This window comes from Rhodococcus sp. P4_F5 (genome assembly GCF_056401315.1).
In genome coordinates this window covers 1-46,714 of the sequence record NZ_JBFUJP010000038.1, presented here as the reverse complement: position 1 = coordinate 46,714, position 46,714 = coordinate 1, and the positions used below count along the sequence as shown (strand labels likewise).

General features: G+C 66.4%; 43 protein-coding genes and 2 pseudogenes. 25 read left to right on the top strand and 20 right to left on the bottom strand.

Annotation, left to right across the window (positions count from 1 at the left end; all coding sequences use genetic code 11):
• Positions 1–878, top strand: an 878-nt coding sequence (locus AC1DU4_RS16300) for a 3-ketosteroid-9-alpha-monooxygenase, oxygenase component (RefSeq protein WP_477841487.1), incomplete at its 5' end; no start/stop codon positions are given.
• Between the two features lie 179 nt (positions 879–1,057).
• The gene (locus AC1DU4_RS16295) at positions 1,058–1,696 is read left to right on the top strand and encodes a GAP family protein (protein WP_477841485.1); all 639 of its coding nucleotides are present in this window, start codon (positions 1,058–1,060) and stop codon (positions 1,694–1,696) included.
• 54 nt (positions 1,697–1,750) lie between these two features.
• Here the strand turns inward: AC1DU4_RS16295 and AC1DU4_RS16290 are convergent, their stop codons facing one another.
• The 3 genes from AC1DU4_RS16290 to AC1DU4_RS16280 all read right to left on the bottom strand — a co-directional run bounded on the left by AC1DU4_RS16290 (position 1,751) and on the right by AC1DU4_RS16280 (position 3,342).
• Entirely contained in the window at positions 1,751–2,305 is a 555-nt protein-coding gene (locus AC1DU4_RS16290; RefSeq protein WP_477841483.1) for a TIGR03086 family metal-binding protein, read from the bottom strand.
• A gap of 131 nt (positions 2,306–2,436) precedes the next feature.
• Complete coding sequence (locus tag AC1DU4_RS16285; protein ID WP_477841481.1) at positions 2,437–2,916, bottom strand: hypothetical protein; 480 nt, start codon at positions 2,914–2,916, stop codon at positions 2,437–2,439.
• Between the two features lie 96 nt (positions 2,917–3,012).
• Positions 3,013–3,342: a UBP-type zinc finger domain-containing protein gene (locus tag AC1DU4_RS16280; protein WP_477641509.1), complete on the bottom strand. Its 330-nt coding sequence runs from the start codon at positions 3,340–3,342 to the stop codon at positions 3,013–3,015.
• Positions 3,343–3,407: 65 nt separating this feature from the next.
• Here AC1DU4_RS16280 and AC1DU4_RS16275 point away from each other — a divergent pair, with 65 nt between their 5' ends.
• Positions 3,408–5,006, top strand: a complete 1,599-nt coding sequence (locus AC1DU4_RS16275) for a Na+/H+ antiporter (RefSeq protein ID WP_477841479.1) — start codon at positions 3,408–3,410, stop codon at positions 5,004–5,006.
• A 45-nt stretch (positions 5,007–5,051) separates the two neighbouring features.
• Here the strand turns inward: AC1DU4_RS16275 and AC1DU4_RS16270 are convergent, their stop codons facing one another.
• Positions 5,052–6,032 (bottom strand): LysR family transcriptional regulator, encoded by a 981-nt coding sequence (locus tag AC1DU4_RS16270; RefSeq protein WP_477841477.1) that lies wholly within the window; start codon positions 6,030–6,032, stop codon positions 5,052–5,054.
• Positions 6,033–6,155: 123 nt separating this feature from the next.
• On the opposite strand from AC1DU4_RS16270, the gene AC1DU4_RS16265 reads away from it, so the two are divergent.
• Both AC1DU4_RS16265 and AC1DU4_RS16260 read left to right on the top strand, forming a co-directional pair.
• The gene (locus tag AC1DU4_RS16265) at positions 6,156–7,451 is read left to right on the top strand and encodes an MFS transporter (RefSeq protein ID WP_477841475.1); all 1,296 of its coding nucleotides are present in this window, start codon (positions 6,156–6,158) and stop codon (positions 7,449–7,451) included.
• Between the two features lie 38 nt (positions 7,452–7,489).
• The gene (locus tag AC1DU4_RS16260) at positions 7,490–8,032 is read left to right on the top strand and encodes a hypothetical protein (protein WP_477841473.1); all 543 of its coding nucleotides are present in this window, start codon (positions 7,490–7,492) and stop codon (positions 8,030–8,032) included.
• A 273-nt stretch (positions 8,033–8,305) separates the two neighbouring features.
• Here the strand turns inward: AC1DU4_RS16260 and AC1DU4_RS16255 are convergent, their stop codons facing one another.
• The gene (locus tag AC1DU4_RS16255) at positions 8,306–8,545 is read right to left on the bottom strand and encodes a hypothetical protein (protein ID WP_477841471.1); all 240 of its coding nucleotides are present in this window, start codon (positions 8,543–8,545) and stop codon (positions 8,306–8,308) included.
• Between the two features lie 333 nt (positions 8,546–8,878).
• Positions 8,879–9,898 carry a hypothetical protein gene (locus AC1DU4_RS16250; RefSeq protein WP_477841469.1) on the bottom strand — a complete coding sequence of 340 codons (1,020 nt, stop codon included), beginning with the start codon at positions 9,896–9,898 and terminating at the stop codon, positions 8,879–8,881.
• A gap of 504 nt (positions 9,899–10,402) precedes the next feature.
• On the opposite strand from AC1DU4_RS16250, the gene AC1DU4_RS16245 reads away from it, so the two are divergent.
• Positions 10,403–10,741: a hypothetical protein gene (locus tag AC1DU4_RS16245; protein WP_477841467.1), complete on the top strand. Its 339-nt coding sequence runs from the start codon at positions 10,403–10,405 to the stop codon at positions 10,739–10,741.
• 134 nt (positions 10,742–10,875) lie between these two features.
• Here AC1DU4_RS16245 and AC1DU4_RS16240 read toward each other — a convergent pair whose 3' ends face one another.
• A complete protein-coding gene (locus AC1DU4_RS16240; RefSeq protein WP_477841465.1) occupies positions 10,876–11,535 on the bottom strand; it encodes a DMP19 family protein in 660 nt (219 codons plus the stop codon).
• A 189-nt stretch (positions 11,536–11,724) separates the two neighbouring features.
• On the opposite strand from AC1DU4_RS16240, the gene AC1DU4_RS16235 reads away from it, so the two are divergent.
• The gene (locus tag AC1DU4_RS16235) at positions 11,725–11,844 is read left to right on the top strand and encodes a zinc finger domain-containing protein (RefSeq protein WP_477841489.1); all 120 of its coding nucleotides are present in this window, start codon (positions 11,725–11,727) and stop codon (positions 11,842–11,844) included.
• Positions 11,845–11,897: 53 nt separating this feature from the next.
• On the opposite strand, the gene AC1DU4_RS16230 is transcribed toward AC1DU4_RS16235, so the two are convergent.
• Positions 11,898–12,236, bottom strand: a complete 339-nt coding sequence (locus AC1DU4_RS16230; RefSeq protein WP_477841464.1) for a hypothetical protein — start codon at positions 12,234–12,236, stop codon at positions 11,898–11,900.
• Positions 12,237–12,529: 293 nt separating this feature from the next.
• Positions 12,530–13,000 (bottom strand): DUF3995 domain-containing protein, encoded by a 471-nt coding sequence (locus AC1DU4_RS16225; protein ID WP_477841462.1) that lies wholly within the window; start codon positions 12,998–13,000, stop codon positions 12,530–12,532.
• A 456-nt stretch (positions 13,001–13,456) separates the two neighbouring features.
• Between AC1DU4_RS16225 and AC1DU4_RS16220 the strand changes: the two genes are divergently transcribed.
• The 3 genes from AC1DU4_RS16220 (at position 13,457) to AC1DU4_RS16210 (ending at position 16,169) form a co-directional block, all read left to right on the top strand.
• Positions 13,457–14,464 carry a YcxB family protein gene (locus AC1DU4_RS16220; protein WP_477841460.1) on the top strand — a complete coding sequence of 336 codons (1,008 nt, stop codon included), beginning with the start codon at positions 13,457–13,459 and terminating at the stop codon, positions 14,462–14,464.
• Positions 14,457–15,314 carry a hypothetical protein gene (locus AC1DU4_RS16215; RefSeq protein ID WP_477841458.1) on the top strand — a complete coding sequence of 286 codons (858 nt, stop codon included), beginning with the start codon at positions 14,457–14,459 and terminating at the stop codon, positions 15,312–15,314. The genes AC1DU4_RS16220 and AC1DU4_RS16215 overlap by 8 nt, the downstream gene beginning before the upstream one ends.
• A 228-nt stretch (positions 15,315–15,542) precedes the next feature.
• Positions 15,543–16,169, top strand: a complete 627-nt coding sequence (locus AC1DU4_RS16210) for a class I SAM-dependent methyltransferase (protein WP_477841456.1) — start codon at positions 15,543–15,545, stop codon at positions 16,167–16,169.
• 106 nt (positions 16,170–16,275) lie between these two features.
• On the opposite strand, the gene AC1DU4_RS16205 is transcribed toward AC1DU4_RS16210, so the two are convergent.
• Positions 16,276–16,956, bottom strand: coding sequence for an SMI1/KNR4 family protein (locus AC1DU4_RS16205; protein WP_477841454.1), 681 nt, complete (start codon positions 16,954–16,956; stop codon positions 16,276–16,278).
• Between the two features lie 578 nt (positions 16,957–17,534).
• Positions 17,535–19,013, bottom strand: coding sequence for a PucR family transcriptional regulator (locus AC1DU4_RS16200; protein WP_477841452.1), 1,479 nt, complete (start codon positions 19,011–19,013; stop codon positions 17,535–17,537).
• A gap of 177 nt (positions 19,014–19,190) precedes the next feature.
• Here AC1DU4_RS16200 and AC1DU4_RS16195 point away from each other — a divergent pair, with 177 nt between their 5' ends.
• Positions 19,191–20,051 (top strand): alpha/beta hydrolase family protein, encoded by an 861-nt coding sequence (locus AC1DU4_RS16195; RefSeq protein WP_477841450.1) that lies wholly within the window; start codon positions 19,191–19,193, stop codon positions 20,049–20,051.
• Between the two features lie 163 nt (positions 20,052–20,214).
• Here AC1DU4_RS16195 and AC1DU4_RS16190 read toward each other — a convergent pair whose 3' ends face one another.
• On the bottom strand, positions 20,215–21,723 hold the full coding sequence (locus AC1DU4_RS16190) for a carboxylesterase/lipase family protein (protein ID WP_477841448.1): 1,509 nt from the start codon (positions 21,721–21,723) through the stop codon (positions 20,215–20,217).
• Positions 21,720–22,376, bottom strand: coding sequence for a TetR/AcrR family transcriptional regulator (locus AC1DU4_RS16185; RefSeq protein ID WP_477841445.1), 657 nt, complete (start codon positions 22,374–22,376; stop codon positions 21,720–21,722). Before AC1DU4_RS16185 ends, AC1DU4_RS16190 begins: the two co-directional genes overlap by 4 nt.
• Before the next feature lie 125 nt (positions 22,377–22,501).
• On the opposite strand from AC1DU4_RS16185, the gene AC1DU4_RS16180 reads away from it, so the two are divergent.
• Complete coding sequence (locus AC1DU4_RS16180) at positions 22,502–24,013, top strand: long-chain-fatty-acid--CoA ligase (RefSeq protein ID WP_477841443.1); 1,512 nt, start codon at positions 22,502–22,504, stop codon at positions 24,011–24,013.
• A 408-nt stretch (positions 24,014–24,421) separates the two neighbouring features.
• Here AC1DU4_RS16180 and AC1DU4_RS16175 read toward each other — a convergent pair whose 3' ends face one another.
• Both AC1DU4_RS16175 and AC1DU4_RS16170 read right to left on the bottom strand, forming a co-directional pair.
• Positions 24,422–26,767 carry an ATP-binding protein gene (locus AC1DU4_RS16175; RefSeq protein ID WP_477841441.1) on the bottom strand — a complete coding sequence of 782 codons (2,346 nt, stop codon included), beginning with the start codon at positions 26,765–26,767 and terminating at the stop codon, positions 24,422–24,424.
• On the bottom strand, positions 26,757–28,616 hold the full coding sequence (locus AC1DU4_RS16170; RefSeq protein WP_477841440.1) for an HSP90 family protein: 1,860 nt from the start codon (positions 28,614–28,616) through the stop codon (positions 26,757–26,759). The genes AC1DU4_RS16175 and AC1DU4_RS16170 overlap by 11 nt, the downstream gene beginning before the upstream one ends.
• 1,481 nt (positions 28,617–30,097) lie before the next feature.
• Between AC1DU4_RS16170 and AC1DU4_RS16165 the strand changes: the two genes are divergently transcribed.
• The 4 genes from AC1DU4_RS16165 (at position 30,098) to AC1DU4_RS16150 (ending at position 34,110) form a co-directional block, all read left to right on the top strand.
• Positions 30,098–30,445: a hypothetical protein gene (locus AC1DU4_RS16165; RefSeq protein ID WP_477841438.1), complete on the top strand. Its 348-nt coding sequence runs from the start codon at positions 30,098–30,100 to the stop codon at positions 30,443–30,445.
• Between the two features lie 199 nt (positions 30,446–30,644).
• Positions 30,645–31,610 carry a cyclase family protein gene (locus tag AC1DU4_RS16160; protein ID WP_477841436.1) on the top strand — a complete coding sequence of 322 codons (966 nt, stop codon included), beginning with the start codon at positions 30,645–30,647 and terminating at the stop codon, positions 31,608–31,610.
• Positions 31,607–33,283, top strand: coding sequence for a class I adenylate-forming enzyme family protein (locus AC1DU4_RS16155; RefSeq protein WP_477841434.1), 1,677 nt, complete (start codon positions 31,607–31,609; stop codon positions 33,281–33,283). Before AC1DU4_RS16160 ends, AC1DU4_RS16155 begins: the two co-directional genes overlap by 4 nt.
• Positions 33,283–34,110 (top strand): SDR family NAD(P)-dependent oxidoreductase, encoded by an 828-nt coding sequence (locus tag AC1DU4_RS16150; RefSeq protein WP_477841433.1) that lies wholly within the window; start codon positions 33,283–33,285, stop codon positions 34,108–34,110. The genes AC1DU4_RS16155 and AC1DU4_RS16150 overlap by 1 nt, the downstream gene beginning before the upstream one ends.
• 6 nt (positions 34,111–34,116) lie before the next feature.
• Here the strand turns inward: AC1DU4_RS16150 and AC1DU4_RS16145 are convergent, their stop codons facing one another.
• Positions 34,117–34,980, bottom strand: a complete 864-nt coding sequence (locus AC1DU4_RS16145; RefSeq protein ID WP_477841431.1) for a TetR-type transcription factor C-terminal domain-containing protein — start codon at positions 34,978–34,980, stop codon at positions 34,117–34,119.
• 208 nt (positions 34,981–35,188) lie between these two features.
• On the opposite strand from AC1DU4_RS16145, the gene AC1DU4_RS16140 reads away from it, so the two are divergent.
• Complete coding sequence (locus AC1DU4_RS16140; RefSeq protein ID WP_477841429.1) at positions 35,189–36,742, top strand: class I adenylate-forming enzyme family protein; 1,554 nt, start codon at positions 35,189–35,191, stop codon at positions 36,740–36,742.
• Here the strand turns inward: AC1DU4_RS16140 and AC1DU4_RS16135 are convergent.
• The gene (locus tag AC1DU4_RS16135; protein WP_477841427.1) at positions 36,711–37,547 is read right to left on the bottom strand and encodes a hypothetical protein; all 837 of its coding nucleotides are present in this window, start codon (positions 37,545–37,547) and stop codon (positions 36,711–36,713) included. The genes AC1DU4_RS16140 and AC1DU4_RS16135 overlap by 32 nt on opposite strands.
• Before the next feature lie 70 nt (positions 37,548–37,617).
• Here AC1DU4_RS16135 and AC1DU4_RS16130 point away from each other — a divergent pair, with 70 nt between their 5' ends.
• Both AC1DU4_RS16130 and AC1DU4_RS16125 read left to right on the top strand, forming a co-directional pair.
• Positions 37,618–37,752: a hypothetical protein gene (locus AC1DU4_RS16130; protein WP_477841425.1), complete on the top strand. Its 135-nt coding sequence runs from the start codon at positions 37,618–37,620 to the stop codon at positions 37,750–37,752.
• A 57-nt stretch (positions 37,753–37,809) separates the two neighbouring features.
• A pseudogene (locus AC1DU4_RS16125) lies at positions 37,810–37,959 on the top strand (zinc finger domain-containing protein); the annotation flags it as partial.
• 237 nt (positions 37,960–38,196) lie between these two features.
• Here the strand turns inward: AC1DU4_RS16125 and AC1DU4_RS16120 are convergent.
• Positions 38,197–38,706, bottom strand: a complete 510-nt coding sequence (locus tag AC1DU4_RS16120; protein ID WP_097210873.1) for a hypothetical protein — start codon at positions 38,704–38,706, stop codon at positions 38,197–38,199.
• Positions 38,707–39,706: 1,000 nt separating this feature from the next.
• Between AC1DU4_RS16120 and vanH the strand changes: the two genes are divergently transcribed.
• From vanH to AC1DU4_RS16095, 5 genes are read left to right on the top strand one after another with little or no spacing between them, the layout of a single operon-like run.
• A complete protein-coding gene (gene vanH, locus AC1DU4_RS16115; protein ID WP_477841423.1) occupies positions 39,707–40,759 on the top strand; it encodes a D-lactate dehydrogenase VanH in 1,053 nt (350 codons plus the stop codon).
• A complete protein-coding gene (gene vanO / locus AC1DU4_RS16110) occupies positions 40,756–41,796 on the top strand; it encodes a D-alanine--(R)-lactate ligase VanO (RefSeq protein WP_477841421.1) in 1,041 nt (346 codons plus the stop codon). The genes vanH and vanO overlap by 4 nt, the downstream gene beginning before the upstream one ends.
• Positions 41,793–42,401, top strand: coding sequence for a D-Ala-D-Ala dipeptidase VanX (vanX, locus tag AC1DU4_RS16105; RefSeq protein ID WP_477841419.1), 609 nt, complete (start codon positions 41,793–41,795; stop codon positions 42,399–42,401). Before vanO ends, vanX begins: the two co-directional genes overlap by 4 nt.
• Before the next feature lie 32 nt (positions 42,402–42,433).
• A complete protein-coding gene (locus AC1DU4_RS16100) occupies positions 42,434–43,042 on the top strand; it encodes a hypothetical protein (protein ID WP_477841418.1) in 609 nt (202 codons plus the stop codon).
• Positions 43,042–44,193: a UDP-N-acetylglucosamine--N-acetylmuramyl-(pentapeptide) pyrophosphoryl-undecaprenol N-acetylglucosamine transferase gene (locus tag AC1DU4_RS16095; RefSeq protein WP_477841416.1), complete on the top strand. Its 1,152-nt coding sequence runs from the start codon at positions 43,042–43,044 to the stop codon at positions 44,191–44,193. Before AC1DU4_RS16100 ends, AC1DU4_RS16095 begins: the two co-directional genes overlap by 1 nt.
• Here AC1DU4_RS16095 and vanS-O read toward each other — a convergent pair.
• Together vanS-O and vanR-O are read right to left on the bottom strand one after the other, a co-directional pair.
• Entirely contained in the window at positions 44,126–45,226 is a 1,101-nt protein-coding gene (vanS-O, locus tag AC1DU4_RS16090; protein ID WP_477841415.1) for a vancomycin resistance histidine kinase VanS-O, read from the bottom strand. The genes AC1DU4_RS16095 and vanS-O overlap by 68 nt on opposite strands.
• A complete protein-coding gene (gene vanR-O, locus AC1DU4_RS16085; protein ID WP_077043363.1) occupies positions 45,219–45,911 on the bottom strand; it encodes a vancomycin resistance response regulator transcription factor VanR-O in 693 nt (230 codons plus the stop codon). The genes vanS-O and vanR-O overlap by 8 nt, the downstream gene beginning before the upstream one ends.
• 514 nt (positions 45,912–46,425) lie before the next feature.
• Here vanR-O and AC1DU4_RS16080 point away from each other — a divergent pair.
• Positions 46,426–46,714: pseudogene (locus tag AC1DU4_RS16080) on the top strand (hypothetical protein); the annotation flags it as partial.

Below are 46,714 nucleotides of genomic sequence, written 5' to 3'. Positions count from 1 at the left end.
GGGCCGGCAACGGCAAGTGCAGCGGCATCCCGTACGCGCGCCGGGTGCCGCCGCTGGCGAAGACCCGGTCCTGGCCGACCCTCGAGCGCAACGGTCAGCTGTTCGTCTGGCACGACCCGCAGGGCAGCACGCCCACCGACGAGGTGACGATCCCGGAGATCGAGGGCTACGGCACCGACGAGTGGACCGACTGGACGTGGAAGACGTTGCTGGTGGAGGGCTCGCACTGCCGCGAGATCGTCGACAACGTGGTGGACATGGCGCACTTCTACTACGTGCACTACGCCTTCCCCCGCTACTTCAAGAACGTCTTCGAGGGACACGTCGCGACCCAGTACATGAATTCGACTCCGCGGCACGATGTCTCGGTGGGCACCAGCTACGACGACCCGAACTCCAGCCTCCGGTCGGACGCCTCGTACTTCGGCCCGTCGTACATGATCGACTGGCTGTTCAGCGACACGCAGGGCACGACCATCGAGACGGTGCTCATCAACTGCCACTACCCGGTCTCCGACAACTCCTTCGTGCTGCAGTACGGCGCGATGGTCAAGAAGCCCGAGGACATGTCCGACGAGGACGCCGCGGATCTGGTCAAGCAGTTCGCGGAGGGTGTCGAGATCGGCTTCGAGCAGGATGTCGAGATCTGGAAAAACAAGTCGCCCATCGACAACCCGCTCCTCTCCGAGGAGGACGGCCCCGTCTACCAGCTTCGCCGCTGGTACAAGCAGTTCTACGTGGACGTCGAGGACGTCACCGAGGACATGACCGCGCGGTTCGAGTTCGAGATCGACACCGACCGGGCAGTCAAGAGCTGGGAGGAGGAGGTGGCCGAGAACGTAGCGAACGGTGTCACTCCGGTGCGGGTGGACGCCTGAGCTCGACCGCGAGAAGGTTCTTCGGCGTACGTCGCTCGTCGACAGCTACGGCGGCGACCGCCGCTCGAGCTGCGACTGCGCGTAGATTTCGGGGCTGACACCTCCGGACCTTCGGGCGTGCACGTCGAAGGGATCCTCCGCTGCTACTCCAGGCCATCGGGTCCTCGCTGCCGGCTGCGTTGGCGATCGCGCTCAGTCCGTTTCCGGTGATCGGCGTGGTGCTGCTCCTGGCCGGCAGGCATGGCGGCCGCAACGGCGTGCTGTTTGCGGTCGGGTGGGTCGCCGGCCTCACGGCGGTGGCCGCGCTCGTGCTGGCGACCCTCTCCGGCGCCGACGACCCGGACAGCACGTCGGCGGCGATCGCCGACTGGCTGCGGGTGTTCGCCGGAGCCGCACTCATCGCGGTGGGGGTGCGCAAGTGGGGGACCCGACCGCGCGCCGGCGCCGAGGTCGATCCCCCGGATTGGATGGCCTCGCTCGGCGACGCGACGGCGCAACGCTCCCTGCTACTCGGCGCGTTGCTGTCCGGCACCAACCCGAAGAACTTCGTACTCACGGCGGCGGCGACCGCCGAGATCATCGAAACCGGAGTGCACGGCGGCGATCTCGTCATCGCGGTGATCGGCTTCGTAGCCCTCGGCTCTTGCATCGTGGTCGGCGCGGTCATCGCGCACTTCGTCGGCGGGCAACGCGCGGCCTCTTTGCTGGACTCCGTGCGTGAGTTCATGGTCGCGAACAACACCGTGATCATGGTGCTGGTGCTGCTCATCATGGGCGCCAATGTTCTCGGCGAAGGGCTTGCGGGACTTGGTCGTTGACGATGCCCGCCTCGCCTCTGGGCCGGCCCCACAACCCTTCGATGCAGGGGCCGCTCAGCCGGGTGTGCGTCCCAGCAGTGCCACGAGCCGGTCGATCGGCGGTGCGGTCGGCGCGACCGGCTGAGGCGGCGCAAAGGGTGACCTGCCGTCGGGTATCGAGCCGACGGCGGCCACGGAGAAGTGCCACGCCCGCTCGGCGATCCCGTCGTCCCACTCGACGTCCTGCCCCGACGCGGTCGCGATGTCCCAGCCGTGCACGAGAACTTCCACCGCACCCAGCCCCAAGGCGACCGCCGCGGGCACCGTCCCGAAAGGGACGGTGACAGTCTTGTCCGCCGCTCCCGGCGCGCTCACCCCGGCGACCAACCGGGCGGCCGCCCTCCGGTATGCCTCGAGTTGGCTGGCATCGGCTCCGCCGGCGGTCTCGTCAGGCGYCGCACCGAACGCGTCCGCGTACCTGGTCAGGGATCCGACGAGGTGTCGAGTCACGTCACCGGTCGACCACGACTGGCATGGCGTTTCCCCACTCCACTGGCCCTCGCGAACCCCGGCGACGATGGTGTCCGTGATGGCGACGGCACCGATCAGATCGTCGACCTGAGTAGTCATCATGACCTCCTAGGGAGGCTCAGGACTTCGTTGTCGGCCTGCCCACCACTCGATTCGAGCCGGCAGGCTTTCCGTGACGAACATCGGTCGCGTCGCTCGCTGGTCCGACCGCCCGTCAGGCGGCCTCCAGTTCACTGTTCTGGCGTCTGAGTGTGCTTTCCGCTCGCGCCGCCGTTGCGAGCTTCGATGGCCTCGACGGACTTCCTGAACGGCTTTCCCAGGACGCGGGTGCCGAAGACTCCGAGCACGCCCGCGAGAAGCCGTCCCCTGAGGTTCTTGCCGTCGCGGACAATGACTGCATCCACCTCGGTCTCACCTGTGGGCTGCTGAGTGAGGGTGTAGGTGTGCCCCGAGGCACCACCCCACAGGTTGGAGTCGGTGGTCCTCATCACGACGCGATGGGGGTCTGTCCAGTCGTAGTGCAGGGTTTCCCAGATACCGTTCGAGCCCTCCGTGACATCGGCGTCGTGGGGGCCCTCGTGGTGCACCTTGAGATAGCTGTCTGCGCTGTTGCCGAAGATTTCCTCGCGACCCGGCCCGAAGTCGGTGAGACCGGCAAGGACCTGCTCGGGCGTCGCGGTGGTCGTCTGGTGGAGATGGATCGTTGTCATGGCGGCTTCCTTGACACTGGGATGATCCGCTCCGGTCCTGAAGGCCGGGGGAGGTGACATCTCCAGCACACCACGCGTCGCGGTGGGCGTCCAGGGTCAGCCCATCTCGGCGTGCCGGTAGCACCAACGCCACGCCTCGCCCGGCTCGTGCGAGCGCATGACGGGGTGTCCCGTCTGCTCGAAATGCGCGGTCGCGTGCCGGTGGGGACTCGAGTCGCAACATCCGACGTGGCCGCAGGTGAGACAGATCCGCAGGTGCGCCCAGTTCTGCTCACCGAGCGCCGCGCATTCCTCGCAGAGACCGGGCGTGCGCGGCTCAGGGTCCGGTCCGGTGGCCGCGGCGAGTTCGTCGCAGGACCCGGCGGTGGCCGGACCCGGGGATCCCGCTCGGATGCGGTCAGCCGCGCGTCGCAGAACTCTCTTCATCACCTCCCATCCTGCATGCTGCAGGGTGGGATATCTACACATCCGACCGCTGGACGGAGACCGCCGTGAACGTGGCCCTGCTCGCCGTCGCGGTGGCGGCGTTGCTCACCGCCGCCGTCGCGCGGCGCTTGAACTGGTCGGCGCCGCTGCTGCTGGTCCCGGTCGGACTGGCCGGGTCGCAGATCCCCGGACTCCCCGACACCGCACTCGATCCCGATCTCGTGTTGTACGCAGTACTACCGCCGCTGCTCTACTCGGCCGCGCTCGACAGTTCCTCGCTTGCGATGCGCCGCAATGCGCGCTCGATCGGGCTGCTGGCGGTCGGGCTGCCGCTGGCCACCACCGCCGTTGTCGGGGTCGTCGCGTACCTCACCATTCCCCAGTTTCCGTTGGCCGCCGCGCTGGTACTCGGGGCGGTCGTGGCCCCGCCGGATGCGGTGTCCGCCAGCGCGATCGGACGGCGTCTCGGCCTGCCGCGACGGATCATGACACTGCTCGGCGGCGAAAGCCTGCTCAACGACGCGACCGCGCTCACCGCGTACCGTGTCGCACTCGCCGCCGCGGTCGGCACCGGCGTGACCCTGGCGGAGGGGGTGCGCACCTTCCTCGGCGCCGCGGTCGGCGGCACGCTGATCGGCATCGGTGTGGGAATCGTCGTGGCCGCGATCCGTTCGCGGCTCTCGGATCCGGTGATGGAGAGCGGGATCGGGCTCCTGGTCCCATTCGTCGCGTACCTGGCGGCCGAGGAGGTGCACAGTTCCGGTGTGATCGCGGTCGTTGTCGCCGGCCTGTATCTGGGCCAGCGGTCGACTCGCGCCGGGTACGCGACTCGCCTGCAGGACACCGCGGTGTGGAAGGCCGTCGACGTCGTCCTCGAATCTTTCGTCTTCCTGCTGATCGGACTGCAACTGCCGAGCGTCGTACAGGGGCTCCACGGCCGCAGTGTGGAACAAGTCGTGGGCGCCTCCGTCGCCGTGCTCGTCGCGGTCATCGCCGTCCGGCTGCTCTGGGTCTACCCCGCGACCTACCTCCCCCGTCTGCTGTCCGGGCGGATCCGCGAGCGGGAGCCGGCACCGCCTCCCCGCGGGGTGTTCGTGGTCGCGTGGTCCGGAATGCGCGGTGTGGTCTCACTTGCTGCCGCATTCGCGATCCCGCTGAYCGTCAATTCGGGCGACCCATTCCCTGAGCGCGACATGATCCTGTTCATCACCTTCGCCGTCGTGGTCGGCACCCTTCTCCTGCACGGGCTGACCCTGCCGTGGCTGATCACCCGACTGGGGGTCGACAACGAAGAAGAACACCGCAAGGACGCGCTGGCCCTGGCCGCCGCACAGGACAAGGCCGCACGGGCCGCAACGGAGGTGCTCGACAGCCTGGTCGCAAACGCCGACGGAGACCCCGCCGCCGTCCGGGAGCGGGCCGCGGAGATCCTCCGTACCTGGAGCGAGCACCGCGCCCACGCGGCATGGGAGCGACTCGGGCGCAGTGAGGCCGAGTTGGGCGAGAGCCCCTCCGCCGCGTTCCGCGCACTGCGTCTGCAGATGCTGGATACCGAGCGAGGCATCTTCATCGCAGAGCGGGACAACGGACGAATAGACGACGAGGTACTGCGGCAGGTGCTGCGCGAACTCGACCTGGAGGAGGCGACCCTGAACCGGGAGTAGGACCGGACCGTGCCTGTCAGAGACACCCCCGTCTGGATCCGGAACCTACCGTCGCTGCCCCTTCTCCTCCGCTGGATTGCCGCCGTCGGTACGGCGTGGGGTCGTCGCCCAGGACGGGCGCCAGGTCGTCTCCGGAAGCGGTGCGAGGCCTCCGAAGTGGTTGACGATCGCCCGAAGCCCGGGGTGCGGATTCGACCTGGGGAGGATGAGCGAAAGCGGATATGCGAGTGTCGGATTCACGATCGGGATGCGGCGTAGGTCGTGGTTCGTCGGCCAGATGTACCGATCGCGTGCCCCGACAAGGGTGGCCACGTCTGCGGAGTCCGCGAGGGTGTCCAGGAGTACCTCGTCGCCGAAGTGCGGGCCGGCCGCGTCGATGCTGAGGTCGAATTCGGTGACGAGCTGGTCGTAGAACTCCGCCCATTCGGTGCGCGGCGCGATACCCGGCACCCAGATCCGATGCCGGCGCAGCTGTGGCGGCGTCAGTGTTCGTGCGGAGGCAAGAGGATGCCTCGGGCCGACAAGGAGTTCCAGCGGGGAGTCGAACGCGTGGATCATCTGCACGTCGCGCGGCAGCGTGGCCGGATCGGTGACCGTGCGGAACGAGGCGTCGATGTCACCGGCCTCGACAGCGGCGACCGCCACGTGTGGATCGTTGACCTTGAGGGTCACCACGTCGAGGTCGGTTCCGGGATGCGACCGCCAGTAGTCGTGCAGGACGACGGCCTGCGCGGACCGCAGACCGAGGACGTCGATCCGAAGGGCCCGCGAGCCCGGCCTGATCGCGGTGACGGCACGATCGACACCCGTGACGATGCCTCGTGCGTGAGGAAGAAACGCCTGGCCGTCGAGAGTCAGCTCGACTCCCCGGGCGGTACGGGTGAACAAGCGGACCTCGAGCTCCCGCTCCAGCGTCGCGATCCGCTTGGATACGGCCTGTTGCGTCACGCCCAGCTCGTTGGCCGCGTGCTGCAGCTGTCCGAGCTCGGCCGCCCGGACGAACGATCGCACTGCCTCGGTGTCCATCGGCTCAGCCTATGCATGCCCAACTGTTCATTGTGGCTCGCCGGGAAACGGTTGTTTGATCCCGAGCCGGGACCGCTGATGTGATTCGGCAGACCCAAACATCGGTTGTCGTAAAGGAGACGCGTGCGCGTGCAGTTGGGACGCAGCTTCGGCTGGCTGTGGTCGGCCTACGCCGTCAGCACCTACGGCACGTGGATCGCCTTCGGGGCGTTCCCGCTCATCGCGGTGCAGGTGCTGCACTCGCCCGCATTCGCCGTCTCGCTCCTCGATGCGGCCGGGCTCGCCGTCGCGGCGATCGTGGCGGTCCCGCTCGGGCCGTGGGTCGAACACCGGGCCAAACGGCCGGTGATGGTCGCGACGGACCTGGCCCGGTTCCTCGCGATGGCGAGCATTCCGATCGCGTACTTCCTCGGCTTGCTGACCTACGGCCAACTGCTGGTCGTCTCGGCCATCTCGGGAGCCTCGAGCATCGTCTTCACCGCCGCCTCCGGCGCGTACCTGAAGCACCTCGTCCGCAGCGATCACCTCCTGGTCGCGAACGGACGATTCGAAGGCACGAGCTGGGTGGCGACCGCGGCCGGCCCGCCCCTCGGCGGCGCGCTCCTCGGGCTGCTCGGCCCGGTCGTCACCGTCGCCGTCGACGCCCTCAGCTTTCTGCTGTCCGCACTCGGGGTCCGCCGCATCCGTGGAGACGATGTCGCAGCGCCCCGCGACCCGGCCGCCGAGTTGCGTGCCACCGACCTTCTGGACGGCTGGCGATTCATCCTCCACGACCGCGTCCTACGGCGCCTGTTCCTGAACTCGGTGACAGTCAGCGGCCTGATCATGGCCACCGTCCCGCTCCTGGCCGTCCTCCTGCTGGGCGAATACCACTTCCCCGCTTGGCAATACGGTCTCGCCTTCGGCATCCCTGCCCTCGGCGGGTTTGCGGGCGCCCGCCTCTCCGCGCGCCTGGTCGCCCGCTACGGCCGACACCGGGTCATGACCGTCTCCGGCTGGCTGCGCTCGATCTTCCCGCTCGGACTCGCCTTCACCCAACCCGGCATGGCCGGCCTCCTCACGGTGATCGTCGTCGAGGGCCTGCTGATCACCTGCATGGGCATCTTCAACCCCGTCAACGCGACAGAACGCCTGCAACGCACCCCCGCCGATTACGCCGCTCGAGTCCTGACTGCATGGAGTGTCAGCACCAAGCTCGCCCAGGCCATCCTGATGGTGACCTGGGGCGCCCTCGCCACACTCACCAGCCCGCTGGCCGCGATCACCATGTCTGGCGTTCTCCTGCTCGCCACCCCGCTCCTGCTGCCCAAGCGGACGCAGATGCGCGAACGCCGCCCGGCTCGTGCGGTGATCGCACCTGAGGCACCCGCGCCGCCGGTTCGGACCGGCAATTCGCACAATTCAGCAATACAGGGTTGAGGCGTAATGAACACGGGGCACCGCACGATGCTTAGGACATGTCAATTACACATAGAACTGCCTCGGCCACAGTTACCGCGCTCATCGGCGCTGCGATGGTCGTTGCGGCGCCAGGCGTAGCCGGCGCCACCGACGCGGCCGACCCCTGCCAGCTCGGCTGGTCGAACGTGGGACCACGAACGTGCGCCCAGGCACCCGTCAACATGGCCCCGGTGTGGACTCTGGGAAATGGCATCTGCGCCGGCATGCTGACCGCCTCCGGGACAGCGTTCGACGGACCCCTGGGGAAATACTCCGAGGTGCCGGGGGCTGTGCATTCCGTCGAATTGCGAATCGCGCAGGGCTTCTCGCCTTTGGGCGAGTGGGCGCCGACCGTCCTGGCCTGCGACGTAACTGCGGTCGTCGATTGGCGGAACCTCGACACCGGTCAAAGCGGCACGGTGAGTCGGTACGTACCCGCCGCCAACACGAGTTCCCGGCCGATGGACGTGCAGGTCGGTACGGGCCCGGGACGGGTTCAGCTCACCATGCGGACCGACCGCCCGAGCGTTCCGGTTTCGACGGAGGTCGTCGTCCCCTGACGCACGTCGCCGCGTAGCGCGACCTCCCGCCCGGTCGGCCCGGCGACTTCAGACACCCACAGGGTGCCATTTGCGAGGTCGCCGGGCGACGCGCCGGCAAAGCCGCGCGGCAACATGCTGCGTGGTTGGGACAACGTCGGTGTCGAACGAGGTCGTAATTGGTTGCAGCCGTCGACAAATGGATAGCCCTCTACAACAGTTGTCGATAGCACTCGACCATCGGGATGCCCAGCCCGACGACAACGAGCTGTCACTTCCTGCGCCAGGCCAAGCCTATTGACCCCGTGTCCACCATCCGTGGGGAACCTCCGACCTCAGGCCTGCCGCAACCTCACGCGCCTGCTCCGTTTTGGCCAGCACCGCCGCTACGTACCTCGCCAACGCATCAGCCACCTCGAGCATCTTGCAGATCTCCTGCTCGGCGGTGAGGTTCGGAGGCAGGTCATGACCGTTCACGGCGAGGTTCGTGGGCCCGTTCGTGGTGATGTTGTATTTGCGGGTCGCGCCAATCACGTACGCCTCCTTCTCCGGTCCAGGCCGAACGGACATCCCCGACGCGGCCTGTCTTTCATGTGGGTTGGAAGTCGCACGGCTGGACGGCCATGAAACCAATCATAGATTGAAAACCTTATACAGCTCAGTATTCAAATACAAGCGCCTCGAACATTCGGGGCGTGCTCGTGTCGGGAACTGCGCGTCAATCGGCCGGCGAGTGCGCTCGGTGGTCCCGGGCGGGTTGCCGAGCCTGGGACTGGGCAGACAGGACAGGCAATTGGCCGACCGACAACCAACCTACTTCCAAGCAGAGCCCTGCATATTAATGCGTATCAATTATTCTCGAGATATCTAGACCTTTTCCCAGCGTTCATCCTGGCGGCGCCACAGGCTCGGCTCGTCGTCAATGAAGGCCGCATCGTCGCCAAACCACCAAGTGGTGTCGGGATCCCAACCGGCCAGCACGGTCGCACCCGCATTCTCGGACAGGGGGATTGTGATACCGGGCGTCGACAAGTACCCGTGCAGGCTGAGATGCGCTGCGTCGTAGTCCTCAGCCACCGCGGCCCAGTCGGGGATGAACCAGTCGCGATACTCGCCTGTTGTCTCGAACCAGACGGAACGCCTCGACTCAGGCACGGCCAGTGGGTACGCGTCGACCAGGGCCGACCAGTCCGTCGGATTCGAGATCTCGTACACCCGAGGCGATTTGCGAACGCGAACGGGCCAGACGCGTGCTTCACCTCCGCCGGATGAATCCTCTTCCAGCAGCAGCTCAAGTGCGCCGATGCCGTCTCGCGCCCTGCTCGTGACAAGGGTGTTGCTGGTCGCCGGTGTGGACCACCACTCGCCGTCCACTCTGCTGGCGGGATGGGTAGATCGATGCTCTCGAAACCACGCCTCCTGCTTCCGGACGCGCTCTCGCCACTGGTCGAGGTCGGATTCCGAACGCCGATATGGCGCAGTCGATTCCGGCCACTCCACACACGCCGGTGGATGTGCGACCATGCGCTGACTGTCGTGGTCCACAGGCTCGCCCCACCACGCTGCGTGCCGGGAGGCCAGGACAGCGGTGGCGATCGGATGCAGGGACGCCGTGATGTCCGGGCGGGCGTACATCACGTCGTCCTCGTCTGGTGGCTGCCAGTATCGCGCGACGTCCGCGGCGTGCCCGAATGCGTCGAGCAGGTCCATCTCGGACAGCTCGGCCACCGCCGCGACGTCGACTGCTTCGATCACTTCGCGCGCATCTTCGGGCGACCGTGGCCAGCCGTAGCGGGTCGCTCGCTCGTCTGTGCTGCACATGTACGCGACGTTCGCGCAAAGGAAGCGGCCGCGGGGTGATGCGAGAGTGAGTGCGACCAAGTCCATGAATGGACGCTACCGGACGACCATCGCCTACCTGTGTCCTGCGACAACAACTCTCGGCTCGGCGGCGGCTGACGCTCGCGCCGGAATCTGAGACAAGCACCTGCGAGAACAGGCGCATTGAGACGAATTTGAGCGCCGGAGGACGAGGCAGGTTGAATAGGCCAAGCCTTCCCTCCGCCGTCGGTGTCGGTCGACCGCGCGCGGCGGACCGGGCACCCACCTACGCTGGAGAGGTGAATCAGGCGCAGCGTCAGCCCCGAGAGTCTTGAAAAAACGTGTGATCGCGTTCGATCGCGACACGAACACGTGGTCCCACCCGGGGCCTGTCCTGGCGGTTCGGCTGCGCAAGGTTCAATCGAGCGGCGATTGCCACCCTCAAGCAGTTCGTCGCGAACCCGCCAGACGATCTGGCGGCGCGACCTCCGCAGCTGCAGTGGTTCTACTACGAGAGGAAGTACGGAAGAACACCGACGCCGTCCTGAGCGATTGCCTCAAGAGCGCACGGTGAATGAAGCAGATGTCGCTTGGGGTGACGAAGGAGAGTACGCGGCATATCTGTTGGCGGAACGTCGGTGCATGGCATGGGCGTTGGAGATGCTGGGTCACCTGGATCCTGATGCGGCAGCACATGTCGCAAAAGCCGTGTACTCGTATGAGTCTGCTGATGACCCCGACCGCGGCGCGATCTTTCATGACCGAGCGTGGCACTACGCCATGCTGCGAGTATTCGGAGAAGGCTATTGGCAGGCGCATTCTGATCGGCTCGACCCGCCTTCGGCATATGACGATCTTTGGGCGGCGACATACGAGAACTCGCGCAAGGCATCTCGCTCATCCGTCTGAGTGGTTGTGCCTGACCTTGCCTCTCTGGAGCGGGAAGGGCACGCCGCATCCGCGATGCGCTGCGCGCAAGGAGCACGAGTCTTTCTGGGTCTTCCCGGTTCTCGCTCTGACCGCTCGGCAAACCCTGCGATCTGTCAGATTGCGGAGGGCGCGGGCCCAAAGGCAAGGGGAATGAGTCTTGTCAGTTCGGTCGCGGCATCACAAAACGTCTCGTCAAGTTCGTTGAGGCGGTCCGAGAGGACATCAGGGACAGCGGCGTAGACGTCATCCATCGCCGTCACCTCATCTGATTCGGAGATGGGGCCGATGAGCTGCCAGAAATCGCGGATCACCGCGAGTGTGCGAGTCGCGTCGATCTCAGTCAACCCTGCGAGCGCGACATGGACCTCTGCGATGCCCCAATTGCCGAGGAACTGCATGAGCCCGCCGTTGTAGCCGTCGGCGACGAGCCTCCACAGTGCAACCAGAGAACGGGATTGCGGCGACAACGCGGACACGTCTCCCTCCGCGGCCCTGAGTTCAGCTAGAGCGCGCTCGAACGATGCGTCCTGCTCGAGTGCCCACACATTCAGTACGCCGTCTTCGGAGGTCTGCCCCGCCGCCGGCCAATTCACGCCACGGCCGTCGTCCGTTCGCACCCACCCGGCCCGCTCGGTCGCTTCCATCGCCGCAACTGTTGGCCCAGCCCACCCGAGCGGTGCGGCAAGTGCACGCCCATCTTCGAGAACTACGAGGATTCGTCGGTTCTCGAAGAGCACGTCAACTACGGGAGATCCCGCAACGCTCTTCGTCATGCCCACCTCGTTCAACGGTGGGTTACTCAGTCCCACGTCAACCACTCTCTACGTCAATCATTACAAGGTCGCGCCCGGGGCAGCCCTGGTGAACCGCTGGCCATGTCAACGGTGCAACTCGGACACGAGCGGACATGATCGCCCGTCAACGTATGTCAGGGAGATCGGCGGGGCCATTTTTCGCGTTCGCTGTATTCATATGGCCGAACAGGGGAGCCATGTCACCGCTGCGGTTCTCCGATCAAGCGGGTCGCTTTCATCAACCGGAGCTCGCACTACTGCCCGAGAGGTCAGCGACTCCAACAGTGAGTATGGAACACCTCCAGGACTGATTGCAGCGGCGCTGCGGTCGCCAGGTGGTGTCAAGAAGCCGTGGGCTTGGATAAGTTCGGCGGAGCGTAGCCCCCGTTTCTGAGCCTAACTCGAAGGATTTCGACCCATTCATTGTCTTTGTCATCCAGAAGCTCCCACAATGGCCAGGTGGGCGCAGCCTCGATAGCGCGCAGAACGCTCCAGTTAATCCCATAGGCGGTGTCGCCATCGCATGGCAGCAGCGATATGAGGGCCCGGACCTCCTCCGGGCTCAGCGGCTGAGTGATGGCTTCGAGGAGTTCCCCTGCGGAGTCGAGCTGTCCTTCATCGAGGTCGTCGTCTAGTTTCGGGGCAACCGCGAGGAGGCGGTCGATCGAATCCTGAAGCATGCCACCAGTTTATGGAGTAGGGCTGATTCACCCGTGCGCCGCCTGCTCGGAAGTTGCCCCGAACAGGATCGGACGCACTCTCGGGTAAACGTGTATCACTGCGGCAGTCGGGATACTTCTCGCATAGCCTGAATGCCGACGGTCAACGAGGGACGGCGTGCCCAAGGTGTTCGACGTCGTTGGAGTTGACGGGGCTGGACGCGTTCCTGCCGGCGCGGGCGAGGGTGTCGCTCACGGACGGTTGCCAACCCTCGTGGATATCTGGGGCTGAGCGAGCGAGCTTCTTCGAGCGCTCAGTCGATTCCTGGGTACGTGACTGCGGCGGTGAGGATGGCTGCGGCCGTACCAAGGCAGAGCGGCCGGTACACACTGTTGTCCAACCGAATGAAACGTGGTGAGGGTTCCTCCAGACCGAGGACCTTGGTGGCCGCCCGTCCGCCGACGACGCCGCGCGCTGCAACGCCGGCGGCCACGGCGACCCTCGCCACCGTTGCGGCCCTGCCCATCCCACCCGCTCCCGCCACCAACGCGGCCGCAGCCGCCGAGAGTCCAACGACGGCGAAGCAGGCTCGGGCATCAGGCATGGTGTCGCTCCCCACCACAGCATCGGCCAGGTCGGCCCGGCTGCGCATCGGCCATGCCGAACCGAGGCCCCACGCGGTGTGGAGCAATGCCGCCGCCGCGAACGCCGACGAGCCGGTGAGGCCTGCGATGCGCGCCTTCGTTCCCAGAGAACGACTGGTGAAGACCGGGAGGGCAATCATGCCGCCAACATATCCCGGGCACTGCAGTAAGGACCTGCTGCCCGATCCGATGAGTGGGTTGCAACCAACGGCGCGCACCCATCCGGCGTGAGTGCATCGTTTTGGCAGCAACGGCCACGCGACGGAGTCACCCAACACGGCCGGATGCCCCCACGACCCGAACTCGCCGCCGCGCTAGACGAGCTCGGCGGTGATTCGAGATGACCGCCGATCTGAAAGCGCGCCGCTGGATGATCGATCGGGTACGCACCCGCGGAACAGTTGCTCAAGAAGATGGGCTCCCGCGGCCCTCGCTCGCCATGAAGAACTACGCGGCAGCGGTTGTCGAGATGCAGCCAACTGGCGGAACATCGTCGCGGCGAGGACATTCGCCCCAGCGAAGTAGGGTTTCTCTCACATGCCAATCAGGGCTACGGAACGCGGCGAACCTCGCCCAAGTTGAAAGGGCGGCGCGGCGTGAGTAGCTACGAGGAGGTCGAGAACTCCGTTCGTGAGTACGCGTCCGACGCCACGGTCCGGGCGCAGGTCGAGTTCGGGACCGCGGTCACGCGGGAGCTCCTCGTAGCGGATGGCGTGGCAGCGGCAGCGGCAGCAGAGCTGACGGAGGCCGGGGCACGCGCCGTCAGTGCGGCGGCCGACGGAGCAGGTACGGCGTCTGCCGAGCAGGTTCGGGTATGGATCGCGCAGATCGACGAGGGCGATCTGTCGGATGGCGACATGGATCCGGATCTCCTGCGCGCGATCACCGCGCTGGAGGCGTGGGCCGCCTATCTGGAGGAACGATCGTCGGAGCGGATCGCCGCACTCGGCATCGCCCTGCTCGAGCAGGCGGACTTCCAGGCGAGTGGGGCGCCGTTGGATGACTTCCTCGCGCCGCCGGAGACTCGGCGGGCGTTCGAGCGGATTCGTGCGGCGCTCACCGAGCCAGCGATGCACGGGAGCGAGCCGCCGGCTGTGTTCGAGAACAGCATCACGATCGATGCTGCAGACAAGGCGGCTGTCCGGCGGTCGATCGTCGATGCGGCGGTGTCGCGTCGCCTGCGGATCGCAGGCTCGATCGCGCTCCCGGTCGCGCTTGTCGTCGGCATTGTGTTGGCGGTGTCGGGTCGCCCCGTCGGCGTGTTCGCATCCGGGCTGATCGCAGCCCTCACGCTGCTGCTTGTCGTCTTCGTGGTCATCCTTCGTCGCGTTGCCGCGAAGACGGTCGAAGAAGGCATGGGTGTCGGATCGCGACTCACGGTGCGGATCGATGCGGACGGGCTGCGGCTGGATGGCAGGTTCGGCTCATCGCGTGCGCCGTGGAATTCGCTCTCCGAGGCGGTGCGCATCAAGGGCGGCATCGTGTTTCGGAACACGGCAGGGAAGGCGGCGTTCTTCGTGCCAGGTCGCGCGCTCGACGACACTGCACTTGCACTGCTCGAGGAGTACATCGATCGGGATCGGACAAGGACCGGACATGAGTGACGAGGGTCGCGATCAGGCGTGGCGGGACGAGCTGATCCGCCTGGGCAGCAGCATCCATCAGGACGAGGCGGGGCCGCTCAGCGATGAGGAGGATGCCGTCCAGCAGGCAGGCATCGATCGGTACCTCGCGATGCTCGATGCCCTCGACGGGCGGGCCATCGATGCGGAAACCATCGAGGCGATCCTGCGGTCGTTGCACCCGCTCGACGACTACGGCATCTACGAGGCCGCCTACGGCATGCTCTCGCAAGCCGATCCGGCAACGGGGGGAGCCGCCGCCCGGGTGCTGCCGAACTGGCTGGAGTCGCGCGGGGATCACGACAGCATCCGCACCGGCTCGATGTTCGTCACGGGTAGCGAGGACGCGAGCCGCGCGTTCCTCACGGTGACCGATACCTGGGGCGATGCGCAACGCGCGCTCGTGCGCCGAACACTCGGCCGCTGGGTCCGTGAAGACGAGGAGTGGGAACCGATCCACGAGGCACTCGGCGGCACAACCAGGAAGCCGGTGCTCGACCCGATCCCGTACGACTGGCCCGAGGACTGGAGATCCGCAGCCGAGGCGTTCCGCGAGAGCGGTCGGGTCGATCGCGCGTGGACGAACGAGAAGGACTTCCCGAGCAACTTCGACCGCGTGTTCGCGATCATGGAGCTCGGCCACGGCGTGCGCTGGCGGGAGGTGCCCGACTTCCTCAACGCGCTGCTCATGCGTCGGAGGAACGAACTCCCGAAGTTCATCGGTGCGCTCGCCGCGCTCGCTGACGATCCCCGCGAACGTATCGTCATGGCCGTCGACGCCGCGCGCCCGGACACCGCCGAGTACCTGCGCGAGCTCTTGGAACGACTCTAACGGGTTGCGCGGCCGACCTTACTTACTCACTCATCACTGATTGACTAGGCAGGACACGAAGGGACCGCGTCCAACGCGGCGCTCCGTTCAGCGACCAAGTTCGGGATCGAAAACCGGACCACCGCTGCGCGAGTACCCAGCACAGTGCGGTCCGGGCAAGGGCCGGGTGTCGGGACGCACCGGTCATCGTTCGGCGTATGGGGCACCCCATCGACGATCATCGACGGCATGGAGAACACGAGCGCCCAACCAGACGACACCGTTCGAGAGTCATACTCGGCCAGATCCCAGGAGTACACGGATCTCTTTGGCTCAATGACTTCGACACACCCATCCGATCGGGCACTGGTAAGCAGCTGGGCCGCCACCCTGACAAGTCCCGTGCTCGACGCCGGGTGTGGTCCGGGGCAGTGGACGGACTTCTTGGCGGAGTGCGGACTAGCTGTGAGCGGAATCGATCTCGTTCCTGAGTTCGTTGAACGAGCCCATATGGAGTACCCAGACCTTTCCTTCGAAGTCGGCAGCTTCGAGGCATTGGACGCCGCGACAGAATCATTGGGTGGTGTGCTTTCCTGGTACTCGCTCATTCACCACAGTCCGCAGGACATCCAGACTCCGCTCGCCGAGTTCGCGCGCGTGATTCGGCCCGGCGGAGGGTTGCTGGTGGGCTTCTTCGAAGGAGCGACCGTAGGAACTTTCGACCATGCCGTAACCACGGGCTATCGATGGCCAGTGGCTGAACTCACCCAGGAGTTGGTCACGGCCGGCTTCGAGGTGATCGAGGCACATACACGAACGGCGAGCGGCTCCAGGCCTCAAGGCGCAATCACCGCACGCCGGTTGAGCACCCGGTGAGGATCCACCTACGGTGATGCACCGTAGGTGGACAAGCGATTTGGGTGCGAGTTCCGGTCAATGGCCGGCTATCAGGATGCACCGGTCATCGTTCGGCAGTGACACCTCAGGCGTGGTTCGCGCCGTGATCGGCGAACTCGGCAAAGCTCCCCACCTGGTCAACGTCCGGATCGAGGGCGCGGGCGAGCCAGAGTTCGTACCAGTCGAGGAAGGTCAGCGGCTCGCGGGTGTCCGGGTGGAGCACCGGCAGCGCGGCGGCGTGCTCGTAGCTGTGCCACCACACCTGCCCCGCGGCCGGGCCGCGCAGGACCAGGAGGTCGTACATGCCGCATCCCTCGTCCGCGAGGAATGTCGCGCCTCGGTGGATCCGGCCGATGTTCTCCGACCACTGGAACTCGGAGTCCTCGGCGGCGGGCGCGCAGGGTCGCTCGGCGGTGAAGGGGAAGTCCGCGGCGTAGTCGATCGCGGCGTCCTCTGCCTCCTGCGCCAGCGGGAGCAGTCCGAGCATCGGTCCGGCTCCGCCGTCGCCCACCCGGGTGATCCACTCGCGGTAGTCGGCCGGGAGGCCGACGCCGAGTCGGTTCTCGAATGCCGCGAGCGCGTCCGGGGCCGCGGGAGCAGCGTGCTCGTAGCGATGCACGGCTGCCCCGTGGATGCGGCACCTGTAGCCGATGACCTCCCGGTCGCCGAGCGAGACGACGGTGGTCCTCAGATCGGCTGCTCGTAGTCGGTCAAGGCCGGTCAGGATCCCGGCGATCCGGTCCGCGTGCGTTTGCGCGTGTTCCATGCTCACATCCTGACGGATGCGACGACTTGCCTCTGGGTTCGGTGACACACCTACACTGACAGGCGCATCCGACACGCCGGACCTCGGTCAAAGTGCGCAGGCGCGTCCTGTCCGTCTTCGCTGCAACACGTCGGTAGTGATGGTGGTTGTAGGTTCCGGACCGACTTGTCCGATCGGCCCGCGGCTTTCAAGATCTTCCACGGAGAATGACTTGGAAATTCCGGCTGTAGATGTCTTCTTCCGCAGGTCCCCGGGTACCCGGCATCCAAGGATCACAGTCTCGGGCACCTGAGCAGCGGTCGTTGCCGCCCCTTCGCCCACATGGATTCCGGTCGGAGCGGCGTTGGCACTCGATGCCGAGGCATCCCTGGCGGCCGGCAATCGTCGGGCGCGAACGGATTCCTCACGTTAGGAGTCCGCCGCCACCGGAGAGCGCCGCGCTCGTGACTTGGTAGGACACGTGATCGCGGGCATGACTGACCGCAACCTGGAACTCATCCAGATCTGTATGACGGCCCGGATCTGGAAGTCCATCGCACCCGCGAGTGGTCCGGGGGTGCGACGACCCCGGAGAAGATCTACAGCAGGCGTGCAGTTCTCGAAGCTCGAGCCGCCTGAGCCACATCCGCCACCCGCCTCGCCGCCACCGCCGCAACGAGCCGCACCAGGTCCGGTGCTGTGCCGACGTCCAAGCCGGTGAGTGTAGCGACCTTTCGCAGCCTGTAGACCACCGTGTTCGGATGCACGTGCAACGCAGCAGCCGCGGCGGACCTGTCGCAGCCCGCATCGAGGTGCGACTCCAGGGTCTCGAGCAAGACCGGGTGGGACTCCAACGGCGACAGAAGGTCCGCGAGCAACGGCGTCGCTGCGCTCGGCCGGGTCAGGTGATATTCGAGCGCGAGGTCCCGGAGTCGCACGGTGCCGTTGCCGCGCCCGCAGCGGCGGGCGACGTCGAGGACCTCCTGGGCCTGCGCGTACGCCTGTGGCACTTCCTGTGGCGCGGCCACCGACACCGCCGTCAGGACCGCGGCGCCGATCGTCCGTTCCATGTCCCGCAGGTTCCGGCTCAGTTGCGCGTACTGAGGGCTGTCCTGCCAGTCGTCCACTCCCGGGTCGGGCTCGAGAATCGGGATCAGGACACCGCCGCCGCTGCTGGTGAGCACGCTCAACGCGTGGTCGCGGCCGACGTTGTCCAGCTCGCGCTGCAATCGCCGTACCTTCCGGCGTTCTGCTACCACAGCGTCGATTTCGGCTGACCGCTCGTCCGGGTGAGGTTCGACGTGGAGCGACAGCACCCAGTACAGGCGCGGAAGATTGACACCGAACCGCTCCGCCGTTCCCGTTGAGTTCGATCCGGACGTCAACTCCAGGAACAACTCTCGCCGCGCTGGGTCGTCCACGCCGTGAACCGCCGGATCGGAGCCGTAACCCGCCAACACCGCGATTGTGGCTGCCCGCAGGTGCTTGTGCAGCAGCGCCCCGGCCCGCGACAGGTCAGTGGTGTCCTCGGGTCCGGCGAGGTCACCAATCAAGTTCCACCAGTGCTCCACAGCGAGGTGATACGCGTGCAGTACCTCCGCCACCGGAACCAGTTCCTCCGCCCGCCGCCGCGCCGATTCACGGATCCGCATCAATCCGTCGTCGCCCGTCGCCTGCGACGACCGCAGGCTCGCGATGAGTGCCTCGAAGTTGCACAGGATGATCGCCGCGACGTCGCTGCGTACCGCCTCTTCCGGCAGCAACCGGTAGAACGGCACCTGCCGCCATATCAACGCGACCGTTTCCGCCACGATCGTGTGGGTGCGCTGGGCGAGCTGATCGGCTACCGGTCGGCCGCCGAGAACGATGATTTTATCCACAGGCACAACACTTCTCCGATAGTCGGTTCGCTCGAACAACGACGACCTGTCGCTTTCCGGCGAGTATGTAATACGCGTCACTCTGGGATCGACAAATTCGACCGCATGGAGCCCGCCCGCCGACCACAGGAGGTGTCCCGTGCGTTCCGTGAGACGAACCGTCTGCACCGCGACTGCCGCGGCCTGTCCGCCGGCCATCGACGCCAACCTGGCGCACTACGCGGACGCCGTGCCGGCTGAATCCGCTGCGCCACTGCACCCGACCGCACTGGGTATACGGGCGAACGGCACCCGTCGGGTGGATGTGGACTCAATTCGTATGCGGTCCAGCCTCGCCGACTGACCGTGCCGATCAAATTCGAAAGGTAAACCTTCATGCGAAAATCCCTCAAACTGTTCGCGAATGCTGCAGCGACGGTTGCGCTGTGCGCGACACTCGGGCTCACGGGACCGCCCGGAACGGCGGCCGCCGAGACGCCCGGGATCCCGAGCGTCGGGCACGACTGGGCGGGTGCAGGGCCGTACACGCCGAACGTCTCGATCGGGCTGGTACACACTCTGTACTACCCGCGTGAGCTCGGCGCACGCGGCGAGAAGCACCCCGTTGTGATCTGGGGGAACGGGACCGGCGTGCTCCCCGGCGCGTACACCTCGTTGCTGCGCCACTACGCCAGCCACGGATTCATCGTGGTCGCCGCCAATACCCCGGCGAGCAACTTCGCCGTCACCATGCGGTCGGGAATTGACCTCATCGCGGGCAAGGCGTCCAACCCATCGGGCGTCTTCTTCGGCAAAGTCGATCTGGAACACATTGGTGCGGTGGGGCACTCACAGGGCGGGTCTGCGGCGATCAATGCCGCGATCGACGACCGCGTCGACACCGCCGTCGCGATCCAGCCGGGCCCGCTCAACGATGTCGACCTCATCGACGAGCCCGTCCTCTATCTCGCCGGTGAGGCCGACGCAATCGTCTGGCCGGCGGTGGTGCGGACGATGTACGAGGACGCCGACCACGTGCCCGCCGAGTATCTGGAACTGCGCGGCGCCACGCACTTCGGCACATCGATCGCCGGCGGTGACATGCGCGGACCGAGCACGGCGTGGCTGCGGTACTGGCTACTCGACGATCCGAACGCCCGCACCGAGTTCTTCGGCGCGAGCTGCGGATACTGCACTGACACCCAGCAGTTCTCGGACTTCGACCGCAACGATCTGGCCCGGCAGATCCCGGGCTGACGGTCAAGTCCCGCGCTGGCGGCACTGTGTGCGCTGCGCATAGCGGATGTCACCCCGTCGAAGGCATGGTCTTCGACGGGGTGACGAGCGCATCGATCAGCGGTGCCGCTGCCTCGCCGCGATCGCCGCACGTGGCCGAACTCGACGAGGCGGGCAGCGGTGGTCACCGGATGCCGCTCCACAATTGCCGTTGCGGTGCATGCGGATCCGTCTGCACGGCGGAGACGGTGTCGAAGCGCATCGTTGCTCGGTCACGAACGGCGTATGGCGCCCAGCCGGGATCGCCGTGTGTCGCGAATGCGATCCACGCGGCGTGCATGGTATCGGCCAAGTCCTGCGGCGGGCGTGCTCCCACCACGTTCTCGAACCCCCCGAGGCCGAGGTTGTCGAAGACGAACGGGATCTCGGCGGTATGGCAGGCGCCCAGTCGGCCGTCGAACGTCGGTGGTTGCCATGCGAATTCGTAGGCGTAGGTGCGTCCCCGGCCGTTGTCGGCATGCGCCTCGGCCAACCGGATAGCGGGTATCCGGTAGAACCAGTCGGTGCCGACGGCCGCGAGTAGGTCTCCGGGACCGGCATTCGGATCGGCCTCTCGGTAGACCGGCAGCGCGACATCGGGGTCGAGCCCGTACGCGGCGACCGCGCCATGCGACAGCTCGGCTGTGACCGCGTCGATCGCGCCGACCGGAACCAGGAAGTAGCGGAATTCCTCGGTGTTGCATCCGATCAGCACGTCGACGTCGCCGCCCGCGCCGTCCGCTATCGCTTCGGGCGGCGCGACCGGGAGCACTTCGCCGTCCACCACGGGCTCGAACGGCATGAGGTTGCGCGTCACCTCACCCCACCGTTGCGGATTCGGGTCGGCTGACACCGCGGCCCGCAACTGTTGCTGGGCGGCCAGTACCCGGTCCGTGGGCACGGTGGCGAGGGCTTCCCGGGTTGGCGAAATCCCCAGCAGGGAAGCCAGTTCTTCCGAGATCCGCTCGGCGGTCTCGGGCCGTATCGTGTGGTGGGCCGCGCCGCTCTGCAGGATTGCGCGCTGGAACAAGCCTTCGGCTTGCGGGGAGGCGAGTAGCGCTCCGATGCTCATCGCGCCGGCGGATTCGCCGAATACCGTTACAGCCGTGGGGTCGCCGCCGAAGGCTGCGATATTGTCGCGAACCCAGCGCAACGCCGCGATCTGGTCGCGCAGGCCGAGATTCGTGGCCTGCCCGCGTAGATGTCCGAACCCGTCGACGCCGAGCCGGTAGTTGATGGTCACCAGCACGACACCGTCGCGGGCGAATGCGGTGCCGTCGTAGGCGGGGGTCGAACCGGAGCCGTTGGTGAACGCACCACCGTGGATCCATACCATCACCGGGGCCGTGCCGTTCGGATCCGGTGTCCACACATTGAGGTTCAGGTAGTCCTCGCCCGGGATGAACACTTCGGAGATCAGCGCATCGTAGGGAGGTGCATACGGGGAGGCCGGTGCGGTGGGTCCGTACTCGCTCGCGTCTCGCACTCCGTCCCACCGGGGACAGGGCTGGGGTGGAGCGAACCTGCGCGCTCCGACCGGTGCAGCCGCATAGGGAACTCCCTTGAAGGAGACCACACCCGTGGTCGGATCCGTCCGGCCGCGTACCGCTCCGTCGGTGGTGGTGACGACCACACTCTGCGCGGTGCGTGTCATCGCACCGCTCCTTCGTCCGCTCCGACGATGCGGAGGGCGTAGCGAACATAGTTGTCGGCCACCTCGTCCGGGGTGAACGGCTCGTCCGGCCCGAACCACTGCGCCACCTGCAGGGCCATCCCGCCGATGGCTATCGCACCCAATTGGAGGCTCTCGATTCGGAAGGCGCCGTCGCTGACACCGCGTTCGAGCGTATCGAGCAGCAGTCGGCTGCACGACGACCGCAATTCCAACGCGGGGGCGGCCAGCTCTTCCGGTAGCGCGTGTAGCTCCGAGTTCGTCACCACGGCCAGCAGGGGGAAATCCGTGTGCAGCAGCACATGCTCGCGAACCAACGCCGACAGCTGGGCCACCGCTGCGGGCTCGGCGGCCGCCAGTGCGTTCGTCAGCCGTGCATGTAGCTCGCGGTGTCCGATCAGTACCAGCTCGGCCAGAATCTGTTCCTTGGCCCGGTAGTGTGCATACAGGCTCGCCGAGGTGATCCCGACCTCGCCGGCGATCCTACGGATGGATACCGCGCTGTATCCGGATTCGGCGAAGAGTGCCAGTGCGGCTCGAAGTATCGTCCCCCGCGTTCCGGCAGGCGCCACGCCCTCTGGCAGTTCCACGGGCACTGCGGCCACCCGCCGCGGTTTCCACACAGACACATCCACGCGAGACTCCTCCGTCATGCTCCGATTTTGCTTGCCTACCGATCGATCGGTTGACATCGTACGCGAGGTGGATCGATAGTTAGGCACTTCACAGTGACAACCGATCGATCGGCAGGTCTATAAGCGTGACAAATCTGGCAACCACACTGACGGCCTCGGCCCGGCGGCACCCCACCCGGATCGCGGTGATCTGCGGCGAGCAGCAACTCACCTACGCCGAACTGGAGACAGCCAGCGCCACACTGGCGCTCGAACTGCGCGAGCGCGGGGTTCGGTCCGGCGATCGCGTCGCAATGATGGTGCCGAATGTCCCGATGTTCGCGATCGCCTACTACGCGATCCTGCGGGCCGGCGCGATCGTGGTGCCCATGAATCCGCTCCTCAAACCCCGTGAAGTCGCGCACCAACTCGCCGACAGCACGGCAGCGCTGTTGCTCGCCTGGCACGAGGCCGCAGAAGCGATCCCCGGCGCGGCGCTGGCCGACGTCGAATGCGTGACGGTACATACGCATTCGGCCACGAACCGGTCGCCGGTGCATGATTCCCAGGCCGCCGTTGAGCTCCGCAGGCCCTCGGACACCGCGGTCGTCCTCTACACCTCGGGTACCACCGGCAAGCCGAAAGGCGCTGAGCTCACTCATCACAACCTCATGCGCAATCAGGAGGTCACCAGCACCAACCTGCTGAAGCTCACCGAGGACGACGTCGTGTTCGGTGGCCTGCCGCTCTTTCACGCGTTCGGGCAGACCGTAACCCTGACCTCGGCCATCGCCCACGGCGCATGCCTCACGCTATTACCCCGATTTGACGCCACAGATGCACTGCAGGTCCTGACCCGCGACCGCGTCACGGTATTCGTCGCCGTGCCGACGATGTACGCCGCGCTGCTCGCGCACCCCGACCGTGCCGACTGTGACCTGAGCGCGCTGCGGGTTTGCGTGTCCGGCGGCGCGGCGTTGCCGGTGGAGACGCTGCATGCCTTCGAGAAACAGTTCGACACAACGATCCTCGAAGGATGGGGGTTGTCGGAGACCTCACCGGTGGCGTGCTTCAACCATCCGGACGCGATGCGCAAGGCCGGCAGTATCGGTACGCCGATCGACGGCATCAGAATGAGCGTGCTCGGCGAGGACGGGCGGGAAATGGCCGTCGGGGAGGTCGGCGAACTCGCGGTGCACGGCCACAACGTCATGAAGGGCTACTGGCGTCAGCCCGCCGCCACCGCGGCAGCGCTCTCGGACGGCTGGTTCCGGACTGGCGACCTCGGCCGGGTCGACACCGACGGGCACTACTGGATCATGGACCGGAAGAAGGACCTGATCATCCGCGGCGGATTCAACATCTACCCACGCGAGATCGAAGAGGTCCTCTACGAGTGCCCCGACGTCGAAATGGCCGCCGTCCTCGGCATTCCCGCGCCCACCCTGGGCGAGGAGATCGGCGCTGCCGTCGTACTCCGGCCCGGCTCACGAACGACGCCCGAGGAACTGCGAATCTTCGTCCGCGAACGTGTCGCGCCCTACAAGTACCCGCGGCACATCTGGCTGGTCGACGAGCTTCCCAAGGGTGCCACCGGGAAGATCCTCAAACGCGCGATCGCCATACCCGAGGGCGTCGTCGCTGCTGTCTCGGCATGAAAACAGCCACCCCGGCGAGGAGCCGGAACAACCGCCGCGGGGTAGCAATCGAGCGCAGCTTTGACGACCCGGATGCGGTCGGCGGCGCTGTTCCTGGTCAGCACACGACGAGGATCGTCGCCGCGATTTGATCTGAGGTCGTGGCATACAGCATCCACGACACCGCCGTGAGCCAGGCCCGGCCGGCTTCTCGCGGGCTCGGCGGCTCCCGTGGCCGACTCAGTGGCGCGGGTACACGGGCTGCGTACCGCCGTCCGCCAAGCGCCGGTACCGGCCGATGCCGACCGCGAGGCCCTGGGGTGACGCCGTCGCGGCAGTGCCGATGACGTGATGGGGGCTGAGCGTGGCCCGGCAGCTCACCGCCGCGGATCTGACGGCGTGATCCGGATCCGCAGCGGCGAGATCACGTCAGCCGTCGACCCGCGCCCGCGCGGCCGCTGCGGCGTCGTGCCGGCCGAGAGCCTCGTGGGCGTCGCCCTCCATCAGCGCGACCCGGACCGCGAGCCGCGGTGCCTCGGTCACCCGCGGCGCGGCGTCGGCGAGCACCGCGAGGGCCTCCTCGTGGCGGTCGGTCGACAGCAACGCCTGCGCGACGACGATCAGTGCGCTGCCGGAGCCGACAACGTCCTCGGCTGCGGCGTAGGCGTCGGAGGCGGCGAGCCCCGTCCGTACCGCCTCGTCGAACCGGCCCAGCTGGGACAGTGCCCGAGCCGTCGAGTCCTCGATGTCCGCACGGGTCCACGGGTCGGCGTGCTCGGCCGCAGCCCGTAGGTCCTCGAGCCCGTCCTCATCGGCGAACTGGCACCGAGCCCGCCCACGTGCGTGCAGGGGGTCGGCGAGCGCGTCCGGCTGATCGGTGAGTTTCCGGGCGTCCTCGACCGCGCCGTCGAGGGCTTCGACGGCGTCCTCGTCGTCGAACTGCATCATCAGAAGCCCGAGTTCCTTGCCGACCCGTGCCGCCACCGCGTAGTCCTCGCCCGCCCGGGCCAGCTCCCGGCCCTCGGCCCACACCGCGACCGCTGCCCCCGGCTCGCCGGCGTCGCGCCTCGCGTAGCCGAGCCACAGCAGGGTCAGGGCACGGGATGCGGGCTCGGTGTCCCGGGCTTCCTCGATCTCCGCCACCGTCGTGAGTTCGTCGACGGCCTCGTCGGGGCGTCCGGACCGCACGAGCGTCACGCCGAGCCGGTAGCGGTGGCCGACGGACTCGGTGCCGGCCAGATCCGCCTCGCGCGTGGCCAGGCGCAGTCGGCCGGCCGCCTCGTCCAGCCGGCCCAGGTCGTCGCAGATCTGGGCGCTCAGGGCAGCCAACGGGGCGGTCACGGACCGGGCAGCGTGGGCAACGGACAGGTCGAGCGCGGCATTGACTGCGGTCAGCGCCTCCTCGAACCGGCCGCCGCCCGCCAGCAGCTGGGCCAGCAACCGCAACAGCACCGTGCGGCGTCCGGGGGCGGTCGACGGGGTCAGTTCGGACTCGAGCCAGGCGAGCGCCGCATCCCCGCCCTCGGCGCCCAGGATCGTGTCGACCTGCTCGTCCAGCGGGCCCGCGCCCGTCACCTCGTCGACGAAGGCCGTCGTCGCGGCCGGGTCCGCCGAGGCCGGAGGGGCCGGCACAGCGTGTGTCGTGCCGATCGGCAGGTCCCAGCGTTGCCCAGCCAGAGTCCTTGCGGCGGCGACCCTCTCGCTGCGGCGCTCGGTGCCGTTGCGCTCGTCGAAACGGGTCGCGAGTTCCTCGGCGGCACGCCAGGACGCCTGTGCCAGTTCGGCGACGGTCCAGGGGCCGGTGTGCGCGCCGAAGAACCGGCGCAGGGGCTCCGCGTCGGCCCCGCGGACGTGCTCGTGGCCGATCCCGGCTCGGTCTGCGGCCGTGCACGTCACCGCGAAGGCGGTGAGGGCGTCGAGGTGCGCGACCGCGTTGAGGTTGTCGTGCGCCAGCCAGCCGATGTGCCGCTCGAGCATCTCCAGCGCGCGCTGGGCGCTTCCGGTGACCGAGAGGAAGATCAGATGCTGCCCGATCATGTCGATGTTGTCGACGTTGCGGCGCGCGAGTCGGTAGCCCCGCATGTGCATCTGCTCGGCATCGTCGAGACGACCGACCTCGAGCAGCGGCACCAGCGTGTGGGCCATCGCCCGCTCCGGTTCGTCGGCGCACCCCATGTCCTGGTCCAGCATCTCCTGGACGACGGCCAGTCCGGCCTCGAGGTCCCCGGTGGCGAGCCGGAACTGGGCCTCCTCGGAACGAACGCACGCCTCGCAGTGGCTGTAGTCGTCGCGCGGGGTCCGTCCCAACTCCTCCAGGTAACGGGCGGCCTCCTCGATCCGGCCCGCCTCGAATGCCTGCCAGAACCGGGTCTGCACCACCCCGGACAGGCCGACGCCGGCCTGCCGGTACGCGGTCTCCATCTGTTCGATCGACTCGGCGATCGTCGCCCGCGGGAACATCGGGTTCGAGGCGAGCGCGTCGGCGATCCACTTGTGGAACCACAGCAGGTCGTGGTCGTCGACCTCCGTGGCGAAGGTGGCCGGGTCGGCGGCGTTTCGCCCGACGCACCACGCGAAAGCGGTGAGCAGAGCGTCGGTGTCGCCTGTGATGGAGGCGGACTGGATCAGGCGCATCCGCACGGCGTAGGCGGCGGCCTCGTCGCCGTTCTCCTCGGCGAGCGTGATCGCCCGCTCGATGAGTTCGCGTTCCGCCGGTCCGTAGGACGTCGAGTCGATCTCGCTGATCAGTGCGTCGAGGGTGGTCTCAGTCGGCATGGTCGTCCTTGTCGATGGTGGAGGGGGAGTGCGGTCCGGGATCGGTGACGACGCCCGCGTCGAGACCGACGGACAGGTGCACGATGTCGGTCATGGCGTCGGTCAGGGCCGAACGATCGGCCGCCCGCAGCGGCCGGTGCCCGGCGAGCAGTGCCTGGACGTAGAGGATTCGCACCGCCCGCGACAGCACCGCATCGTCGTCGACGGCGGCGAGGGTACGCACCAACCGATTTCGCCAGTTCAGGGCCAGCCGACCGGAGGCGTCGGCACCGGAGGCCGCCGCTGCGTCCTCCACCCGGCCGAGGACATCGGCCCAGAATCCACCGGCCGACTCGCCGGCCTGCTCGCGCCGCAGGTTCCGGAGCACCGCCTCGTCCGCGACGTACAGGGCGGGGACGGTTTCCGGCTGGAACGCCCGCACCGCGGTCGCGCAGTCGAGGTCCGCCAGCGCGGCGTCGGCACGCTCCTGCAGGCGGCGGGACGCAGCCCGCTCGGACAGCGGCGGCACGTCGAGGTGGTCGATTTCGTCTGCCACGGTGACGATCTCGACTGCGGCACCGGGCACGAACTCCGGCAGCCGGGCCGCGATCTCCGCGTCGTAGACGTAGCCGCCGTTGACGATCGGAGCGCCGGGGCGGGCGATCCCGGCCAGCTGCCGGAACTCGTCGACGGTCCGGGTGTACCGCACCGTGCCGCGGCGGGCGGCCTCGCCGAAGGTCGTGTGCCCCTCGGTGGTCTCGATCGGCAGGTGAGGGACGATGAACCGGGCCAGTTCGTCGTCGTGGAGGACGAGCGCCCGCAACGCCAGGTGGTGCACGGACAGGAACGCCGCCAGCCGGCGCGGCGACTCCGCCGCCAGACCGATGACCCAGCGGCGAACCGCGGCCCCCAGTTCGGCGCGAGTCTCCTCGAGCGCGGAGTCCTCGATCAGGGACTCGCGGGAGGCCGTCGGGTGCAGCCCGGTGGTGTCCACGACGGACCGCACGAAGAACGCCCAGTCCGGCAGGAGGTCGTCCATGCGCTCGGACAGCAGCATGCCGCCCAGGTAGACGCGGCTCGACTGCCGCTGGCCGGGGGAGAGCTGGAACGGCAGCACGAACGCGGTGCCCCGCGTGCCGGTGGACGGGACATGCAGCGGAATCGTGGCGAAGGGCTCGGCACCGACGATCTCCCGGCCCAGCTCGCGCAGCTCGGGCGACGGGACTGTCGTGCGCTCGAGGAACGGCGCCGGGCGGGTCACCGTCTCGCCGGCCACGGTCACCCGCACCGGCAGGTGCCGGCCGAACCGGTCGGCCAGCTCGTGCGCCCCCACGCGCGACACGAGTCCGGCGGAGTCCGGGCGGGGGAACAGTTCGACCCGGGTTCCGACCGGCAGTTCGTCGGCGAGCTCGGTCACCGTGAACGTGCCGTCGGCGCGCCCGACCCATTCGACGGCGGGCGCACCGGTGGCCGACCGGGACCGGACCCGGATCTCGTCGCTCACCATGAAGCAGCTGAGCAGTCCGATCCCGAACTGGCCGAGACGGTCGGTGCGGGGCAGATCGAGGATGTCGCGCTTGGAACTGCGGCCCACCGTCGCGAGCAGCTCACCCACCTCGGCCGCGGTCAGTCCGACGCCGTCGTCCTCGACCGCGAACACGGCCCCGGCCTCGTCTGCGGGCAGCACCCGGATGGTGCCGACGTGGCCGGGCTCGTGGTCGCGACGGGCCGCGATCGCATCGCACCCGTTCTGCAGGAGCTCACGGATGAAGACCTGCGGCCCGGTGTAGATGCTCGCGCTGAGAAGCTCGATGATCCCGCCGAGGTGTACCTGAAATGGACGGCTGCCGCCGTCTGCTCTAGTAGTCATCGGGGACAGAGCCTATCGAGCGAGTACGACATTTCAGCCAGGGGAGATGCGGCCCCCGGTCCTCCTGCGCGATCGGCGAGTTCTGCGGCCGACAGTCATCGCGGGGGTGCACTCGAGGTGGCCGTCGGGAGTAGTTCAGTACGTCGCCGGGAGGCGAGAGTGCCGGACTGACGACCGCGGGGCTACCGCCTGAATCCGCGCAGAGCGCCACGTGTGCGGAGCGGCTCGAAAGCCTCGAACCAGGCCGGTGGATCGAGGTTGACTCCGTCGTCGGGCGTGACGCCGGTGAACAGAGTCAGCACATCGTGGTTCTCCAACAGGTAGTCCAACGGGCTGTCCCAGTCGGCATCGTCACGATGTTCGGGATGCCCGCGAACTGGTCGTGGAAGTGACCGTCGCGATACAGATCCGACGCACGACGCAGGATCAGGTGCAGCGCCATCTCCTCCCCCGTGCACGTCGGGTGAGGCTGGCGACCGGCCTCGACGTCGGAAGCGAGGTCGTCGAACGCCCTCGCTGCTTCCCGGCGCCATTTCACGTGCGCTCGGTCAGCTTCGACTCCAAGTCGACCCGAAGTGTCCCGTTCCAGACGAGGTGCCATACCGATGACTTCGTCCGCCCCGAGCCGTCGTCGAGCGCAAACAGATCGTCCAACACCACACCATGGCCCGCGTCGGTAGTCAGGATGGCTGCCTCGACGCCACCCTGTCACTTCGGCCTTCTCCGATATCCGTGTAGCCACAACAGGTTGAGCGGGTCCTGTCCGACTGCAGCGTGAACTTTTCATCCAGCCGTCGAGGATTCCGCACGTCCCAGAGGGGCACAGCGCCATCAGCATCGATCGACAGCAGATCCGGCACGTGACGGAACTTGCGTGGCTCCGTCCACCTCAGTTCAACCGGTTGCGCAACCAGCCAGTGACCGAAGACAGCCGGTCGAGGCGGCGCACCAAACCATGCTCGAGGCCGGATTCCAGTGCGAGGTGCCCACCCGTGGTTGTCGAGAACGCAGTCACAGGTATGAGTCGGTTGTGCGCCGAAGAACGGGTACGTCGCACTGGCGCAAGCGAGCCCACCGGAGGCGGCGAACCACCCCAATCCCACACGACGCTGGAGCCCTCAGAGTGGTGGTGGTGGTGGTAGGTTCCGGATCTTCTTGTCCGATCGGCCTGTAGCTTTCAAGATCTTCCACGACAGTTGTCGCCGAAATTCCTGGCGAATATGTCCTTTTCGCAGCTCTGGTCGAGCTGGTGCCACATCTGCCACGACGCGGTCCTGGACAAGGCTTACTCGTCGCACGCCAACCGGACCCTTGCTGCAGTCGAGGGCAAATATTCCGTCATTGAGTGAGCAGCGCGACAAGGCTTGCGCCCCGTACGAACCCGATCCGTTCCTCACCGAACCACCCACCCCTACCACTGGACGATGAGTCAAATGGTCACAATGCCAAGGGCGCCACGGATGCGGATCGCCTCTGCCGCAATGATTCTCGTCGCCCCGACGGCAGTCGCGGGATGCGCCGACGATGCGGATCCATGCACCCAGCTGCGTTTGGACTACTTCCAAGCTGCTGCCGACGCCCGTGCCGAAGCGAACAATCTGATCCTCGGGGTGGTGTTCCAGGCCGGCGAACTCGACCCCGCACTCATCTCCGATGGAAAACCCATCAACGCGCGAGGGATCGAACCGAACACCGAAGCTGCGAAGGCGCTCGCCGCCCTCCTCGCGGACCGCGAGCTCCACAAGTACATCAACAGTTTCACCACCGAACACAAGTACGGGCACTATCTCGACGGAGCTCGATGCCGACCCGAGCCTCCGCAGTCCTGACGATTCCAGCGACTGCGCGTTCCACCCGCCCCAAGGGAACAGGCGGCCCCCTATTGTTCATTCTGGCTGAACACGCGACCCTGCACGGTAGTGCCGCACGCCCAATTGGGGGTTGACTACGCAGCCTTCCGCCTGCCACCCTCTCACTGAACAACCCGAACGATCGCTCGGTTCAGTTCATTGGGAGGAAGGGAAGCGCATGTCGACCGACATCGAACTGTCAGATCTCACGGATCTGCTGGCAGCATCGCCCAGCAACTGGGGCAAGTGGGGGGCCGACGACGAAGTCGGAAGCCTCAACTACCTGACCACGGAGCAGGTCCTCGCCGGTGCGGCGTTGATCCGACGGGGGTCGGTCTTCACCCTCCAGCGACTTATCGGCGACCCGAAGGGCGATCCGGTGTGGCCCGGCCGCGAGCCGGCCGAGCGCGAGATGATCTACGACGAATCGGATTGGGACGAAGGCGGTTCGGGCCCATGCTTCCCGGGCGGCCTCCACTACGCCGACGACAAGATCGAGGCCTTCCTGCAGGGCTCGACGCAGTACGACGCCCTCGGCCACGTCTGGTACGACGGCAAGATCTGGAACGGCTACGACGCCCGCAGCACGGTCGGCGGCATGTCCAAGGCCAGCGTGGAACCGATCGCCCGGCGCGGAATCGTCGGCCGGGCGATCCTGCTCGACATGGCCCGCCACTTCGACAAGGAGTACCTCGGGCAGCGCGAGACGTTCGACCACAAGGACCTCGAGGCCTGCGCGGAACGACAGGGCATCGAGATCCGCAACCGCGACATCATCATCATCCGCACCAACCATCTCGAGATGTTCTTCCGCGACCGGGAGGCGTTCTACGCGGACTTCTGCGAGCCGGGCCTGGTCTACTCCCCCGAGTTGGTCGAATGGTTCCGGGACAAGGAGATTCCCAACCTGGTCACCGACACCATTGCGAACGAGGTGACCACCGATCCCCAMAACGGGATGGCGCTGGTCCTGCACAACGCCCTGATGCGCAACCTCGGCGTGGCGTTCACCGAGATCTGCGATCTCGAGAGTCTCGCCGCCGACTGCGCCTCGGACGGAACCTACGAGTTCTTCTATGTCGCAGCCCCGCTCAAGATTCATCAGGCCACCGGCGCCCCGGTCAACCCGGTGGTGATCAAGTGACCTACCGGGACCGTCCCTGGCTGCGCCTCTACCCGGAGGGACTCGGCCCCGAGATCGCCCCCGAGTTCCACAACGGTCTCGAGGTGTTCGGATCGGCGGTGCGGCGCGCCTCGGCGATGCCCGCCGTCAGGTACTTCGACGGATCGGCGACCTTCGGCGAACTCGATGCCGCCTCCGATGCACTCGCGAACCACCTGCAACGCGGGGGCTTCGGCCGTGGCGATCGCCTGGCGCTCTTCGTTCAGAACAACCCGGCGTTCGTCATCGGACTGCTGGCAGCGTGGAAGTGCGGCGGTGCCGCCGTCGCCGTCAATCCGATGAACAAGCAGCGCGAGGTCACGTACCTGCTGCAGGATTCGGGCGCGCGTGCATTGCTCGCCCTCGACGACTTGTACGAGTCGGTGGCGGAACCCGTACTCGCACAGGAAGAAACGGCGGTAGAACTGGTCGTGACGACGTCGGCGCTCGACGGACAGCGCCGCAACGACGGTCGCCTGTTCGGTGGAGCGACCCGGAGAAGCCTCGCCACCGCTGACCTGTACACCATCATCGGCAACCACGACGGGCGAAAGCCCGACCCGGTGAGCATCGACGGCGACGACCTCGCGATCCTCACCTACACCTCGGGTACGACCGGCAAGCCGAAGGGCGCCGTCAACACTCACGCGAACTTTGCGTTCAACGCCCAGACATACCGCGACTGGGCGCATCTGCGTGACGGCGATCCCGTGCTCGGAATCGCCCCGCTCTTCCACATCTCCGGACTCGTCGGGCACATCATGGTGGCGTTCCTGACCGCGTCACCGCTCGTCCTCTCGCACCGCTTCCAGCCGGAGGTCATGCTCGATTCGATCCGAGAGCACCGTCCGGCGTTCACCATCGGAGCGATCACCGCCTTGATCGCACTCGCCGGCGCGGACGGCGCGTGTCCCGACGACTTCTCGTCGTTGCGGGCGATCTACTCGGGCGGTGCACCTGTGGCACCGGCGGTCGCAGACCGCCTGGAATCGATGTACGGGACCTACATCCACAACATCTACGGGCTGACCGAGACCAGTTCGCCCACGCACGCGGTGCCCGCGGGGATGCGTGCACCCGTCGATCACGAATCCGGTGCCCTCTCGGTCGGCGTGCCCGTGTTCAACACCGTCGTACGGGTTCTCGACGAGAACGGCAACGAGGTTTCCGCCGGACAGATCGGGGAGTTCGCCGCGACCGGTCCCCAGGTGGCCCCCGGCTACTGGAACAATCCGGAGGCGACCGCCGCATCCATGCCGGGTGGTGAGTTGCGTACCGGGGATGTCGGATTCATGGACGCGGACGGATGGTTCTATCTGGTCGACCGCAAGAAGGACATGATCAACGCCTCCGGCTACAAGGTGTGGCCGCGAGAGGTCGAGGACGTGCTGTACGGGCACCCCGCCGTGCGGGAGGCAGCGGTCGTGGGCGTTCCCGACGAGTACCGCGGCGAGACCGTCAAGGCATTCGTATCGTTGGCCTCGGGCGCGTCGGCGACCGAGGAGGAGTTGATCCAGTTCTGTCGCGAGCGCATGGCCGCATACAAGTATCCGCGCTCGATCGTGGTGGTCTCCGAGCTACCGAAGACCGCTACCGGGAAGATCCTGCGGCGGGCTTTCCGCGACAACGGAATTCCAGCGGCGGGAGCGCTGTGATGGGGCCCGAACTGAATGAGTCGGTCGCCGTTGTCACCGGCGCTGCCCACGGCCTCGGGTTCGCGTTGGGGCGCGAGTTGCTGGGTCGCGGATGTCGTGTGGTCCTGGCCGACAGGGACGAAGACGGCCTGCAGGTGGCGGGCGAAACGCTGCGTCGGGTACACGGCGATCGGGTCGAGTGGATCGCCGGCGACGCCGCCGACTCGCACGACATCGAACGAACCCTGGCGCTCGCCGACTCGACATTCGGCCCGGTGGACCTGTACGTCGCGAATGCCGGTGTCTTCCAGGGCTTCGGCCTGGATGCCACGGAGCAGGAGTGGAGTACCTCGTGGGAGGTCAACGTCCAGGCGCACGTCCGTGCCGCCCGCCTCCTCGTCCCGTCGTGGCTGCAGCGAGGCGGCGGTCGGTTCGTGTCCATCGCCTCGGCGGCGGGGTTGCTGACGCAGTTGGGTTCGCCGACGTACTCGGTGACCAAGCACGCCGTCGTGGGTTTCGCCGAGTGGCTCGCCGTGACGTACGGCGACCTCGGCGTATCGGTGACCTGCGTGTGCCCGATGGGCATCGCGACCGCGATGATCGGTGACGCCTCCGAATCATCGGACCGGCAGATGCGATCGGCCGCCGCCACGATCACCCGGGCGGGGGAAGTGATGACACCGGAAGAGGTTGCCCGCCAAGCGGTCGACGGTGTCGCTCACAACCAGTTCCTCGTTCTTCCCCACGCCGAGGTGGCCGACTTCCGAGCACGGAAAGCTGCCGACATCGATCGTTGGATCTCCGGCATGCAGCGACACCGGCGCGTCACCGACGCCGAAGGCGACTGATCGACGCTAGGAGTACGCCGGTCGCATGCCCAGCATCGCGCGGGCATGACCGGCGTACTCCTGCGCGATCTGCTCCGGGGAGAGGGGCCCGGTCGGGTCGAACCACTGGGGCAGCGCAGCACACATCGTCGTGACGGCCCGCGCGGTCGTGTGCGGCCGGGGATGTACGACCGCACCCGCGGCGGCCGCCCGATCGAGTTCGGTGTCCATCAAGTCCTGCATCCCGCGGCGCTCCGCAGCGATGCGGCCCGCTGCCGGTTCTTCCAAGCTTCGTGTCTCGTTGGTGCCCACCACCGCAATGTCGCTGCGCACCACGTAATAGAGCGCGAGCGCCTCCACCATGTTCGAGTAGCGCTCGACCGGATCCGCTCCGCCCTCGTCACGGGCGCGAATCAAGCGGACCTGCACCTCCTCGATGATCAACTCGAAGATGGCGACCAACAGGCTCTGCTTACTGCGGTAGTGGTGATAGACGCCGGCCACACTGATGCCGGCGCCGTCGGCGATCATCCGCATGGTCGCGGCGTGGTAGCCGGTCTCCGTGAAGACATCTATTGCCGAACGTAACACCGGATCAACCGACAACGGCGCGAATTCACGCCACGCGCCCGCGTCGGTTGCGGCCGGATCCGGGGCCGGCGGCGACGAATCGGCGACCGGCCCGCTGAGCAACCGTTTGATCGGAATCTGGAGTTCGTCGGCGATCTCCTGAAGGCGCATCAGCGTGGGCGAGACCTTGTCGTTCTCGATCGCGCTCATCGTTCCGACGCTGACGCCGATCCGTGCCGCCAACTCGCGAAGGGTCACGCCCACGAGGTTTCGCTCGCGGCGCACATTCGGGCCCACAGCGACAGCAGCTCGTTCAGCCATGCTGAACATCGTAGCGATCGGATCACCGCGTCCGATGATGTCTCCGTGTCGTAGGGTCTAGTGCGTCTCGCCGAGCGTCCTCCGGGGCGGCAAGCAGTGCGAGATCGAGAGAGGTGAGAAGGTGACATCCCCGAACAGGCCGTGGCTCGCCAGTTTCCCCGCCGAGCATCCCGATTCGATCACTCCCGACTTCGACAACGCGTTGGCGATGTTCGACGCCGCCGTGCAGCGGGCGCCGGCGGACGTCGCCATCCACTACTTCGACGGCACGCTCACCTACGGTGAACTGTCCGCGGCGGCGGATGCTCTGGCCTGTCACCTCCAAGAACGGGGATTCGGCCGCGGAGACCGCCTGGCGGTGTGCACGCAGAACAACCCGGCGTTCCTGATCGGTGTCGTCGCGGCGTGGCGTGCGGGCGGCACATCCGTGTCGCTCAGCCCGATGTGCAAGGAACGGGAGTTCGCCCATTTCGTGAGCGACTGCCGTCCCAACGCAATTCTGATCCTCGAGGACGTGTTCGAGACCGTTGCTCAGGCAGCGCTTCATGAATGTCCCATCGGCAACATCGTCACCGTGTCGGCACTCGACGGCCAGAGCCGCAACGACGCCCGCCTGTTCGCCGCGAGCCGCCGGATCCCGACCGGCGCCACGGACCTGTACGAACTGGTTGCCGCCCACCACCGCGCGCACCGTCCGACGATCACCGACAGCCCGGGGCCGGGAGAGTTGGCGATGATCATGTACACCTCCGGAACCACCGGTTTTCCGAAGGGTGCCATGCTGTCTCATCGCAACCTCGTCTTCAGCGCGCAGGTCTACCGGGACTGGGCGCGACTGGCTCCGGGCGACCGTGTGCTCGGGCTCTCGCCACTGTTCCACGTCTCGGGCTTGGTCGGACACGTGATGGTGGGATTCCTCCTGGGATCACCGCTCGTGCTGACTCACCGCTTCCACCCGGAGGTGATGCTCGATTCCGTTCGTGAGCATCGACCGACGTTCGCGATGGCGGCGATCACCGCCTACATCGCGCTGGCCGATGCCGGGGCGGACGCCACCGACCTCGACTCGCTGTCTGCGCTCTATTCGGGCGGTGCGCCGGTCTCCCCCACCGTTCTGAACCGCCTCGAAACCGTATTCGGCAAGTACATCCACAACATGTACGGCCAGACCGAGACGAGTTCCCCATCGCACGCCGTACCGTTCGGACGGCGAGCACCGGTGGACGCCGAAACCGGGGTGCTCTCGGTCGGAATCCCGGTGTACAACACGGATGTACGCGTGGTCGACGACTCCGGCCAGGACGTTCCGGTAGGCGACGTGGGCGAGCTGGTGACCACAGGGCCACAGGTGGCCCACGGATACTGGCCGAACCCCGACGACGGCGAAACCGTCCCCGGCACAACCACGTTTCCGACCGGCGATGTCGGGTTCATGGACCGGGACGGATGGTTCTACGTCCTGGACCGCAAGAACGACGTCATCAACGCATCGGGCTACAAGATCTGGCCGCGCGAGGTCGAAGAGGTTCTACTGAACCATCCCGACGTGAAAGAAGCTGCGGTGGTTGGCATTCCGGACGACTACCGAGGCGAGTCGGTGAAGGCTTTCGTCGTCGTCCGCGACGGCTCGGAACTCCGCGAGCTGGATCTCATCGAGTACGGCCGCCGTTCGATGGCCGCATTCAAGTATCCGCGTGAAGTCCAGTTCGTGGCCGCTCTGCCGAGAACCGTCACCGGAAAGCTGATTCGCAGTCGACTGTGAGCCGTCGAGGCGAGCCCGAGGCAGCGCACACGAACGCGAGGACCTCCGGTCGACCGTCGTGTCCGGGACACGACACGCTCGAACCGGAGGTCCTCGTCGTCACGCGCCGAGCGCGCCCGTCACGGGCGCGCTCAGTCAGCTCAGGTTGCCGAGCACATTGCCCAGGATTTCCGCCGACCACGTTGGTGATCGAACCCTGCGGGTCGGTGACGGATCCGAAGACCTGGCCCGATCCGGTGTTCACCGAACCGAAGCCCAGATCCTCGAGGCTGCCCGAGCCGGCCTCGACGGGGTTCGGCGGACGAACGGTGACGCACACGCCCATCGGGTTGATGTTCCAGTCACCAGCCGCGAGCACGATGTTGGTGCCGGCGCCGCTGTCGAGCTTGGAGCCGACTGTGGCGTTATCCGGGACCTTGTAGGTGGTTTCCAAGGCGATGACTCCGCCACCTGCGGTGGTCCACCCGCCGCCCTTGGCGATGACGGCGTTGTTACCGACGACGGCGGTACCGGTGACGTCCTCCCACTGCTGATTCCCGATCAGCCATTTGACGTTCAGGCGAGCCTTCACCAACTGGAAACCTGCCGGGTGGAAGTCACGGATCTCGTTGACGAGCGCTCCCGAACCGGACACCTTCGTGAGGTACATGTGTACCAGTGTCGAGACGCAGCGAAGATTGACGGGACGCGCCCCGCTACTTTGACGGATCTCGGGAGAGTCGGCGAAGCCCGTCAATACAGGTGTACCGCCGGATCGAAAGGTGGCGAATCTGCTACGCCATGACCCCACAACCGGCTCGTTCACGGACCGCACAGCAATGGATCCCACCCCTGGCCGATTGCATCGCGTCGACACGGCGAGAGACGATGCGCCTGTGAGTATCTCCGACAAGAAGGCTGCCGACCTCAATGCACTCGCGGACGATGGCGAACAGAACGTAGAAAGTGCATCTCGTCCAATCCCGTACGTGCCCAAGTCGCTTTCGGACATCGATCTTCGCCATGTGTGACCACCGCGGAGAAGGCGGTGTTCAGTCGGGGGCGATGGGCAGACCCTGCGGTCATACGTCAACGGGGCATCCGGGTACTTCGAGCACTCCCTGAACGCCTACGGGCGCGCCGGCAAGCCGTGCCCGCGTTGCGGCACGCCGATGGTGCGGGAGGCCTTCATGAACCGCGGTTCGCACTTCTGCCCGAGGCGCCAGCGACGGCGCTGACGCTCGTGTTCAATGCCGGGAAGGATGTCGAGACTTGGCGCGTGAGCGCAGTCGGTTCTGGCTCTGTGGCTCAGGTCTACGTAAACGCGGAGCGAGCGAGCGAGCGAGCGATCGGCGTGTAGCGCGACGTGAACGTGTCCGTGGCTTGCAGGCGCTGCTGCTTGACGCCGGAGCGCCTCGGGTCGCGGTGGCGTCCCGGCGGATCTCAGCCTCGAGCGGATCCGGATGAGCTGTGGGTCAGAGACGGGCAGGTCTCAGCGGCTCAATGACCTGGGCCTCGGAGCGCTCGCGCAGCTTGAGAAGCGCCTCGTCAAGGCTCGAGCCGAGCAGGTGGAGGGTGTTCATGCCGCGCGATTCCCACACCGGAAACTCCTCGTCGGCATTGCGGCTTGCGACGTCCCAGAGGAGAAGGTCGCCGTTCTCGCTCCAGCCGAAGACTTCGAGTCGTTCGGCGAGGTCCCAGCTACCGTCGGGCTCGATCATCCAGTCGAATTCCTCCTCTTCGCCGTCGCGGAAGACCGTGTGGAAGTGCTCGGTGAGGTTCGCTGCACGGGCCCGCCCGTCTGCGAAACCGGGTTGCACGGGCGGGTAGATGAGCCACAGGCCGAACGTGCGGGCCCAGCCGCAGGAGCGAACAAACTCGCGGTAGCTCTGGGGGTACCCGCCGCCGTCCGGGAAACGGAACGAATCGAGCGCCTCGAAGTCGACATGCTCGAACGAGGGGGATTCAGGCGCGGGGACACTCATGACTCGATTATGGTCGGGTTGCTGGAGCCACGCCCCTGGAGCCAGATGGAGTGAAGGCGGCGACCGTCAGTCCCACACCAGGAACACGACGCGTTCGTGTCCGGACACTGCAGGGATCCGGCAGTACTCCTCGCCCGACATCGGACGCCAGTTGACCGTAGACATCGCAGGTAGAGCCCAGGATCGCGTCGAACCGCGCTAGTTAAACTAGCGTCGCGTTTCGCTAATCTTCGCTGCAAGTCGACAGTGGTGGTGGTGAGGTGAGGTGGTTGCTGCCCGCGCCGAAAGATGAGACAACGACCATGGGATACGCGGCGGTTGAGACGGTATCGATACCCCACGTTGAGACACGGTGCATAAGGTAAGGCTCAGTTGCCTTCTTTGATGAACTGGTGATGCGGTTCGTCACGACATGAGACGTGGCCGGACCGCCCCGCATCAAACCCGTGCGCAGACCGCTGCCGACATAGTCATGCACCGACGCGGCTCATATGAGCGCATAGACCTGTCAGTTCGGCGTGCCCGGAACGGGCTGAGCGACTTAGCTATTGGTCTGTTCGTTGGTGGTGGCGATGCCGAGTAGTTGGCGGGCGGGCGCGCTGAAACGGTGACGTCGTCGCCAGCAGGCATACAGCTTGCGTTCCAGGGTGAGGCTGGGTTGCGTTTGGACTCGTCGCCGGCGGATTCTTCGCGGTGTACACGGGCCGAACACCACGCCGTCGGGGAGTACGCCGCAGCCCGCGCAGACGTAGTGCTCGTCAAGGCCTCCCGCGGGGCCCGCCTTGACGAGGTCGCCGCCGCGCTCACATAACTCGTGAGCGTAACTCGTGAGCGTAACTCGTGGGCGCGAGCTTCTTCAGGCTACGGCGCCAGCGCGGACATCTTGCCGCTGTTTCGTTCCGCGCATGCCGCTTCCGAACGCAACCCCACGGGCGGCATATCGTCCGCATATCGAAAATTGCATACGCGCTGGCAACACCGCGTTGTCTTGACTTTCGGCATGTCCTACAGCGACCTGGGTTTGATCGACAGCGAAGTGATCGCGGAGCGACGCGTCCGAGCGCTCGACGATTCGTCATCCTCCGCCGTCCCGACCACTGGGGTCAGAGTTTTCGGATGCGGTCACGACGAAGCCGTTTTGTTCCGCGAGATGGGAACCCGCCTCGGGCTAACGCCAAGCATCACCGAGGAAGCGGTCAGTGAAACCAACGCTGAACTGGCGCGTGGCAACCGATGCATCAGCGTGAGCCACAAGACGCAGATCGACAGTTCCACGCTGCTGGCGCTGAGCCGAGTCGGAGTGGAGTACATCTCCACCAGGAGCGTCGGGTACGACCACATCGACGTGGAATTCGCGGCGAGCATCGGCATCTCGGTCGGCAACGTCGACTACTCGCCCGACAGCGTGGGCGACTACACACTGATGTTGATGCTGATGACCGTACGCCACGCGAAATCAATTGTCCGCCGCGCCGATACGCATGATTACCGGCTGAATGAGACGCGCGGCAGGGAGCTGCGCGACTTGACCGTCGGGGTGATCGGAACAGGGCGCATCGGCACAGCAGTCATCGACCGGCTGCAGGGATTTGGCTGCCAAGTGCTGGCACATGACAGCGGGCCTCACGCCTCCGCCGACTACGTTCCGCTCGATGAACTGCTGCGGCAGAGCGACATTGTCACGCTCCACACTCCACTCACCGCGGACACACACCATCTCCTCGATCGCCAACGCATCGACCAGATGAAGCACGGCGCGTACATCGTCAACACGGGTCGCGGACCGCTGCTCGATACCGAGGCCCTCCTCTCCGCCTTGGAGAGCGGCCGGTTGGGCGGCGCGGCGCTCGATGTCGTCGAAGGAGAGGAAGGGATCTTCTACGCCGACCGCAGGAAAAAGCTCATCGAGAACAAGGCCCTGGTGCGGCTACAGCGCCTGCCGAATGTGCTGATCAGTCCGCACTCCGCCTACTACACAGACCACGCCCTGAACGACACCGTCGAAAACAGCCTCGTCAACTGCCTGAACTTTGAAAGTGGGAGAACAGCATGAGCAGAGTGAAGGTCGGGGTCATCTTCGGAGGGGCTTCCGAAGAACATCCCGTCTCCATCAAGTCGGCGCGAGAGGTGGCAAGAAGTCTCGACACGGAGAAGTACGAACCGTTCTGGATCGGCATCACGACCGGCGGCGAGTGGAAGCTCTGTGACGGCCCCGACGCGGATTGGGAGAATCGCAGCGCCTGTCCGGCCGTGCTGTCACCCGATCGAAGTGTGCACGGCCTGCTGGTCATGGAGCAGGGGGGCTACGAAACCGTGCGCCTCGACCTCGTCTTCCCCGTACTTCACGRCAAGCTCGGCGAAGACGGCGCGATCCAAGGCCTGTTGGAGCTCGCCGGCATCCCCTACGTCGGCTGCGACATCCAGGGCTCGGCGATGTGTATGGACAAGTCCCTGGCCTACACCGTGGCCAAGAGCGCGGGAATCGCCACGCCGAACTTTTGGGTTGTCGCGGAGAACGAGAAGGTCGACGCCGATCATCTTCGCTATCCCGTCTTCGTAAAGCCGGCCCGTTCGGGTTCATCTTTCGGCGTCAGCAAGGTCACCCGCGAAGACGAGCTGCCGAACGCGCTGAGCGCGGCGCGACAGTACGACTCGAAGGTCCTGATCGAAGAAGCCGTGGCCGGCAGCGAGATCGGCTGCGCCGTCATGGGTGAACGATTCGGCCTGATCACTGGGGAGGTGGACCGCGTCGACCTCTCGCACGGATTCTTCAGGATCCACCAGGAGGACTCACCCGAAACCGGATCGGAGAACTCGACTTTCATCGTTCCCGCCGACATCTCCGACGAATCGCGCCGGCTCGTCCAAGAGACCGCCAAGGTCATCTACCGCACCCTGGGCTGCAAGGGACTTGCCCGCGTTGACATGTTCCTCACCGACGACGGGCGGGTGGTCCTCAACGAGGTCAACACCATGCCCGGCATGACGTCGTACAGCCGGTACCCGCGGATGATGGCCGCCGCGGGACTGCCGATCTCCGACATGATCGACCGGCTCATCTCGATGACAATGCACGGGAAGAAGCGATGAACGACGACTTCGTCTACGTCGACGACTGGGTGCCCGGAGTCCGCTGGGATGCCAAGTACGCCACGTGGGACAACTTCACCGGCAAACCGGTAGACGGCTACCTCGCGAATCGAATCGTCGGCACCCGGGCCTTGTGCGCGGCCCTCGAGCAAGCACGCGAGAAGGCAGCTTCCCTCGGCTTCGGGTTGCTTCTCTGGGACGGCTACCGTCCTCGACGCGCCGTCGACTGCTTCCTACGCTGGTCAGAACAGCCGGAGGATGGCCAGACGAAGCAGCGGCACTATCCCAATATCGACAGACCCGAGATGCTCGAAAAGGGATACGTGGCAACCCAGTCGGGCCACAGTAGGGGCGGCGCCGTTGACCTGACGCTCTATCACCTTGCGACCGGTGAACTTGCTCCTATGGGTGGCGACCACGACCTCATGGACCCGATCTCAGGTCATCGAGCGCGAGGAATCAAGCCAATCGAGTCCGAGAATCGTCAGCTTCTTCGTTCCATCATGGAGGACTGCGGGTTTGATCGGTACGACTGCGAGTGGTGGCACTACACGCTGAAACGCGAACCATATCCAGATGTCTACTTCGACTTTCCGATCACGTGATGGGTCTCCATTGTGTCTCGCAGTGGGGGCGTTTGGCGAACAACGACGAGGTCGTGATGCGGCGCACCGGCCCATCGGGGCTGGAGGTCTTCTTGCGACACACCGATCCATCGAAACTGCACGACTGGGCCTCCGACGGATACCCCTCGAGCGAGGAGTACCTGTTCTGGTCCCGCAAGGTCTGCGGCTTGGCGTGTCTCCAGTCGCTGCTCCACGGCTGGACTGACGTCCGTCTGTCGATAGGCGAACTCCTTGCGCTGGCCGTCGAGTGGGGTTGCTATGTGGTGGAGCCTTCGGGCAAGGTCCACGGCCTGCTCTACAGGCCATTCATGGCATGGGTCAGCACACAATTCGGATTCGACTGCCAACTGGTCGAGCACACCCCGATTCAGGTATCGGCCCGAGAGCTGCGGCCCGGGCAGGTCATGATCGCTTCGGTATCACCCGAGATTCGCGATCCCAACACCTACGAGCCGCGACGAGGAGGCCATCTTGTGCTGATCTATGCAGTCGATGATGGAGTGGTGCGGTTTCATAATCCGTCGGGCTACTCCCACAATTCAGACTCTGCATCGCTGCCCATGCATGTGTTCGAGCGGTTTCATGCCAACCGAGGAATCTTGGTCAGAGGGGCATCGTGATGCTGGCTGGCGAACCCGCACCGCGCGTCGTTGTCGCGGGCGGCCATTCGGCCGGGCACATAGAGCCCACGATGAACTTCGCCGACGCGCTGAGCCTGCTGGAGCCCACGGCCGAGATCACCGCGCTCGGCACTGTCCGTGGCCTGGACACCACGCTCATCCCTGCCCGCGGCTATTCGCTCGAACTTATCCCGCCCGTGCCACTGCCGCGCAAGCTGAGCCGCGACCTGCTGCACACGCCGGGCAAACTGCGCGACTCCGTCCGGGCGACCGGAGCCGTACTCGACCGCGTGCGGGCCGAGATCGTGGTGGGCTTCGGGGGCTACGTGGCCATGCCCGCTTATCTTGCCGCACGCCAGCGGGGAATGCCGATCGTCGTCCATGAGGCGAATGCCCGGCCTGGAGTGGCGAACCGACTGGCGGCCCGGATGACGACCCACGTCTTTACCGCCGCGCCCCGTGTCCAGCTGGCTCACGCCAGCGCGATCGGTATCCCGCTGCGGCCGGCGATCACCAGGCTCGACCGGGCCGCGCTGCGCGAGGCGGCTCGACAACGGTTCGGCCTGCGCCTGGATGAGCCGGTACTGATGGTCACTGGCGGTTCGCAGGGAGCCCAAGCGATCAACGCCGCCGTGGCCGGCGCTGTAACAGCGTTGCGGGCGGCCGGCGTGCAGGTGCTGCACATCACCGGGCCACAGCGCATGGTCGAGCCGCCCGACGGCGACCCCGGCGACCCGCCCTACGTCGTCGTCCCGTACGTCGATGAGATGCAGTACGCCTACGCCGCAGCCGACTTCGCGATCTGCCGCTCGGGGGCGATGACGTGCGCCGAACTCGCCGCTGTCGGCTTACCGGCCGCCTATGTGCCGCTGCCGCTGCGCGGCGGTGAGCAGCGCTTGAACGCCGAGGCGGTCGTTGCTGCCGGCGGGGCGGTGATCGTCGACGATGCCGATCTCAACGCAGGATGGATCGAAACCACTCTGATCCCGCTGCTCGCCGATACCGAGCGGAGAGCGGTGATGTCGGCTCATGCGTTGGCAGCCGGCGCACCCGACGTGGGTTCGCTGCTGGCCCGGCACGTGCTTACGGTCGTCGCTGAGCGGCGGGCAGTCGCACTACGACGGAGAGCCCGCCGGCAGCTCGGGGGCTGAGCGTGAGGGATCCGTCGTGTGCCTGAGTGATGCTCTTGACGATCGCCAGGCCAAGGCCCACCCTCGCATCGTCCCCGCGGGTGCGAGAAGTGCCGCGCTGAAACGGCTCGGTGAGTGTCGAGACCAACTGTGGACTGAGCTTGTCGCCGGTGTTCTCGACCGTGAGCATGACGGACTCGGAACCGATGGCGGTGCTGATCTGCACGCTGCCGTGCTCGGGGACGTTGTGGACGATCGCATTGTGCAAAAGGTTCGTAGTCAACTGCAGCAAGAGTGCGTGTGAGCCGATGACCGGCGCGATCTCCCCGGAGGTCTCGATGCTGAGGCCGTGCTTCTCCGCGAACGGGAGGAGTGTCTCGGCGGCTTCTTCCGCGATGAGCGACAGATCGACGTCTTCTCGGCTGAAGGACCGTTGGTCGGTACGGCTGAGCAGGAGCAATGCCTCGGTGAGCTCGATCGCCCGTGCGTTGACAGCGCGGAGGCGTTCGTCGAGCTCGCCGCCGTCGCGGTTCGGATCGTTGCGGGCGACATCGAGAAGGGTTTGTGTGATCGCCAGCGGGGTGCGCAGCTCGTGGGAGGCGTTGGCGGCGAATCGCTGCTGCGCGGCGTCTCGTGCTTCGAGCTGTGCGAGCATGGCGTCGAAGGCATCGGCAAGTTCACGGAACTCGTCGTTGCGTCCCTCCAGTTCGATCCGGTATGACAGCGAGCCACTCCCCGCCTCCCGCGCGGCGCGCGTAATGCGCGTCAACGGGGCAAGCATTCGGCCCGCGAGAATCCAACCACCCACAAGGCCGAACACCAGCAAGAACCCGAGCGCCAAGATCGCTGCTGGGACAAACACCACGGGACCGAAGTTGCTCGGGTCGAAGACCCGGGCAAAGTCGGCCAGATCAGGGAATTGGAAATTCGTGGACCGCCCTCTCAGCAGGAAGACCCAAACCGCCGCAAGGAGCAAGACACCAGCGAGCATGAGGAACCCGGCATAACTGAGAGTGAGTTTGAGGCGAACGCCCAACCCAGGCGCTCTATCCACCGTCGCCCCCGCCTCTGGCGTCCGGTTCGGTATCGATGCGGTACCCGACCCCCGGCACCGTGGCGATCAGCCACGGTTCGCCGAGCCGCTTGCGCAACGTCGAGACCGTGATGCGCACGGCATTCGTGAACGGATCGGCGTTCTCGTCCCACGCCCGCTCCAGCAACTCCTCGGCGCTGATCACACCGCCCTCGGCAGCAACGAGAACTTCGAGCACCGCGAACTGCTTCCGGGTCAGCGCGACGTACCGGCCGTCCCGGTAGACCTCGCGACGGAACGGGTCCAGCTGCAGACCAGCGATCTCCCGCACGGGCGGCCTGCTGTGCGCGCGCCTGCGGTCGAGGGCCCGGAGACGGAGCACGAGCTCCTGCAGCTCGAACGGCTTGGTGAGGTAGTCGTCGGCACCGAGCTCGAACCCGGAGGCCTTGTCGTCCATCCGGTCCGCGGCAGTGAGCATCAGGATTGGTATGCCGCCACCGGAAGCGACGATGCGCTGGGCGATCTCGTCACCGGAGGGGCCGGGGATATCACGGTCGAGGACGGCGATGTCGTAGGCGTTGACGCCCAACAGATCCAGGGCAGTGTCCCCATCACCGGCGATGTCGGCCGCGATCGCTTCCAGGCGCAGCCCATCGCGGATGGCTTCCGCCATGAACCGCTCGTCCTCGACGACCAACACACGCATGCTCGCCATGTTAGGCGGCCGCGTATATCGCCGGCGTATCAAAAATCGCCTTCGGGCCGGCAACAGCGCATTGCCTTGATTGAGCAGTATGGGCCAGACCGCAGCACGACCGAAGACCCGCAGGACTCCCAGACCGACCAATTGTCGGCCTGGTCCTCGTCATCTTCGCTATGACCGTCGGGATCGTCGTAGACCGGTCGGCATCGCCATCGGGGACGACTGGACCTGGTGCAGTGCGGGTCTGAGGTAGGCGGCACCAGAGATACGCGGACCGATGCCGATGGCGACATGACTGAATCTGACGGAGCCCTCCCCGACGGCGCGACAGCCTTCGATCGCCAGCACCCTGGCATAGCGAACCTCAGCCAGCACTACTCCAGGCCATGCTCGCAGCCGCGAACGACGCCCGCTGACGACGGCATCCAGCTCTAGCGAGGCGCACACCTTCGCGAATGCTGGCCACTGAGCAAGCTGTGTACGAGCACGTCGCTTGAGGTTCACAGATAATCGAGAGATGAGCAGCGCGAGTCAGATCAGTGAGCAGGCCGTGGTCCTGGCGCTGGACTACGGCCAGTTCAGTCTCTCCGGCGGCCTCGGGGATTTCGAGGACGAGCTCGAACTGCTCGCGCAGGCGCAGGCTGCGCAGCCGTGCGCTGGTGACGGCAAGGCGCTGGTGGTGCTGAGCCCGCACCAGAACAACTTCGAGATGCCGATCGCCGTGCAAGTGTGGGACGGGCGCCCGCCCGCGGACCGGGACGAGTGGCAGCAGGTTTGCGAGGAACGACTCCGGATCTCATCTCCGA

Coding starts and splice junctions, on each gene's coding strand:
- AC1DU4_RS16195 (WP_477841450.1), top strand. CDS start 19,191: ATGCGAAAATCCCTCAAACTGTTCGCGAATGCTGCAGCGACGGTTGCG.
- AC1DU4_RS16170 (WP_477841440.1), bottom strand. CDS start 28,616: ATGACTACTAGAGCAGACGGCGGCAGCCGTCCATTTCAGGTACACCTC.
- AC1DU4_RS16280 (WP_477641509.1), bottom strand. CDS start 3,342: ATGAAGAGAGTTCTGCGACGCGCGGCTGACCGCATCCGAGCGGGATCC.
- AC1DU4_RS16210 (WP_477841456.1), top strand. CDS start 15,543: ATGGAGAACACGAGCGCCCAACCAGACGACACCGTTCGAGAGTCATAC.
- AC1DU4_RS16145 (WP_477841431.1), bottom strand. CDS start 34,980: ATGGCTGAACGAGCTGCTGTCGCTGTGGGCCCGAATGTGCGCCGCGAG.
- AC1DU4_RS16140 (WP_477841429.1), top strand. CDS start 35,189: ATGTTCGACGCCGCCGTGCAGCGGGCGCCGGCGGACGTCGCCATCCAC.
- AC1DU4_RS16200 (WP_477841452.1), bottom strand. CDS start 19,013: ATGGCCGGCGGACAGGCCGCGGCAGTCGCGGTGCAGACGGTTCGTCTC.
- AC1DU4_RS16205 (WP_477841454.1), bottom strand. CDS start 16,956: ATGGAACACGCGCAAACGCACGCGGACCGGATCGCCGGGATCCTGACC.
- AC1DU4_RS16285 (WP_477841481.1), bottom strand. CDS start 2,916: ATGACAACGATCCATCTCCACCAGACGACCACCGCGACGCCCGAGCAG.
- AC1DU4_RS16225 (WP_477841462.1), bottom strand. CDS start 13,000: ATGATTGCCCTCCCGGTCTTCACCAGTCGTTCTCTGGGAACGAAGGCG.
- vanR-O (WP_077043363.1), bottom strand. CDS start 45,911: ATGCGTGTGTTGGTCGTCGAGGACGAGCGGTTCATGGCGGAAGCCATC.
- AC1DU4_RS16215 (WP_477841458.1), top strand. CDS start 14,457: ATGAGTGACGAGGGTCGCGATCAGGCGTGGCGGGACGAGCTGATCCGC.
- AC1DU4_RS16250 (WP_477841469.1), bottom strand. CDS start 9,898: ATGGACTTGGTCGCACTCACTCTCGCATCACCCCGCGGCCGCTTCCTT.
- AC1DU4_RS16260 (WP_477841473.1), top strand. CDS start 7,490: ATGTCAATTACACATAGAACTGCCTCGGCCACAGTTACCGCGCTCATC.
- AC1DU4_RS16120 (WP_097210873.1), bottom strand. CDS start 38,706: ATGAGTGTCCCCGCGCCTGAATCCCCCTCGTTCGAGCATGTCGACTTC.
- AC1DU4_RS16230 (WP_477841464.1), bottom strand. CDS start 12,236: ATGCTTCAGGATTCGATCGACCGCCTCCTCGCGGTTGCCCCGAAACTA.
- AC1DU4_RS16175 (WP_477841441.1), bottom strand. CDS start 26,767: ATGCCGACTGAGACCACCCTCGACGCACTGATCAGCGAGATCGACTCG.
- AC1DU4_RS16095 (WP_477841416.1), top strand. CDS start 43,042: ATGCTGGCTGGCGAACCCGCACCGCGCGTCGTTGTCGCGGGCGGCCAT.
- AC1DU4_RS16270 (WP_477841477.1), bottom strand. CDS start 6,032: ATGGACACCGAGGCAGTGCGATCGTTCGTCCGGGCGGCCGAGCTCGGA.
- AC1DU4_RS16165 (WP_477841438.1), top strand. CDS start 30,098: ATGATTCTCGTCGCCCCGACGGCAGTCGCGGGATGCGCCGACGATGCG.
- vanX (WP_477841419.1), top strand. CDS start 41,793: ATGAACGACGACTTCGTCTACGTCGACGACTGGGTGCCCGGAGTCCGC.
- AC1DU4_RS16150 (WP_477841433.1), top strand. CDS start 33,283: ATGGGGCCCGAACTGAATGAGTCGGTCGCCGTTGTCACCGGCGCTGCC.
- AC1DU4_RS16240 (WP_477841465.1), bottom strand. CDS start 11,535: ATGACGAAGAGCGTTGCGGGATCTCCCGTAGTTGACGTGCTCTTCGAG.
- AC1DU4_RS16190 (WP_477841448.1), bottom strand. CDS start 21,723: ATGACACGCACCGCGCAGAGTGTGGTCGTCACCACCACCGACGGAGCG.
- vanH (WP_477841423.1), top strand. CDS start 39,707: ATGTCCTACAGCGACCTGGGTTTGATCGACAGCGAAGTGATCGCGGAG.